Source organism: Albimonas donghaensis (genome assembly GCF_900106695.1).
In the GTDB taxonomy this organism is placed as follows: Bacteria; Pseudomonadota; Alphaproteobacteria; order Rhodobacterales; family Rhodobacteraceae; genus Albimonas; species Albimonas donghaensis.
In genome coordinates this window covers 1-56986 of sequence record NZ_FNMZ01000005.1, presented here as the reverse complement: position 1 = coordinate 56986, position 56986 = coordinate 1, and the positions used below count along the sequence as shown (strand labels likewise).

The following is a 56986-nucleotide window of genomic DNA, read 5'->3' as shown; positions in this document are numbered from 1 at the left end:
GAAGAAGGCGTTCCTGCGCCCCGGCTGCGGCACGCTGGGCGATGTCGGCTACGTCAATGAGCGCGGCTTCCTGTTCCTGACCGACCGCGCCGCCTACACCATCATCTCCGGCGGGGTGAACATCTACCCGCAGGAGGCCGAGGACCTGCTGGTCTGCCATCCCGAGGTCGCCGACTGCGCCGTTTTCGGCGTGCCGGACGAGGAGATGGGCGAGGCGGTGAAAGCCGTCGTGCAGCTCTCGGACGCCTCCGCGGCCTCGGATGATAAGGCCGCCGAACTTATCGGGTGGCTTCGCGAGCGGCTGTCGCATATCAAGGCGCCCCGGAGCATCGACTTCCGCGAAGACCTGCCGCGCACCGCGACGGGCAAGCTGATGAAGCGGCTCCTCAAGGACGAATACTGGGCCGAAGCCCGGAAGAAACAGGGAGTGAACGCATGACCGTGAAGAACCCGTTCGATCTGACCGGCAAGGTGGCCGTGGTCACCGGCGGCAATGGCGGCATCGGCCTGGGCATGGTGAAGACCATGGCGCAGGCCGGGGCCTCGGTCGCCATCTGGGGCCGCAACCCGGAGAAGAACGAGAAGGCCGTGGCCGAAGCCGTGGCGCTGGGCGGCGGCGAAGTCGCGGCCTTTCCGGTCGACGTGCTCGACCCTGCCAGCCAGGACCAGGCCATGGCCGACACGCTGAAGAAATTCGGCCGCGTCGACGGGCTCTACGCCAATTCCGGCGTCTCCGGCTCCAGCGGCCGCACCGGCTTCCTGGACCGGACCGACCAGGAATGGCGCGACCTGTTCGCGGTCAACCTCGACGGCGTGGTGAAGTCCTTCCGGCTCGCCGGCGACCACATGGTCGAGCGCGCCAAGAACGGCGATCCGGGCGGGCGTCTGATCGCCACCTCCTCGGTCGCCTCGGTCGACGGGGCCGCGTTCAACGAGCACTACGGCGCCTCCAAGGCCGCGCTGAACGGCATGATGCGCGCCATCGCGGTGGAGCTCGCCCGCTACGGGATCACCGCCAACAACATCCTGCCGGGCTATATCGTGACCGACATGACCGCCAAGGCCATGTCCAACGACAAGTTCCTGACCAATGTCGGCAAGCGCATCCCCGTGCGCCGCTTCGGTCAGCCGGAGGATTTCGGCGGGCTCGCGGCCTATCTGCTGTCGGATCTGAGCAGCTATCACACCGGCCAGACCTTCACGATCGACGGCGGCTACACGATCTTCTGAGGGTTCAATGACCGATCCGATCTATCGCGCGGGCCTCTTCGACGGGGCCCGCATCCTGGTGACCGGCGGGGGCTCCGGCCTCGGCCGGGCCATGGCGACCCGGCTGGCGGGGCTGGGGGCGGAGGTCATCCTGTGCGGCCGCCGCGCCGCCCTGCTGGAAGAGACCGCCGCCGCCATCCGGGAGGCCGGGGGCCGGGCCACCGCCCTGCCGCTCGACATCCGCGATCCGGACGCGGTGGAGGCGGCGATGGACGCCGCCTTCGCCGACGGGCCGCTGACCGGGCTGGTCAACAACGCCGGCGCCAATTTCATCTCGCGCACCGAGGATCTCTCGATCCGCGCCGTGGACGCGGTGACCGGGATCACCATGCGCGGCACCTTCCTGGTGACCCACGCGGTGGGGAAACGCTGGATCAAGGGCGGGACCGGCGGGGCGGTGATCTCCATCCTCTCGACCCGCCTGCGCTCGGGCGCGCCGTTCTCCACGCCCTCGACCATGGGCAAGGCGGCGATCGAGAGCATGACGAAATCGCTCGCCTCCGAGTGGGGCGGCCATGGCATCCGGCTCAACGCCATCGCGCCGGGAGAGATCCCGACCGAGGGGATGCTGGCGCGCCTGCGGCCGGGCGAGAAGCCGGGCGCCGCGACCGCCGCGATCAACCCGCTGGGCCGGGCCGGCACGCTGGAGGATATCGGCAGCCTCGCCGCCTTCCTGCTGGGGCCGGGCTCCGCCTGGATCAACGGCGAGACGCTCTACATGGACGGCGGCCAGACCAACGCCGCCGGCGTCGCCTCCTACAAGCTGCGCGAGTGGGAGGACGCGGACTGGGAGAAGGCCCGCGGGGTCGCCAAGTCCAAGAACGCCGAGGACAAGGCGAAGCGCTGAGGCGATCCCGGACCGGGCGTTTCCAGGGCGCGAGCCCGGCCCGACGCCCCCGCCCCCGCCCCCGCCCTCTCGGCGTGGGCGTCGGGCCGCGCCCTGCGGTCAGGCCCCGAAGGCGCCGTCGATGGTGTGCATCGCGCCGGTGACGAAGCCGGCTTCCGGGCCGGCCAGCCAGGCGACCATGCCCGCGACCTCTTCGGGCCGGCCGTGGCGCTTCAGGGCCATGAAGCCGTGCATCAGGTCCTTCATCGGGCCTTCGGCCGGGTTGGCGTCGGTGTCGATCGGCCCCGGCTGCACCACGTTGACGGTGATGCCGCGCGGTCCGAAATCGCGCGCCAGCCCGCGGGCGAGCCCCTGCAGCGCCGACTTGCTCATCGCGTAGGAGGCCATGCCCGCGAACGGCATCCGGTCGCCGTTGACCGAGCCGATCAGGATGATCCGGCCGCCATCGGGCATCCGGCGCGCCGCCTCGACCGAGGCGTGGTAGGGCGCGTGCACGTTGATGCGCAGAAGGCGATCGATGGCGTCGGGGTCCTGGTCCAGCGCGTCGCCGAAAACGCCGATGCCGGCGCTGACCACCAGCACATCCAGCGGACCGCTGTCGCGCACCCGCGCGATCACGGCCTCGCGGTCGGCGCTGTCTGTGCGCTCCGCGAGGGCGCCGGTTTCCTGCGACAGCGCCTCGGCCGCGTCGGGCGAGCCGGAATAGGTGAAGCGCACCTTGGCGCCTTCGGCCGCGAACCTTCGCACGATCGCGGCTCCGATGCCGCGGCTTCCGCCCAGCGGCTGTTTCACGCGCGGGGCTACGATGCGGTCAGCGTCGGGGATCTGACGCGGGCGCTGGGCATCAACCTGCCCAGCCTCTACGCGGCGTTCGGCAGCAAGTTCGACCTGTTCGACCGCGTGCTTGGCCGCTATTCCGAGATCGGGGCGGTTCCGCTCGACCGGATCCTTCGCCCGGGGCGTCCGTTGGCCGAGGCGCTGTCCGAGGTGCTGGTGGAGGCCGCGCGCAGCTACACGGCCGATCCTGACATGTCGGGCTGCATGGTGCTCGAGGGCCTGCGCAGCAACGACGAGGCGGCGCGGGCGGCGGCCCTCGCCCGGCGCCAGGCGGCCGAAGCCGTGATCCACGCCTATATCGCCGACCATCGCCGGGAGGAGGCCGGGCGCCTGACGGACTACATCTCCACCTGCATGGCCGGACTATCCGCCGCGGCGGTTGCCGGCCACGACCGGGGGAGGCTTCTGGCCTCGGCGAAGCTGCAGGGACTGGCGATCGAACGGGCGCTCGGGGATTGAGCGGGCGGGCCCGCCGGGGGCGGCGCGCCGGACGCGCCGCCCTTTTTCGTGGGGGCCTCAGGCCGGGGCGCGGGCGGCCTCGCAGGCCTCGCGCGTGGCGTCGGCCAGGGCCTCGACCTCAAGCCGCGCGGCCTCGCACAGATTGTGGATGCGGATGAAGCCGTGGATCATGCCGGGCGCGTGGCGGCGGGTCACCGGCACGCCGGCGGCCTCCAGCGCGTCGGCATAGGCCAGCCCTTCGTCCAGCAGCACGTCGTAACCCGCCGTGATCACCAGCGCCGGGGGCAGGCCGGTCAGGTCCGCGTGCAGCGGGCTCACGTCCGGCTGCTTCGGGTCGGCGCCCTGCAGGTAATGGTCGAAGAACCACGGCATGTCCCGGCCCAGCAGGGGAAAGCCCTCGGCGTGCGCGGCGTAGGAGGGGCGCGAGAAATCGTAATCCGTGACCGGGTAGACCAGCCCCTGGAACACGATCGGCCCCTGGCCCAGAAGCCGCCGCGCGACGACCGTGGCGAGGTTCCCGCCGGCGCTGTCGCCGGCGACAGCGACCGGCGCGCCGCCGAACTCCTCTCCCGCCGCTTCGAGGGCCCAGAGCACCGCGTCCTCGCAATCCTCCACCGGGCCGGGGAAGGGGCTTTCAGGCGCCAGCCGGTAGTCGGGCAGCAGCACCGCGCAGCCCGACCGCGCCGCCAGCGCGCGGCCCAGCGTGTCGAAATCGTCGATGTTCCCGATCACCCAGCCCCCGCCATGCAGGTAGACCAGCAGCCCCTTCACCTCGCCCTTCGGCACATGCAGGCGGGCGGGGATCGAGCCCGAGCGGGTGGGCAGGGCGAAGTCGCGGGTCTCGGCCATCTCGGGGCCGGTCCCGATGCCCTCGCGCCCGGCGGCGATCAGGGCGCGGGCGTCATCGGGGCTGCCGTCGGAGATCGCGGGCAGGTCGCGGGTGCGTTCGAGCATCACGGTGACGAAAGGGTCGAGCGGCATGGTCGTTCCTCCCAAAGAGCGGGCGCGCATGGGGTCGGCGCCTCTTGGCTCATCCGCGGCCTGGCCCCGGGGAAGGGCCGGACGGTCACGGACGTTGACCCATGATGCCCCCCCGGACGGGCGCGGGGAAAGGGGTTTATTCGCGCGATGAACATAAGGCTGCCGGACGGGATTGATCGCGCGATTAAATGCGCCCACCATGCCCCCTGACGCGCGCGAGACGCGAGACCGGCCTCAACCGGTCGCCCAAAAGGGAGGATCCCCATGACCCGCAACGGCGATACCGCAACCCAACCCGAGCTCTTCGACGCCATCGTCGTCGGGGCCGGCTTCGGCGGCATGCACATGCTCCACAGCCTGCGCGGCATGGGCCTGCGCGCCGTGGCGTTCGAGACCGGAACCGGCGTCGGCGGCACCTGGTTCTGGAACCGCTATCCGGGCGCGCGCTGCGACGTGGAATCCATGCAGTATTCCTATTCCTGGGACGCCGCGCTGCAGAAGGAGTGGCGCTGGACCGAACGCTACGCCTCCCAGCCCGAGATCCTCGCCTACGCGAATCACGTGGCGGACCGCTTCGACCTGACCCGCGACATCCGCTTCGAGACCCGTGTGGAGGCCGCCGAATGGGACGCGGCCCGCGCGGTCTGGCGGGTGCGGACCTCCTGCGGCGGCCGCACGGCCGAGGCCGAGGCGACCTGGCTGATCCTCGCCACCGGCTGCCTCTCCGCCGCCAAGAAGCCGGAAATCCCGGGGATCGACGACTTCGCGGGCCCGGTCTTCCACACCGGCGACTGGCCGCATGAGGGCGTGGACTTCGCCGGCAAGTCGGTGGCGGTGATCGGCACCGGGTCGTCGGGCATCCAGGCGATCCCGGAGATCGCCCGACAGGCGGCCGGCCTCACCGTCTTCCAGCGCACGCCCAACTACTCGATCCCCGCCTCCAACCGCCCGCTGGAGGATGCGGATTTCGCCGACTGGCAGGCGCATTACGAGGAACGCCGCCGCTTCGCGCGCGAGCAGGCGCCCGGAGGCATCCTCTACGAGCCCCCGATCGGCGAGGCGCTGACGGTGGACGAGGACGCCTTCCGCAAGGAGATGGACCGCCGGTGGATCGTCGGCGGGCCCAACTTCCGCGCCGCCTTCACCGACGTGATGGTGGACGAGGATGCCAATGCCCGCGTGGCGGACTATGTGCGCGACCGGGTGCGGGCGATCGTGAAGGACCCCGAGACGGCCGAGGACCTGTGCCCGACCGACTACCCGATCTTCACCAAGCGCATCTGCGTGGACACCGGCTATTTCGAGACCTTCAACCGCCCCAACGTCTCGCTGGTGAACCTGCGCCGGACGCCGATCGAGGCGATCACGCCGGCGGGCGTCCGCACCACCGAGGGCGAAACGCCCTTCGACGCCATCGTCTGCGCCACCGGCTTCGACGCGATGACCGGGGCGATCCTGGCCATCGACATCCGGGGCGAGGGCGGCGTCCGCATCGCCGACAAATGGGCGGAGGGGCCGCGGGCCTATCTCGGCCTAGCGCTGGCGGGGTTCCCGAACATGTTCACCATCACCGGGCCGGGCAGCCCCTCGGTCCTGTCGAACATGATCGTTTCCATCGAATATCACGTGGAGCTGATCGGCCGGCTGATCGAGGCCGCGAACGCCCGGCAGGGCGCGGTGGTGGCCGCGGACCGGGAGGCCGAGGACGCCTGGGTCGCACATTGCGGAGAGGTCGCGGCGCAGACGCTCTATCCCCGCGCCGCGTCCTGGTACATGGGCGCCAACGTGCCCGGCAAGCCGCGGGTGTTCATGCCCTATCTCGGCGTCGACGCCTATCGTCGCCGGGTCGAAGCCGCGGCGGCCGAGGACTGGCGAGGGTTCGACTTCGCGCCGGCCGGGCAGGGGGCGGAGGCGCCGTCGCGCGCCTGACGCCCCGGTCCGGGGGGAGGCCGTAGGGCGGGTGCGAACCCGCCGCGCTCCGCCCCCCGCCTTTTCCCCGGCCCCGCGCTTTCCCGGCCCCGCGCTTCCCCAACCCCGCCCCGGCGCGTCAGCCCAGCGCGGAGGAGATCAGCCCGAACCCGCCCCACAGCACGCCCAGCGTGGCGAGCGCCAGAGCGTAGCCCAGAACGGCGGCGTAGCCGTCCCGGGTCATCCGCGCGAGGCCGAGCGCCAGCACGGCGAGCGACGGCGCCTTCACCCCGAAGGGCACGAAGATCAGCGGGAAGAAGCAGATCGCCATGATCCCGGCGGTGACCGCGAGCGCGGTCCGCGCCGGCCCCCCCGTGGTCAGCCGCGTCAGCCGGGGCTTGAGCACCCGGTCCACCCGCGCGGCCCAGGGCCGGACGCGGTCCAGCGCCCTGCGCATCTTCGCCCGCGTCACCGACCGGCGACCCAGCCGCCCGGGCAGGCGCAAAGATCCGCCTGCGACCGCATGCCGGGTCAGGGCCAGCAGGATCAACGCGCCGGTCAGCGCCGACACGCCGGGAATGTCGCCGATGATCGGCAACGCCGCGATGAAGCCCAGCGCGGTCAGCAGCACCCCGAGAGAGCGGTCGGCGAAAGTGTCGAGCAGGGCGTTGACCGTGACCTCGCCGCCCCCGTTCTCGTCCCCGTCGCCGCCCTCGTCGCCGCCCTCGTCGCCGTTCTCGTCGCCGGCGCCGTCGCCCTCTCCGGTCTCGGCGAGACGGTCGATGACGTCGGCCAGCGACGTCTCCTCCTCGCGGTCGTCCGTCTCCCGTTCCTCCGCGGCTCCGTCGCGCATGTCGCTTCGCCTCCTTCCGCTCCGGGGCGCGATGGGCGCCCCGGGGGAGTCAGCTAGGCGAGCGGGGGCGGACGTCCAGTCCGCCTCCGGAATTTCACACAAGGGTCACTGCAGCGGGAAATGGCAGGCCACCGCATGCCCCGGCGCGAGCCGGCGCATTTGCGGGACCTCCGCCGCGCAGCGCGCCTGGGCCATCGGGCAGCGGGTGCGGAAGCGGCAGCCGGAGGGCGGGTTCACCGGGCTCGGCAGCTCTCCGGCCAGCATGTCCAGCGGCGCCGGCTTCCTGCCCGGATCGGGCTCGGGCGCGGCGCTCAGCAGGGTGCGGGTGTAGGGATGCGCGGGACGGCGGTAGATGGACTGGGCGTCCGCCGTCTCGCACATCATGCCCAGATACATCACCGCCACCCGGTCGGAGACATGCTTCACCACCGCCAGATCGTGGCTGATGAACAGCAGGGTCAGCCCGAAGCGATGCTTGAGATCCTCCAGCAGGTTGAGGATCTGCGCCTGCACCGACACGTCGAGCGCCGAGACGGGTTCGTCGCAGACCAGCAGGTCCGGCCGCAGGATCAGGGCGCGGGCGATGGAGATGCGCTGGCACTGCCCGCCCGAGAACTCGTGCGGGCGCCGTTCCATCGCCTGGTCGGCGTTCAGGCCCACAAGGTCCAGCATCTCGGCCACCCGCTTGTAGCGGGCCGCGCGGTCGCCCTCTCCCACGATTTCCAGGGGCGCGGCGACGATATCCCGGATCCGCCGCCGGGGGTTGAGCGAGGCGATGGGGTCCTGGAAGATCATCTGGAACCGCCGCCGCGCGCGTTGCAGGGCGGCGCCGCGCAGATGGGTCAGCTCCTCCTCCCCCAGCCGCACGGCGCCGGAGGTGGGGCGGGGCAGTTGCAGCACCGCCCGGGCGGCGGAGGACTTGCCGCAGCCGGACTCCCCCACCAGGCCCAGCGTCTCCCCCTTCGCCACCTGGAAGGAGATGCCGGAGACCGCGTGGACCTTCGCCCCCCCGGCCAGCGGATACTCCACCACCATGTCGCGCACGTCGAGAAACGCCCCGGCGGGGGCGGCGTGATCCTCTCGGATCCGCTCCTGAACGGTCATTCCGCGGCCTCCATCGTCATGGGTCGCCAGCAGGCGAAGCGGTGGCCCCGCCCGGCGTCTTCCAGCGCGGGCGGCTGCGAGCGGCACAGGTCGTCGGCGTAGCGGCAGCGGGGCGAGAAGGCGCAGCCCGCCGGCGGGTGGATCAGGTCCGGCGGCCGCCCGGCGATCGCCTCCAGCTTGCGATGGGGCGGGTCGTCCAGCCGCGGGATCGAGGCCAGCAGCGCCGAGGTGTAGGGCATCCGGGTGTCGCGGAAGAGATCCTCGGTCGAGGCCTGCTCGACGATCCGGCCGGCATACATCACCGCCACGTCGTCGCAGCGCCCCGCCACCACGCCCATGTCGTGGGTGATGAGGATCATGGCCATGTTCCGCTCCGCCTGCTGGCGGGCGAGCAGGTCGAGGATCTCGGCCTGCACGGTCACGTCGAGCGCGGTGGTCGGCTCGTCGGCGATCAGCAGGGCGGGTTCGCAGGCGATGGCGATGGCGATGGCCACGCGCTGGCGCATCCCGCCCGAAAGCTGGTGAGGGTGCTGGTCCACCCGCACGTCCGGTTGCGGCAGGCCGACGGAGGCCAGAAGCTCCACCGACCTTGCCTTGGCCGCCTTGCGCGACATGCCGAGATGGCGGGTCAGCACCTCCCCGATCTGGGCGCCGATGGTCATCACCGGGTTCAGCGAGGTCATCGGGTCCTGGAACACGATGGAGATCTCGGGCCCGCGCAGCGCCCTCAGCGCCTTTTCGGACATCGCGGTCAGGTCGCGCCCGCCCAGCCGCACCTCGCCCGAGGACCGGGCGTTGGGCGGCAGCAGCCGCATGATGGAGCGCGACAGCACGGATTTGCCCGAGCCGCTCTCCCCCACCACGCCCAGGGTCCGGCCACGCTCCAGCGTGAAGCTGACCCCGTCCACGGCCCGCACCAGGCCGCGGCCGGTGGCGAAGGCGGTGCGCTGGTTCTCGACCGTCAGAAGCGGTTCGCTCATGGTCACGTCCCCCTCAGATCGCGCCGTCGCGCACGTCGGCGAGACGCTTGCGGATGGCGTCGCCGACCAGGTTGAAGCTCAGCACCGTCATGAACATCACCGCCGTGGGGATCAGCGAGATATGCGGCGAGCCCTCCAGGTGCTCGCGCCCCTCGGCGATGACCCCGCCCCAGGACGGGGTGGGCGCCTTCACCGACAGGCCGAGGAAGGACAGCGCGCCCTCGATCACGATGGCGATGGGGATGTCGATCAGCACGAAGGCGATCAGCGGCCAGATGATGTTGGGCAGGACCTCGACGGTCAGGATGCGGAAGTCCGACGCCCCCATGGCCCGCGCCGCCAGCACGAATTCCCGGTTGGAATGGTTGAGCGTCGCCGCCCGCGTGATCCGCGCCGCGGTGGGGATGAAGAGCAGCCCCAGCGACAGGCAGACCATGCCCAGCGAGCCGCCGAACACCACCGAGAACAGCAGCAGGATCACCAGCCCCGGGATCGCCAGCCAGGTGTCGATGGCGATGCCGATGACCTCGTCGACCCAGCCCTTGTAGTAGCCGGCGAGGATGCCGAGCACCAATCCCAGCCCCACCCCGATCAGCGGCGCGGCGAAGCCCACGGTCAGCGACACCCGCGCGCCGTAGATGATGCGGCTGAGCATGTCCCGGCCCAGGTGGTCGGTGCCCAGGATGTGGGCGTCGTTGGGGCCCTCGTTGATGTGCATCCAGTCGATCTCGTCGGCCGGGAACAGGCCGAGGAAATCCGCGAAGACCGCCGCCGCCACGACCACCGCCAGCCAGGCCAGCGGGATCCAGAAGCCCAGGCCCAGGCGGTTCTTGCGGTTGTGCGAGGCGATGGCGTCGGCGTTGTCGTCCGGCGCCCCGGCGCTTGACCCTTCGAGCCGGTCGGGAGTGATGTCAGCCACGGGCGCGCTCCAGTCTGACCCGCGGATCCAGCCAGGCGTAGGCGATGTCCACGAGGAAATTGGCGGTCACGAAAGCGATGGCGAAAAGGGTCACGCAGCCCTGGATCATGATGAAATCCCGGGTGTTGACCGCGTGCACCAGCAGTCGCCCTATGCCGGGGATGCCGAAGATCTGCTCGATGATGATCGAGCCGCCCATCAGCCGCCCGACCTGAAGCCCCAGCAGCGTGATCATCGAGAAGGACGAGGGCCGCAGCGCGTGGACCAGCAGGATGCGGGCGTCGGACATGCCCTTGGCGCGGGCCAGCGCGATGTAGTTCTCCTGCAGCACGCCGATCATCTCGGCGCGCAGGGTGCGCATCAGCACCGTCCATTCCACGAGGCCGAGCGCCAGCGCCGGCAGGATCATCGGGCGCAGGTTCTCCCACAGGCCCGCGGACAGCGGCTCGTAACCCGTGGCGGGCAGCCAGCCCAGATGCAGCGAGAAGAAGAAGATCAGCAGGATCGCGGTCATGAAGCTGGGCATCGACACCGAGGCGAAGGCCAGCGTGCCGATCACCCGGTCCGCGCGTCCCCCGGGCCGGTAGGCCGAGATCAGCCCCATCGGCACCGCGAGGCTGAGCGCGATCAGCTGGGCCAGCAGCATCAGCTCCAGCGACACCGGGAAACGCTGGGCCAGCGCGTGCCAGACCTCCTCCTTGTTGATGAAGGAGGCGCCCCAGTCGCCGGTGAGGATCCCGCCCGCCCAGTCGAGATAGCGGAGCACCACGTTGCGGTCGAGCCCGAGCTCGTCGCGGATGGCCTGGACCTCCTCTTCGGAGCTGTCCATGCCGGCCATCTCATAGGCCACGTCGCCGGGCAGGACATTGACCAGAAGGAAGGTGAGGAAGGTGACGGAGACCATCACCACGACCAGGCGCTGGAATCGTCGGAACAGATATCTCACGGCGCTCGGGGCTCCGGTATGCGGGGACGCGGGGGCGGACCGGCCGGCGCCGGTCGGCGGATCGACGGCGAAGCCGTTGCGTTCTCCGCGGGGCGCCGCCGGGCGGAGCGGCGCGGCGCGGGGATCAGGCCCGGCCCGGCGGGCGCCGCCTTGCGGGGGCGCCGCCGGGCCGGGGCGGGATCACTCCTCGATCCAGGCGCGGGTCACGTCGACCACGCCGCGATAGGGGGCGGGCACGTTCTTCACCTCGGGGGTGGTGAAGGCGTGATACCGCCCGCCGCCGCGATAGTGCATGGAGCCCGACTGGTTGATCAGCTCGGCCATCTCGCACTGCTTGTCGAGCCGCTCCTCCATGGTCAGCGCGGTGCGCATCGCGAGCGCGACCTCGTCCATCTCGGGCGAGGACCAGCCGGTCAGGTTGTAGGAGCTGTCCGAGCGGGTCAGCGCGAACATCTGCGGCCCCATGTCGGCGCCGTCGGCGATGCGCCAGCCGGTCAGGTCGAAGTCGCGCTTGAAGGTGCGCGACACCAGCGTCGACTGGTCCACCGGTTCCAGCGTCAGCTCGATCCCCACCTGCTTGAGCATCTGCTGCATCAGCTCGCCCAGCTCACGCCCGCGGGGGGTGGCGGTGTGGATCATCGAGATCCGGATCGGCTCGCCGTAGTCGGCCACCAGTTCCTTGGCCTTCTTGGGATCGTAGGCGAGATAGCCCGCGTCGCCGCAGTCCTTCACCGCGCCCAGCGGATGGGTGACGGACGGCCGGGTGTTCTGCCAGGAGATCTTGACCAGCGCGTCCTGGTTCCAGGCATGCGCGATGGCCTGTCGGACCCGGATGTCGTCCAGCGGCGCGTTGCGGGTGTTGACCAGGTTGATCGCCGAGCCCGCGCCCTCGGTGCTGAGCGTGACCAGCGAGTCGTCCTCTTTGGCCTGCACGATCGAGGGGCCGCGGTCGGTCCACATCACGTCGACCTCGCCCGATTTCAGCGACGCGAAGCGGGTCTGGGTGTCGGGCAGGATCCGGAATTCGACGCCGTCCAGGTGGATCTCGTCCTTGTTCCAGTAATCCTCGAAGCGCTCCACCACGATGCGGTCGCCCGAGGTCCAGGACACGAACCTGAAGGGGCCGGTGCCGATCGGGTGGCGGTTCTGGGTCCCGGCCTCCACGGCCTCGGAGGCCGGGATCGGCCCGGACATCGAGGTGGTCGCGAGATAGGGCAGCAGCGCCTGCCAGGGATGCTCGAGGTGGAAGGCGACGGTCAGGTCGTCGATCACCTCCACGTTCTGGATGGTGGCGATGAAGGTGCGCGAGCGGGACTTCATCGCCGGGTCGAGAATGCGGTTGTAGTGCTTGGCCACGTCCTCGGCGGTGAAGTCGGAGCCGTCATGATACTTCACGCCCTCGCGGAGCTTGAAGGTCCAGGTCTTCTGGTCCTCCGAGGCTTCCCAGGACACGGCGAGCAGGGGCTCGGGTTCGTTCGTGTCGGGGTTCCAGCCGATCAGCGGCTCCTCGATGGTGCGGGCCACGATCTCGCCGGTCTGGCCGAAGACGCCGCCTTCCACGGTGTCGAAGCCGCGCACGTCGGTCTCCAGCGCCACGCGCAGGACGCCGCCCTTCACCTGGGCGGCGGCGGGGTCGGCGCCGAGCCCTGCGGCCAGGGTCAGGGCCAGCGCCATGGCCGTGCCCGTCGCCGCCAGGCCCGTCGTCGCCAAGCCCGTCGCAGCCGCCGTCAGGCCAAAGCCTTTACGCGCGGCTGAAAATGCCGTGGTCAGATGCATTGTTTCCTCCCGTGCATCAATTCGCGCCGCTTTTTGTTTTTTGGGTCAATGCGGCTTCTCTTGCGCAATCATCGGCAAAAAACAGCCGTTTGCCAATGCTTGATATGTCTCGTCGGAAAAAGGAATTGCGAGCCATCCCAAGCAGTTCGGTTGGCTGACGTTTGTTAGTTTGCTGCGGCGCCGAAGCGGACAGGTATTAAACTGAACGTGCGTTTAAATTAAGAAATGCGCGCAGGCGCCCGCGCCGCGACCGCGCGCCGCCGTGCAGGCGGGCTGAAACGCGAACGGCGCGGGCCGCCAGGCCCGCGCCGTCATCGCCATGTGTCTGGAATCGCTCAATGCGCGAGTCAGAGTCGCCCCAGCTCACCCGCCACGGAGTCGACCGCGGCCCTGGCGATGCCGACGATCTCTTCCGCTTCAACCGCGGTCAGGCAGAGCGGCGGCGCCAGCCCCAGGATATCCCCCTGCGGCATCGCCCGCGCGATCAGCCCGCGCTCCAGCGCCGCCGCCGCGATCCGGGCGCCGACCTTCTCTCCGGCGTCGAAGGGCGTGCGGGTTTCGGGGTCCGCGTCGAATTCCACGGCCGCCATCAGGCCCTCGCCGCGCACTTCGCCGACGATCGGGTGGCCGTCGAAGGCGGATTTCAGCATGGCCTGCCAGGCGGCGCCGGTCTCGCGCGCGTTGTCCACCAGCCCGAGCGAATCGATCAGCTTCAGGTTCGCCACCCCCGCCGCCGCGCACAGCGGATGCGCCGAGTAGGTCCAGCCATGCCCCAGCGGCCCGAGATCGTCGGTGCCCCTGGTGATCATCTCGAAGATCCGCTCCGACAGGATCGAGCCCGACAGCGGCGCGTAGGCCGAGGTCAGCCCCTTGGCGATGGTGATGACATCGGGCTTCATCCCGTAATGCTCGGAGCCGAACATGGACCCCAGCCGCCCGAAGCCGGTGACCACCTCGTCGGCGATCAGCATGACGTCGTATTTGTCGAGCACCGCCTGGATCGCGGCCCAGTAGCCCTCGGGCGGGGGCACGATGCCGCCGGTGCCCAGGATCGGCTCGCCGATGAAGGCGGCGACGGTCTCCGGCCCCTGCTCCAGGATCAGCGCCTCCAGGCTGGCGGCGCATTGGGCGGAGAACTCGGCCTCGGTCTGGGTCCCGTCGGCGCGGCGGTGATAATAGGGCGCGTCGGTGTGCAGGATCGGGCTCAGCGGCAGGTCGAAGGCGTTGTGGAACAGGTGCAGCCCGGTCAGCGAGCCGGTCATCAGGCCCGAGCCGTGATAGCCCCGCCAGCGCGAGATGATCTTCTTCTTCTCCGGCCGCCCGGCGCAGTTGTTGGCGTACCAGATCAGCTTGATGTTGGTCTCGTTGGCGTCTGAGCCGGACAGGCCGAAATAGACCTTCGACATGTGGTCGGGCGCGCGCTCCAGCACCATCTGGGCCAGTTCGATGGCGGGCTCGGAGCCGTGGCCGGCATAGGCGTGGTAGTAGGCGAGCTTGCGGGCCTGCTCGGCGATGGCGTCCGCCACCTCCATGCGGCCGTAGCCCACGTTCACGCAGTAGAGCCCGGCGAACCCGTCGAGGGAGCGTTTGCCCTCGCGGTCTGTGATGTAGACGCCCTCGCCTCCGGTGACGATCCGCTGGGGGCCTTCGCCGCGGGCATGGGCGCCGGCGGCGGTGGAGGGATGCAGGAAGTTCTCCCGATCCCAGGCGGCAAGGCGGTCATTGGTCAGCATCGGGCGGTCCTCCTCAGGGGCGGGGCGGGCGAGGAGCCGACTCCTAGGAGGGATGACGCCGCGTTCCAACCCCCTGCGTCCCGCGCGGTCCCGACGCTGCGGGCCGGGGGGAAAGGGGGCGGCGGGGGGGGCGGGCCGCGAAAGCGAGGGGCGGGAGACGGCGCCGCCGGCGCTCCCGGTTCCCCGCGCCGCGGGCGTCCGGGCGAAGGCGGCGCCGCGGTGGTCGCGGCGCCGCCCCCGTTTCGATCAGGGCCGGCCGGTCAGGCCTTCGGGCCCATGTCCCTGGCCAGCAGCGAGCAGTCCAGATCGCGCAGCTTGCCGTCCTTCAGCCCGTAGATCAGGCCGTGGAGATTGACCTCCTGACCCCGCGCCCAGGCCCTGCGGATCACCGGCGTCTCGGCGACCCGGGCGACGCTGTCCAGCACGTTCAGTTCGCAGAGCCGGTCGATGCGCTCATGCCGGTCGGTGATCCCGGCCAGCTCCTCCTGGTGGCGCCGCGCCAGACGGCGCACGGGTTCCAGCCAGTGCTCGGTCAGGCCCTCGGCCACCCCGTCCATGGCCGCGATCACGCCGCCGCAGCCATAATGGCCGGTGATCATCACCTCGCGCACCTTCAGCACGTTCACCGCGAATTCCAGCGTGGACAGCATGTTCATGTCCGAGCTGTGGATCACGTTGGCCACGTTGCGATGCACGAAGACCTCGCCCGGGTCGAGCCCGGCCACCACGTTCGCCGGCACCCGGCTGTCCGAGCAGCCGATCCAGAAGAACTCCGGCGTCTGCTGCGAGGCGAGGCGCGGGAAGAAGTCCGGGGACTTGGCGCGGACGGCTTCCGACCAGGCCTGATTGCGTTTGAGGATATCGTCGATCATCACGGGTCTCCGTTCGCAGGCGCCCATGCCGCGCGTCGGGCGCGGAGCCTTGCGCGCGGCGGTTCGTCTTCGGTCCCGGCGCGACGCCGGAATTGGCTTCAGTTACGACGCAGCGCAGCAACGGGCAAGCGCGCCGCGTCGCCCGGACTTCCCGTCGGCGACGAAAGCCTATTTCTCTTCGTCGAGCATCCGGCGCAGGTTGCGCTTCATGCGGTCGAGCACGGCCAGCGCGGCCCGGGTCTCTTCGGGCGCCACCCCGCCCAGCACCTCGGCGTTGAGCCCCCGCGCGATGAAGCGCATCTCGTCCAGCACATCGCGGCCCGCCGGGGTGATGACGATGCGCTTGGCGCGCCGGTCGGCGCGGTCGGGGCGGCGCTGCACGAAACCGCCCAGCTCCAGCCGGTCGATCAGCCCGCCCACCGTCACCTTGCCCACGTCGAGCCTGCGGGCGAGCTCGGTCTGCAGCAGCCCCTGGCCGTCGGATTCGTCCTGTCCCAGCGCCAGCTGCGCCAGCGCCCACCATTGCGAGCGGGTGATGCCCAGCGGCTTCAGGCGCTGGTCGAACAGGGTGCGCCGCATGCGCGAGACGTCATGGGCGAAGAAGCCGATCCGCATCTCCTCCAGCGTCGCGTCGCCGGGCGCGGCCGCCGCCGCGGCCTCGAGCGTGGTGTCCGCCTCCTTCATCGCTGAGTCGCGCCTCCCTGCGCGCCCGACTTCGCGGGCTGTCTTCGTCGTCGGCGGCCGTTGGGGCCTGTCGCGGCGACGGTTCCTCCCCCGATCCGCCGCATGTGGCGACGGCCGGATTTTCCCATTCAATACGCAATCCTTACGGCCGAACCAAGGCCCCCCGCGCGGGCGGCTCGCCCCGGCGTCCGCGCCAGGGCGGGACAGGTCCCCGTCGGCGTCTCGCGGCGCGACTTGCGTCGGGGCGCGCGGACGGGCCCAATAGGGTCCAAGTCCGGCGCGAGGCCGGCGTGAATCCGGGGAGGAGAGGCGGCCATGCTCAAGCTGCTCGAAGGCGTGCGCATCATCGAGGCGGGACATATCCTGCTGGGACCGCTGGCGACGCAGATGCTGGGCGATCTGGGCGCCGACGTCATCAAGATCGAGTCGCTGGACGGCGACACCTATCGCGGGCTCGGCCACGCCCGCATTCGCGGCGGCATGACCGCGCAATGGATGGCCAACAACCGCAACAAGCGCTCGGTCTCCATCGACCTGAAGGACCCCGAGGCCAAGGCGGCGGTGCTGGAGCTGGTGAAGGGCGCCGACGCCTTCGTGCACAACATGCGGCCCGCGGCGCTGGCGCGGCTGGGGCTGGACTACGACGCCCTGCGCGCGATCCGCCCGCAACTGGTCTACGCCCAGGCCACGGGCTTCGGGTCCTCCGGCCCCTATGCGGGTCGGCCGGCGGTGGACGACATCGTGCAGGGCTGGGGGGGCGTGGCCTCGCTGGTCTCGCTGCACCGGGACGAACCGGCGATGATCCCGATGGCGGTCAACGACCTGCTCTGCGGCCTGACGCTGGCCAACACCGTGCAGGCGGGGCTGCTGCGGGCGCGGGCCACCGGGCAGGGCTGCTTCATCGAGACCCCGATGTTCGAGACCGTCGCCACCGCGGTGATGAACCAGCATCTCAACGGCCAGGCCTTCCGCGACGACCCGGCCTCCGAGGCCGCGGGCTACGGCTACGCCCGCATGATGTCGCCGCATCGCAAGCCGGTGGCGACGTCGGACGGGCACATCATCCACACGCTCTACAATTTCCGGCACTGGACCGATTTCTTCACCGAGATCGGCCGCCAGGACCTGCTCGACAGCCCGATGATGCTCGACCGCTACGCCGCCGCCGCCCATGTCCAGGACCTCTACCGGATCCTGGCGGAGGAGATCCTGCCGACCCGCACCACCGCCGAATGGCTGGAGGTGCTGGGCCGGCTCGACATCCCCTGCGCGCCGGTGCTGGGGGTGGCGGACCTGGCGGAGGACCCGCATCTGCAGGCGGTCGGCCTGTTCCGCGACTACGAGCATCCCAGCCAGGGCCCCGCCCGCGACCTGCGCCTGCCGCTGGAAAGCCGGGACGTCGAGACCGGCCCTGACCGTCACCCGCCGGAGCTGGGCGAGCACACGCTGGATGTGCTGCGCGAGCTTGGCATCGACGAGGCGAAGATCAAGGAGATGGCCGCCCGCGGCGTGCTCAAGAGCTTCGGGCGCGACCCGGCGGCCGCGGCCGAATAGGCGGGCGGAGCCGATCGGACCCCGGGGCGGGCTCAGTCGCGCAGGGCGCGCATTTTCGCGTCGGTCGCCGCCCCCATGCGGTTGAGCGAGTTGTCGATCCGATCATAGGTCCGGATCTGGTCCGAGAGCGCCCGGCGCTGGCTGTCGATCGCCCGGTCGCGGTCGCGCCGGGCGCTGGCGGCCGAGTCCAGCCGACGCTCGGCGGCGGAGGCCCCGGTGACCGCGGACGCGCTGGCGGGGGGGCCGGTTTCCAGATCCCGCAGCGCCCGGTCATCGTCCCGCGACGGCTGCGCGATCCCCGCCTCGCGGCGTGCGGCGGCGCGCGCGCGGAACTGGGCCTGCGCCGCGGCCGCCGCGGCGGCGGGGTCCTGGGACGCGGCGTCCTGGGCCCGCGCAGGCGCCGCGGGCCCGATCAGAAGCCCGGTCAGAAGCCCGATCAGAAGGGTGGGCAGAAGGGTGGGCAGAAGCGCGGGCAGCGGGGCGGGCGCGAGAGCGCGAGGCTGGGCGTTTCGGCGGGTCGGGCCGGTCATGAATGGTCCTTTCCCCGGATCCAGTCCGGTTCCTGACCTCCAGATAAGGGCCGAATGCGGCGTGGCCATGCCGGCGGCCGCCGCAAGGGCGCCATCAACGCGGATGTGACCCGGCGCAGCGGCCTGAGGGGCGCGGCGCCGCGCCCCTCAGGCCGCTGCGCGCGGGACGCCTCAGGCCGCTGCGCGCGGGACGCCTCAGGCCGCTGCGCGCGGGACGCCTCAGGCCGCTGCGCGCGGGGCGCCTCAGGCTGCTGCGCGCGGGACGATCAAGCCGCTGCGCGCGGGGCGGGGGGCTTCGGCGCGGCGGAGAGAAGCTCCGCCGTGTACGGGTCCGCGGGGGCGGTCATCACCTGCTCGGCCGAGCCCTGCTCGACGATCTCGCCCCCCTTCATCACCACCACATGATCGCAAAGCAGCCGGACCACGTGCAGGTCATGGGAGACGAACAGATAGCTCATGTTCAGCCGCGCCCGCAGGTCCGCCAGCAGGTTCAGCACGATGGCCTGGATGGAGACGTCGAGCGCCGCCGTGGGTTCGTCCAGGATCAGGAAGGACGGGTTCACCGCGATGGCCCGCGCGATCCCCACCCGCGCCTTCTGCCCGCCCGAGAGCTGGTGCGGGAAGCGGTCCAGCAACGTCCGGGGCAGGCCCACGAGATCGGCCAGCTCCTCGATCCGCTGGCCTTGCGCGCGGCCGCGCAGGCCGGCCATGGCGCGCAGCGGCTCGGCGATGGTCTGGCGCGAGGTATGGCGGGGGTTGAGGCTGTCGGTGGCGTCCTGGAACACCATCTGGATGCGCGAGCGCATCGGGTCGCGGGCGAAGCCGGCGGCGGGGCGCTGCGCCAGGTCCGTCCCCTCGAACCGGATCTCCCCGGATGTCGGGTCCAGCAGCCGCACCACCATCGAGGAGGTCGTGGACTTGCCGCAGCCGGATTCGCCCACCAGCCCCACCGACTGCCCCTTCTTCACGTCGAAGCTGACGCCCCTGACCGCATGCACCGGCCCCGACTTGCCTGCGAAGGTCTTCACCAGGTCGCGGACTTCCAGCAGCGCCTCGTCGGTGATGCGGCGGGGCGGCTCGGGGGTGCGGACCTCGGCGGGGAGCAGCGAGCGGATCGAGGCGCCCGCCCGCGGGGTCGCGTCCACCAGCTTGCGCGTATAGGCGTGCGCAGGGCGGGAGAACAGCGCGCCCGGGTCGCCGGCCTCGACGATTTCGCCGTCCTTCATCACCACCAGCCGGTCGCAATACTGCGCCGCCAGCCCGAGGTCATGGGTGATGAGAATGGCCGACATGGCGCGTGCGCGGATCAGGTCCGTGACCAGTTCCATCACCGCTTTCTGGGTGGTGATGTCGAGCCCGGTCGTGGGCTCGTCCATCACCAGCAGGCGCGGGTCGCAGGCCAGCGCGATGGCGCAAACGATCCGCTGGCACATGCCGCCCGACAGCTCGAACGGATAGGCGTCGTAGCGCGCGGCGGCGTCGTTGATGCGCACCGCCTCCATGGCCCTGATCGCCTCGGCCCGGCCGTTCTGGCGGTCGGCGCGGGCGTGGCGGCGCAGCACGTCCTCGATCTGGCGTCCCACCTTGCGGATCGGGTTCAGGGCGGCGCGGGGGTTCTGGAAGATCATCGAGATCTCGCGCCCCCGGATCCCCTGCATGTCGCGTTCGGAGGCGCGGCGCAGATCCACGCCGCCATAGGTCGCCTCGCCCGCCTTGATGCGTCCGCCGGCGTCGAGAATGCGCATCAGCGCGTAGGAGGTGACCGACTTGCCCGATCCGCTCTCCCCCACGATGCCGAGCACCTCGCCCTCGGCCACGTCGAAGGAGACGCCGCGCACCGCGTCGACTTCTCCGCGCCGGGTGCGGAAGGCGACGGCCAGATCCTTGATCGACAGCATGCTCAGGTCCTCCGGCGCGGGTCGACCATGTCGCGCAGACCGTCGCCCAGCAGGTTGAAGGTGAAGACCGCGAACATCAGGCAGAGACCGGGGAAGATCGCCAGCCACCATTCGCCCGAGACGATGAAGTTCGCGCCCTCGGCCACCATGATCCCCCATTCGGCCGTGGGGGGCCGGACGCCCAGCCCGATGAAGGACAGGCCGGCGGCGTTGAGGATCGCCCAGCCCAGGTTCAGCGACACCTGCACCATCATCGGCGGCAGGGCGTTGGGGAAGATGTGCAGCGCCAGCACGCGGATGTCGGAGTTCCCCGCAAGCCTGGCGGCGAGCGCGAAGCCCGCCTCGCGCCGGATATTGACCTCGGCCCGCACGAGGCGGGCGTAGAAGGGGACGTTGATGATGGCGGTGGCGTAGACGATGTTCTCGATCGTGTTGCCCAGCGCGGCCACGATGCCCATGGCCAGCACGAACAGCGGGAAGGCCATGATCGTGTCCAGCACGCGGGACAGGGCCACGTCCAGCCAGCCGCCCCAGTAGCCCGCCGCGGCTCCCAGCGCCGAGCCGACCACGAAGCTGATCGCCACCGCGGCGACGGAGATCAGCAGGTCCAGCCGGGTCGCCACGATGGTGCGGGAGAAGACGTCCCGCCCCAGGTTGTCGGTGCCGAACCAGTGCGCGGCGGAGGGCGGCTGCAGCGCGATGGCCGCATCGGTGGCCAGCGGGTCATAGGGCGCCAGCGCGGGCCCCAGCACGGCGGCGAAGATCAGCACCGCGAACATGGCGAAGGCCAGCATCGTCACCGGGTTGTCCTTCAGGACGTAGACGATGTGGTCGAAGCTTCCCTGGCGCCGCGGGGATGCGGGCTTGGGCGCGGGTATGGTTGCGTCGGTCATTTGCTGTCGAACCCGATGCGCGGATCGATCAGCGAATAGGCCATGTCGATCACGAGGTTGAGCGCCACGAACAGCAGCGCCATGCACAGAACGAAGCCCTGGACGGCGGCGTAGTCGGAGGCGACCAGCGCCTCCACCGCGAAGGAGCCGATGCCCGGCCAGGCGAACACCTTCTCCACCAGCACATTGGCCCCCAGGGTGAAGGAGAACACCATGCCCAGCGTGGTCACCACCGGCAGCAGGGCGTTGCGGAAGGCGTAGGCGAACAGCACCTTGCGCGACGTCAGTCCCGCCGCCCGCGCGGTGCGGATGAAGTCCGAGGACAGCGCCGAAAGCATCGCCGCGCGGGTCATCCGCGCGATGGGCGCCATGGTGAACAGCGCCAGCGTCAGCGCCGGCAGGATCAGCTGGCGCAGGGCGGCGGCCCAGGTCTCGCCGTCGCCGTCCAGCGCCGCGTCGATGAGCAGGAAGCCGGTGACGGTCGGCGGCTCGATATAGATGAAGTCCAGCCGGCCCAGCGGCGAGGGCGCCCAGCCGGTCAGGTAGTAGAACACGTAGATCAGCACGACCCCGGTGAAGAAGGTCGGCAGGCTCACCCCCGCCGTCACCAGCACCCGGCACAGGTGGTCGACCCAGGACCCCGGCCGGGTCGCGGCCAGCACCCCCAGCGGCACGGCGATCCCGCAGGAGATCAGCAGCGCGGTCAGCGTCAGTTCCAGCGAGGCGGGCAGGCGGCGGGTCAGCTCGTCCAGCACCGGCTGCCCGGTGCTCAGCGACTGGCCGAGATCGCCGCGCAGCAGGTCCCCGCAATAGCGCAGGAACTGCTCGGGCATGGACTTGTCGAGCCCCAGCTTGGCGCGGGTGGCGGCGATGGACTCGGGCGTGGCCGCGTCCCCGGCGAAATAGGCGGCCGGGTCGCCCGGCAGGGCGCGGGTCAGCAGGAAGCTGACCAGCACCACGCCGAGCACCACCGGGATGGCCTGCGCGAGCCGCATGAGAACGGCTCTCAAACGGCTCGGCATCGGGTCAGGCCTTGGTCAGCTTGCGGGCGTCGAGCTCGCGGTGGAACCAGTATTCGTATCCCTCCGCCCCGTTGGATGCGACGTTGAGCGCCGGCTGCCAGAGCGGGATGCGGGGCAGGTCCTCGAAGGCGATCTCGAACATGCGCTGGACGGCGGGGGCGTATTCGGGGTTGTCCACCGGCATCTTCAGGGTCTTGGCGACCAGCGCCTCGATCTCGTCGTTCTTGTAGTTGGACGAGTTGAACAGGTGCCCGTCGAGATAGGCCCAGAAGAAGTAGTAGCAGGGATAGTTCAGCCAGCCGCCGAAGGTCTCCAGCGCCAGCGGCAGGCGCTTTTCCACGAGGCTCGCGGTGCGCCAGTTGGCGCCGGGGATCTTGTCGATCTGTGTCGTGATGCCGAGCTTGGCCAGGTTCTCCTGGATCAGCAGGGCGGTCGGCTCCATCCAGTCGGCCTGGGAAAGGTCGATGGAGAAGGGAACCTCGAAGCCGTTGGCGAAGCCCGACTTCTCCAGGTGCGCCTTGGCCTTGTCGAGATTGTATTCATAGGGCGAGGGCTGCGGCCAGGCCGGGCCGTCCACGCCCTTGCCGCCCCACATCGGCACGCCGCGGCCATAGGCGGCGGTCTTGAAGATCTGCTCGTAGGGGATGGCGTAGGCGACGGCCTTGCGCACATCGGGGTCCTGAAACGGCTCGAAGTCGTAGTTCAGGGAGACGACGTAGATCGCGTTCTCGATCGGGGTCGAGTAGACGGCCACGTCGTCCATCGCGTCCAGCTCGGCGGCGTCCTTGTTGGGGATGTTGTAGGACAGCTGCACGTCCCCGCGCTCGATCAGCGCGCGGCGGGTGGACTGGGACGGGACCTCGCGCAGCACCACGCGCTTGGCGCCGGGCAGGGGGCCGCCGGTCCAGTCGTCGTTGCGCTCATAGACCAGCTGCTGGCCCGGATCCCAGCGCACCACCTTGAAGGCGCCGGAGCCGATGGTGTTCTTGTGGACGAATTCCATCGCCCACGGGTCCGCCTCGGTGGCGTTGGCCCTGGCGACGGCCGAATTCAGGATGAACGGCACCGGCACCGCGAGGTCGGGCAGGGCCAGCTTCGAGGCCTCGTCGAGGGTGACGGTGAAGGTCTCGTCATCCACGGCGGCGAACTGGTCGGGCCGCTCCAGCCCGCCGGCCTTCATCTGCACGGTGGGGAAGCCGCCGACCGACACGGCGCGGTCGAAGGACCATTTCACGTCATGGGCGGTGACCTTGGATCCGTCCTGGAACCTGGCCTCGGGCTTGATCTTGAAGGTGTAGACCGTGCCGTCATCCGACACCGTCCAGCTTTCGGCCAGCTCGGGCTCGATCACCGAATAGTCGTAGGACAGGCTGCCGTCCGGCATCTCCTTGGTCCCGAAGGACACCAGCCGGTCATAGCAGTTGACGGCGACCTGGTAGGAGGGGCGGTTGGTGCCGGTGCGGTGCAGGTCGAGCGAGTTGATGGTCTGGCCCATGACCACCACCACCGTCTCCTCGCCGGCCGCCTGCGCGTATTTCAGGAAGGGCAGCTGCGAAGCGGCGATGACCGCGCCGCTGGCTCCGAGTTTCAGAAATCCGCGTCGGCTGGGGGTGATGTCCATGGTCCGCTCCTCTGTCGCTGGGTCGTCGCCGTTCGGCGTTCGTTCGGGTCTGGTCCGGGCGCGATTCCGGCGGCGCCGCGTTTGCGAAAGAAGGTGCGGCCAGAGGGTGCGTCGCACAATTGCTCAAAACGCAGAGACGTGGTTCCCTATTTGCAGCACTCCGGAAGACGCCCCCATATGAAAGACGCGCCATGAGACACTTGCAGACCCTGCGCCTGATCGAGGCGGTGGCCCGCGCCGGCTCCATCCGCAAGGCGGCGGAGGACATGGCGATCACCTCCTCGGCCCTGAACCGGCGCATCACCGGCTTCGAGGAGGAGTTCGGCTATCCGATCTTCGAGCGTCTGCCCCGCGGCGTGCGCCTGAACCCGGCGGGAGAGCTTCTGGTCCAGCATATCCGGGCGCAGATCTCGGACCTCGCGCGGGTGCAGAGCCAGGTGGCGGACCTGTCGGGGGCGCGGCGGGGGCATGTCTCCATCGCCTGTTCGCAGGCGCTGCTGCCCTATTTCCTGCCCGAACAGATCGCGGTTTATCGCCGGGCGCATCCCGGCGTGTCGTTCTCGGTCCGGGTGCGCGACCGGGTGGCGGCGGAACATGACCTGTCGGAGTTCCGCTCCGACCTCGCGCTGGTGTTCGAGCCGGTCTATCTCGCGGATTTCGAGGTGCTGTTCGCCATGCGCCAGCCGGTTTTCGCGGTGTTCGCGGAGGATCACCCGCTGGCGGCCAAGGAAGGCGAGCTGCGGCTGCGGGATTGTCTCGCCTGGCCGCAGGCGATGCCGACCCATCCCTACGGCGTGCGGCACCTGCTGGAGATGGCGGTGCGCGGGCGGTCGCTGAGCATCGATCCCACCGTGGAATCCGAGAGCTTCGAGTTCCTGCGCCACTATGTGCGGCACGAGCAGGCGGTGGCCTTCCAGATCCCCATCGGCCTGAAGTCGCTGACCGGCGGCGGGGTGACGGCGCGCGAGGTTTCGGTCCGCGACGTGCCGGCGGGGCATCTTCTGCTGGGTCAGATGCGGGGGCGGTCGCTGCCGGTGGCCTCGGCGCGCTTCGCGAATCAACTGGCCGGGGCGATGGCCGAAATGGGCGGCGCCACCGGCGAGCCTGCGGACGCGTCCGCGGGCATCGGGTCGACGGGGATCGGGTCGACGGGGATGAGCGCGACGGGGATGAGCGCGAAGGGGATCGGGGCCGCGCCGCTTGCCCGCGGCGGCTGAGCCGCCGCCCCCCGGTCATGCGAAGCCGCGACCATGCGGAGCCGCGACCGGGAGGGGGCCCTCCCGCCCGCGCCCCCGATCGCGGTCCCCCCGCAGGCGGGATGTCAGCGGCGCTTCTGGGGGGCGCGGCTGAAGTCGTTGTTGCCCTCGGCGAGCTTGCGCAGCAGGCGCACGAACTCGGCGGCCTCGTCCGGGTCGAGCGGCGCCAGCGCGCGCTCCTGCGCCTTGATCGCCGCCGGTTCGGCGCCGATGACGACGTCGGCCCCGCGCTCGGTGATGGTGACGATCTTGGCGCGGCGGTCGCGGCGCGACTGGGCGCGGACCACGAGGCCCCGCTCCTCCAGGTTGCGCAGCACCACCGCCACCGTGGTCCGGTCCAGCGCCGCCAGCCCGCCCAGGGTCACCTGGTCGAGCGGCCCGAACTGGCGCAGCACGCCGAGCACGGCGAATTGCAGCGGCGTCAGGTCGTGCGCGCCGCATTCGTCGAGAAACAGCGCCACCACGATCTGGTGGCAGCGGCGCAGAAGATGGCCGGGCAGGTCGGGAATCGACATCGGCGCGGGTTCCGCGCCGATCGCGGCCGCCGACAGGACGCCGGGCATGGCGGAGGCGGCCGCGGTCCCGCGCGGGTCGTCGTTCGCCATCATGATCTGGCTCTCTTCAAGGTCAAAACGAAATCCTCCCTGACCGGCCCCACCTCGCGGGGTGGGACGCGGTCTCAAGCTGTGAACCGTCGACAACAATATTGACGTAACGGCGCCATTGCGCGCGGATCAACCCCCGCGGGCGGACGTCGGCTCGGGCAACTGGTCGCGCCCTGCAATGATCGCAGGCATGGGGCGATCGCGCAACTTGCGCGCGACCGCGAGGATCATGCCGCGGGAGGCGCGAAAGCGAATACGGCGGGGCTCAGTCCCGCGACCTCGGTCACGCAGCGATCGCCGGCGACCAGCGCGCCGACGCCCGCCGGGGTGCCGGTGTAGATCAGGTCGCCGGGGGCGAGCGTCACCGTGCGCGACAGGATCGAGATCACCTCGGGCAGGGACCAGATCATCTCGGCCAGGTCGCCCTTCTGGCGCACCGTCCCGTTGACCGAGAGCGAGATCGCCCCGGCCTCCGGGTGCCCGACCTCCGAGACCGGGTGCAGCGCGCCGCACAGCGCCGAGTTGTCGAAGCCCTTGGCCAGGTCCCAGGGGCGGCCCATGGACTTGGCTTCGGCCTGCAGGTCGCGGCGGGTCAGGTCATTGCCCGCGGCGTAGCCCCAGACATGGGACAGGGCGGCGTCTTCCGCGATGTTCGTGCCGCCGAGGCCGAGCGCCGCGACCAGCTCGCCCTCATGGTGCAGGTCGGCGGTGGCGGGCGGGTAGGGGATGGTCTGGCCGCTGTCGAAGACCGCATCGGCGGGCTTGGTGAAGAAGAACGGCGGCTCGCGGTCGGGATCCTTGCCCATCTCGCGCGCGTGCGCCGCGTAGTTGCGGCCGACGCAGAACACCCGGCGCACGGCGAAGCGGGCGGAGGTTCCCGCGACGGCGACCGAGGCGTGGGGCGCCGGGGGCAGGACGAATTCGGTCATGGCGGGGTCTCCGGGGGTCTGAACGCTGCGATCATGCGCTTGGTAGCGCGCCTGGGCACGACTGTCCCGCTTTCCGCAACATGCGCAAGGGCGCAGACAGGCGGGGCCGGGTGACGCTACGTTGGCGGTCGACGTGATGCGCAATCCCGGAGGCCGCGATGGCCGAACCCCCTCCCGAGAAGATGTCGAAGGCGTCGGCCCGGCCTGCCGCGAAATCCGCGCGCGAGGGGCGGGAGGCGGCCGCGGACCTTGCGCCGGACCCGCCCCCCTATCCGGCACCCGGCGAAGAGGAGGATGACTTCCCCTTCACCGCGCAGGAGGAGGCCCGAACGGCCGCGCGGGGGATCCTTTCCGACGCCGACGCCGACGCCGACGCCGACGCCGACGCCGCGCCTGATCCCTCCGCGCCCGACATCGGCCCCCTCGCCGGCGCGGCCGGCAAGGCGCTGGAGCTTGACGGTCTGCTCGCCGGCGCCGGGGGGATGAAGCTGTCGGACACGCTGGCCGAGACCCTGCGCCGGGCGCTCGACTACCCCGCCGCCCCCGACGTGCCAGGGCCCGAGGGCGCGCCGGTTCGCCTGATCACCCCGCTCGCCTATCTCGCCGCCGCGCTGGAGGAAGCCGACACCAAGGAGGAGCGCGACTGGGCCACCGCCCAGGAGGCCGCCTTCGACTGGGCCGTCTCCCGCCCCGAGGGGTTTTCGGACGACCCCGCGATCCGCCCCGACGACGCGCGGCCGGCGCCCGTCCCTGGCGCCGCCGCCCGCGCCGCCCTGGCGCCGGACCTGACCGACCTCGTGATCGAGGCCGCGCGGATCGTGCGCCGCACTCATGCCAACCAGCGCCGGATCGACGCCCGCCACCTGCTCGCCGCCCTCGCCGGGGCTCCGGCCGGGGCCCAGGCGCTGGCCGATATGGGGCTGCTGCGGCCCGACCCGGCGCAGGCGCTGGCCGAATTCCGCGACGCGCAGGCCGCGCATGTGCTGGCCCAGCGCACCCGCTTCGAGCGCGAGCGCGCCTGGCGCGAGGTGTTCGATGCCATCGACCCCGCCGGCCTCGCCGCCGGCCTGCGCCCCGCGGCGCCGGCGCCCGCCCCCCTGCCGGACTTCCGCTCCGACGACGTGACGCGCGCGCGCGAGGGCGGCGGCTGGCTCGCCGCCGACCGGCTGGGGGCCGCCGCCGACGCCCGCGCCTTCGCCGACCTGATCTGCCTGGAGGAGGCCCGCCCGCCGCTCGCCATCGGGCTTTTCGGGGCCTGGGGCTCGGGCAAGTCCACCTTCATGCGCATGATCGAGGAGGGCGTGGAGGACAACCGCGCCGCCGCCATCCGGCTGGCCGGGGCCGGGGAGCCGTCGCCTTTCGTGCGCAATGTCGTGCATGTCTGGTTCAACGCCTGGCACTATCTGGACGCCAATCTCTGGGCCTCGCTGGTGTCCCACATCTTCCGGGAGCTGGACCGGCAGAGCCACGGTGACTCGCTTGATTTCCTGAAGGAGGCGCAGCTCGAAGCGCTGATTCGAGAGCTCGCCACCGCCGAAGCGATGACGAAAGAGGCCACCGCGACCGCCGCCGCGCGCCGAGCAGAGGTCGCAAGAGCCCGCGAGAAGCTGTCGACGCTGGAGGCGGGCCGTGCGGCGCAGTTCCTGCGCCTGGCGCGCGCGGCGCCGGACATGCTGGACCCGGAGGCGCGGGCGAGGCTGGACGCGGCGCTGAGCGAAATCGGTGTGGTCTCCGCCGGCGGCTCCCTCGCCGATCTGGGCGATCTGGCGGCGGAGGGGCGGCGCCTCGGCGGGCGGCTGGGGCTGGTGCTCGGCTCGCTCACCTCCGGGCGGCGCGCGGCCTGGAGCCCGCTTCTGGGCCTCGCGCTGCTGGCGGTCGGCGGCGTCGGCGCGCTCTGGCTGGCGGAGGCGGGGCTGCCCGCCCGGCTCGCGGAATTCGGCGCGGCGGCGGCGGCGGGACTGGGCGCGCTGACCGGGGCCGCCGCCTGGCTCGCGCCGCATCTGAGGCGGGTCAACGCCGCCCTGAAGCCGGTCTTCGAGGCCGAGGCGAAGGCCCAGGCCGAACGCGACGGGGCGCGCGCGGAGCTGGAGCGGCTGGAGGCCGAGCAGGCGGCGCAGGAGCGCGACCTGGCGCAGGCGCGCGAGGACCTCGCCGGGCTGCGCGCGCTGGCCCGCGGCGAACGCCCCGCGGAGCTGCTGGCGCATTTCATCGAGGACCGGGCCGGGGGCGAGGGCTATCGCCGCCATCTCGGCCTGCTCAGCCGGATCCGCGACGACTTCGAGCTGATGTCCCGGCTGATGCGCGAGCGGGCGACGGGCGCGGGGCAGGGCGGCGCCGACGACCTGCCGGGGATCGAGCGCATCGTGCTCTATATCGACGACCTCGACCGCTGCCGGGACAAGCAGGTGGTGGAGGTGCTGGAAGCGATCCACCTGCTGCTGGCCTTCGACCTGTTCGTGGTGGTGGTCGGCGTGGATTCCCGCTGGATCGAGGGGGCGCTGGGCCGGTTCTACCGCCGCCAGCTGACCCGCGACGGGGCGGAGGGGCCCGCGGACGCCGGCGATCGCCCCAGCGTGGCGGATTACCTGGAGAAGATCTTCCAGGCGCCGTTCCGCCTCCGCCCGCTCGATTTCGGGGAGGGCGGGGGCTATGCGCGGCTGGTCGACGATCTGCTGGGCGAACCGGCGCCGGAGGAGGGCGACGGGGCGCAAGCCGGGGACCCGCCGGCCCAAGGGGGCGACGCGCCCTCGGCCCCTGCCGCCCCGCCGGCTTCGGGGGGGCTGACGGTCCACGACCTCGCGCCCCCGCCGCCGCCCGAGACCGCCGCCGCCCTCTACGCCCGCCTGCGTCTGACGCGGGCCGAGCGCGACGCCATCGGCGCGCTCGGCCCGGTCATCGGCGCCTCGCCGCGCAAGGTGAAGCGGTTCGTGAACCTCTACCGGCTGATGCGCGCGCGGCGGCGCGGGGCGGAGCTGGAGGCGTTTCTGGGGGATGGCGAGGGGCCGGCGCCCTTCCGCATGGCCCTGCTGTGGCTGGCCATCGAGACGGGGTTGGGGCCGGAGGCCGTTCGGCGGTTCGCGGAGGCGATGCGGATCGACGACCTCTGGTATCCTGCCAGGATGGTCGAGGGGTTCGACTGGGATGCGTGGATGGCGCCCGCGCCCTACGCGGCCGCGCCGGTTGGCCGGGATCGTTCGGCTTGGGGTCACGATCAGGCGCGCCATGCCTTCTGGGCCGCGATTCCCTCGCGCCTTTCACGCGCCGCGCTGGCGGAGGCCCTGCTGGGGGTGGACGGGCTGGAGATCGACGCGGTCGTGGCCGTGGTCTCCGAAGCCGAGCGGTTCTCCCTGCGCGGCGGCGAAAACCTGTTCGAAGGGTTGGACCGCGGCGCGTCCGATCCCGGCGGGTGATGGCGGGTTCGCACCCGCCCTACAGGGGCTTCGCCGGGCGTGTGATGTGCCCGAGGCTGCGTCTCACCCCTCCGTAATACGCACCTGGCGGCGCGGGTCCGCGGGGGGGGCGCCGGGGATGGAAAACACCTTCAGGGTGCGGTCGCGGTTGTCGTGCAGCAGATCGCGCACCGCCGCCTCCGCCGCCGCTCCGTCGCGGGCCCGGATCAGGTCCAGCGCCCGCCGCCAGCCCGCCGCGGCCTCCCGCCGGCGGGCGGCGGTCTGGTAATCCACCTGGTGCTCGCGCCAGATCAGGCCCCACAACGTGCCCTCGGCGAAGGAGACCAGCATGGATTTCATCAGCGCCGACCGGCTCGCCCGCCCGATCGCCGCCCCCACCCGCGCCGAGGCCAGCGCGCAGGTCAGCGGATCGGCGCCCGCGTCGTCGGTCAGCGCCTCCAGCCGCTGCACCCGGTCCTCGATCTGCTCGAAATCCTCGGGCTCGCCCAGGGCCGCCGCATAACGCGCCGCCAGCCCCAGCAGCGCGGCGCGCACGTTGAAGGTGTCCGCCACCATGTCGTTGTCGATGGAGGCCACGAAGGCCCCGCGCCGGGGGAAGATCTCCACCAGCCCGCGCTTCTCCAGCTCCCGGATCGCCTCGCGCACCGGCCCGCGGGAGACGCCGAAACGCTCCGCCAGTTCGACCTCTCCGACCCGCTGGCCGGGCTGGAACTCGCCGCCCAGGATCCGTCGCGAGACGTCGTCGGCGATCTGCTCGGGCAGGGTGCGCGGCCGGCGCGTCCAGTAGAAGGCCCGGATCATGTCGTCGGAGGCGCCGAGGCCGGATCCCGGTGGCTCAGGGTCCGCGGGCCGGTTCTCGACAAGACGGGGCGCGAAAGGTTCGGTCATGTCTCTCCGGATGGCGACGGGCGGCGACGGGTGGCGGCGGCGGGCGGCGGGGCGGAACGGCGAAGGCGCGGAAACCGCGGGTGAAAATGGCATTGCCGTGGAGGTTAGCGCGAGGGCGCCCGGTTTTGAAGAGCGATTGTCGTTTGTTGACAGCCCCAACCTTGGCCCCCCGACCCGGCCCCCGCCTCAACCCCGGCCCGGTTCTGCGTCGCCCTGTCGCCGGGGAGCAAGGACGGATTCGGCGTTAAGGAAACCTGACCGATGGGCCCGAAACAACGGGCGAGGACAGGGAGGGCGCGTCCGCCGCGCCCGGGAGGACCCGACATGAGCCGCCAATTGCACCCCGATGCCCCGAATTTCCGCTCGCTCTGCTTCATGCCGCTGGCCGGCGGCAGGCGGGTGCGCGAAGGGCGGTTCTACCGCTGCGCCAGCCCGCACAACTACTCGGACGCCGCGCTGGCGCAGATGGAGGCGCTGGACCCCTACGCGGTGGTGGATTTCCGCGGCGTGGACGAGGCCGCGGCCCTGCCCTACACGCTGCCCGGCGCCATCAAGGGCCGCCGCGTCGCCATGCCGGTGGAGCCCAAGACCGGCGACCGGGTGCGCGCCCTGCACGACGCCGGCGCCCTGACCGAGGCCACCGCCCGCGAGGCGATGCGCGAGACCTACCGCTATTATGTCCGCGACAACGGCCATGTCTTCGCGGAGTTCCTGGCCCTGGCGGCGGAGGCCGGTGAAAAGCCGATCGTGTGGCATTGCGCGGCGGGCAAGGACCGGACCGGCTTCGCCGCGGCGATGATCCTCACCGCGCTGGCGGCGTCGCGCGACGCCATCGTGGCGGACTACCTGGTGTCCAACGAGCTGTGGAAGCCGCATTCGTCCTCCTCGGTCTCGACCCTGCCGCAGATCGCGCGGGACGCGCTGGCCAAGGTCGAGGGCGCCTATCTCGACGCGGCCTGGGAGGCGCTGGAGGCCGAGCACGGGTCGCCGGAGGCCTTCGTCGCCCGGGCGCTGGGCGGCGAGGCCGGCATGGAGGCCTTTCTCGCCGCCAAGACCGAGACGGTCTGAGATCGCCTCCCGCTCGCCCGGCCCGCGCCCCGTCTGACCGGCGCGAGGGCGGGCGGGTGGGGAGCGACGGTCGGGCGGGGCGGGGGCTGGGCGGGGGCTGGGCGAGGCGGGGCCTTCCCGCCCCCCGCCGCCTTTTCACCAGGCGTCGATCATCGGCCGCCGCGCGTCCCTGGGCAGGGTCGCTCGCGGCATCGCCCGCAGCGCCGCCGCCAGCCGGGCGCGGATGTCGGCCGGGTCGATCACGTCGTCGACCGACAGGTAGGGCGCGATGTTCACCGCCTTCCCGACCGCGTACATGCCCGCCACGATCCCGGCATGGCGCGCCTGCCGGGCCTCCGGGTCGGGGATCGCCTCCAGCTCCTTGCGAAACCCGAGCCGCGCCGCGCCCTCCAGCCCCATCGCCCCGAACTCGCCGGTCGGCCAGCTCAGCGTCATCCGGCTGCTCTCGTGGAAGCTCCCGCCCGCCATCGCCATGGCGCCCAGCCCATAGGCTTTGCGCAAGATCACCGAGAACATCGGCGTCCGAAGGCTCGCCCCCACCAGGAACATGCGTGAGAAACGCCGCACCGTCGCCCGCGTCTCGGATTGCGGCCCGACCATGAAGCCCGGCGTGTCGATCAGCGACCGGATCGGCACATGGAAGGCGTCGCACAGTTGCAGGAAGCGCGCGGCCTTGTCGGCCTCCTCCGCATCCACCGCGCCGCCGCCCAGCGCGGGGACATTGGCGATGACCCCCCAGGCCTTGCCCTCGATCCGGATGAAGGCCGTGGCCAGCTGCCTGCCGAAGTCCCGCCGCAGCTCCATGACCGAGCCGACATCCGCCAGCCCCTCGATCACCGCGCGCACGTCATGGGCGCGCAGCCGGTTCTCCGGGATCACATGGCGCAGGCGGCGCGGCTCCGGCGCCTCCCAGCCCGCGAGATCGCCCTGGAAACAGGCGAGGCAGCACCTGGCCTGCGCCGTCGCCTCCGCCTCGTCCGCGACCACCAGGTTCACCACTCCGTTGGGCGACTGGACCGAGATCGGCCCCACCGCCTCCGGGCTGACCGCGCCGAGCCCCGCGGCCTCGATCATCGCGGGGCCGCCCATGCCGAGCGAGGCGTCCTCGGTCGCGATCACCACGTCGCAGCAGCCGGCCAGCGCGGCGTCGCCCGCGAAGCAGCGGCCCGAGACGATGCCGGCCAGGGGCGCCACCGCCGACATGCGGGCGAACTGCCAGAAGGTCGGGTTGGCGAGGTTCACGCCCGGCCGGTTGTCGGTGTCGCCGGGCCGGCCGCCGCCGCCCTCGGCCTAGACCATCACCGCGCAGCGGGCCTTTTCCGCGTCGAGCAGCGCGCCGTTGACCGCGCCGACGCCCGCCACCAGCCCGTCGGCCGGCGAGATTTCGCGCAGCAGTTCCTCGGGATGGCGCGAGCGCTGGGCGGCCACCGCCAGCGCGCCGTATTCCACGAAGCTCCTGGGATCGCAGAGATCCGCCACGTTCTCCCGCGCTGTGCGCTTGCCCTTGGCGCGGCGCTTTTCGACGGCGGCCGGGCGGCCCTCGTCCAGGCCTTGCCGATGGCGGGCGAGGGAGCCCGCGAGGTCCGGGCGGATATGGTCGAGGTCGATCTCCGCCGCCGCTTCCGGCCCGGCGCCTTCGATCTCGGCCGGCTCCAGGAAGGCCAGCGGGGCGCCCTCGTCCACCCTGTCGCCGATCCCCGGCGCGGCGCGAAGGATGCCGGAGAACGGGGCCGTCACCACATGCTGCATCTTCATGGCCTCCAGCACCGCGACCGGAGCGCCTTCCCGCACCGCCTCTCCCGGCGCCGCAGGCCGTTCCGCCACCACGCCGGTCAGGGGCGAGACCACCGGCCGCGTCCCCGCGGGGCCGTCCAGAGCGGGGCCGCCCAGCGCGGGGCCGTCCAGCGCCGGGCCATCCTCCGCCGCGGCGCCGGCGCCCGCGAACAGCACCGGGCGCCCCTCTCCGGGCGCGGCCAGCGCGGCGGCATGGGCGTCCACGAATCCGATGTCCACGGCGTTGGCGCGGACCTCCTCCATCCGCAACAGGTTCATCAGGAAGGGGAGGTTGGAGGGCGCGCCCTCCAGCCGGAACTGGCCCAGCGCGCGATAGACGCGCTCCGCCACTCTGGCGAAATCCCCCCGCCCCTGCACGATGACCTTGGCGACCAGGCTGTCGTAATGCGGGCTGGGCGCATAGCCGCCATAGCCCGCGCCATCCACCCGCACGCCGGGGCCGGAGGTTCCGTCGGGCTGCATGACCTCGAAGTTCACGCGCGCCTTCACGAGGTCGATGCCGGTGACGGCCTCGGTCACCGTATGTTCGACCTGCAGGCGGGGATTGGCCTCGATGAAGACGGCGGTTCCGTCGGTCTCGTCCACCAGGAATTCGAAGGCGCCCGGCCCCCGATAGCGCGCCGCCCGCGCCAGCGCCAGCGCGTGGCCCAGGATCTCCGCGCGCTGCGCGGGCGTGATCGAGGGCGAGGGCGCGATCTCCACCAGTTTCCGGCGGCGGCGCTGGAGCGATCATTCCCGCTCTCCCAGATGCGCCGCGTCGCCGGTCCCGTCGCCGATCACCTGCGCCTCGATATGGCGGGCGCGGGTCAGCAGGCGCTCGACATACAGTCGCCCGTCGCCGAAGGCGCGCTCGGCCTCCGCGGCGCAGGCGGCGAAGGTGGCCGGAAGCGCGGCGGGATCGGCGACCGGGCGCATCCCGCGCCCGCCGCCGCCCGCCACCGCCTTGACCATCACCGCGCCGCCGGGCCCGAGCCTGTCGAGAAACGCCGCGGCGCCGGCGAGGTCGGTCTCCCCCGAGCCGGGGATCACCGGCACGCCGAGCTCCTGCGTCAGGGCGCGGGCGCGGGCCTTGTCGCCCAGCAGGGCCAGCGCTTCGGCCGAGGGGCCGACGAAGGCGAGCCCGACCTCGGCGCAGGCGCGCGCGAAGTCGGGGTTTTCGGACAGGAAGCCGTAGCCGGGATGCGCCGCGTCGCAGCCCATAGCCCGCCCCGCCTCGATCACCGCCTCGATCACCGCCGCGATGTCGAGATAGGCCGCGGCGCCGTGGCCGGGCAGGGCGACGGCCCGGTCGGCGAGCCGGACATGCAGCGCCTCGGCGTCGTCGGGGGCGTGGATGGCGGCGGTCTCGATCCCCAGCCCTGCGGCGGCGCGCAGGATGCGCAGCGCCACCTCGCCGCGATTGGCGATGAGCAGGCGGGCGGGGCCGGCGGCGGCCCGGCGGGTCGTGTCGGGCGTGGGGGCGGAGGGCGCGGCGCTCATCACGGGGCTCCCGGCCTGTTCCGCCGGGCGTCATCCATGCCGGCGCCCGCGTTTCCATGTCCATGGATATTCGCCCTGTCGGACCACTTGTTCTGTTTTTGCCAGGCGAGTTGACGCGGCGGCGCAATGCTCGCGCATGGGGCGACGCGCAACGATCCGCGAGCGGATTGGGCCCGAGCGCAGACCCGTTCGCATCGGCGAAGCGCAGGCCGGGGGGCTTGCGCGGCGCGGCATCGCGCAGAGCCCGCGCGCGGATCGGAACCGGCTTGCGCCCGGCCCCGGACCTTCGGGTCAAGCGGCGTATCGGGGCGCGCTTCCTCATGGCGTCATGCCGTTCTCCCTGTGCGGGGCGATCCTCCATCCCTCCCCCCCATCCCTTCCCCACGCCATCCCGCACGCCTCCATGGCCCCGGCTGGCCGCGATCGCGGAGCGGCGGTTCGGGAGGCGCGCGCATTCTCCTTGTCGGAACGCGCGGTCCGTTTCGTCTGGATTCGGCGGCGGCGATGGGCGATGGTCGTCGTCCTCCCGGAGCCTCCCTGCGGAGCTGTCTTCGGATGCCGAACCTGCAGGACGCGGCCCCGCCGGTCCGCCTGCCGCCGATCCGAGGACCGTCCATGCCGCCAGCCTCCGCCTCCGACACGACTCCCCCCTCCCCGCTCCCGCCCGAGGCCGAGGCGCCGGGCAAGGGCGTCGCCGCGGTGGACCGGGCGCTGTCGATCCTCGCGGCCATCGAGCAGGGCGAGGAGGCCCCGACCCTCTCCGACCTCGCCCGCGCCACCGGGCTCTACAAAAGCACCATCCTGCGCCTGCTGGAGTCGCTGCAGGGGCACGGCTACGTCTCCCGCGTGCAGGACGCGCGCTATGCGCTGGGCCCCGCCGTGCGCCGGCTCGGCATGGCCTATGAGCGGCGCAACCCGCTGCGCGACCTGGTGGAGCCGGTGATGGCGGCGCTGGTCGAGGCCGGCTGCGAGAGCCCGAGTTTCCATGTTCGCCAGGACGCGCGGCTGCGGCTGTGCCTGTTCCGGCGCGAATCCAACCACTCGACGCTCGACCGGGTCCATGCGGGCGACCTGCTGCCGCTGGATCGCGGCGCGGCGGGCCGGGTGATCCTGGCCTTCGACGGGGCCGAGGGCGAAGCGTTCGAGGCGGTGCGCGTCGCCGGCCACGCCTGTTCGCTGGGCGAGCGCGACCCGGAATGCGCCGGCCTCGCGGCCCCGGTCTTCGGCCCGCATCGCCGGCTGATCGGGGCGCTGTCGCTCAGCGGGCCGCGGGAGCGGTTCAACGCCGAGAACGTCGTCGCCATGCGCGCGCATCTGCTGCCCGCCGCCGCCGGTCTCTCGGTCGCGCTGGGGGGCTGACGCGGTTGCGCGGGGCGCGTTCGCCCGTCTTGCGCCCCGTCTTGCGCCCCGTATGGCCCGCCGTCTCCCGCCCCGCCTGGCGCGCCATCCCGCGCGCCGTCTCCCGCCCGGAAACGGCGCCGCCGGGCGACCCCGCCGCCGCGCCGCGCGGGTGCCCCGGTGACGCCCGCGCGCGGGTGGTCGCGCGGCTTCCGTCCGCGGCCGCCCCGTCGCGCGCCTTCCTATGCTTGCCTTATCGATCCCGTTAACGGATCGTCTTGCCCGGGGGGAAGCGCCGTGCTACCCCCGAGAAAACAGAACATCCGGTGCGACTGGCGGACCAAGGCTCCGACCCGACGTTCCCGCCCCCGGATGTCAGGGAGGACTGGAATGCCCGTTTCGCGTACGGCCGCCGCCGCGGCCCCGCTCGACCACCTGCGCCCGATGATCGGCGCGCGCCCCGACGCGCGGTCTGCCGCGCGCCAGCCCCGCGGGGCCCGGGCATGAGCGCCGGCGGCCGTCTCTATCGCGGCGAGGAGATGAAGCGCCTGCTCGCCCCGCGCTCCATCGCCATCGTCGGCATCTCGCAGCGCGAGGGCTCCTTCGGCCAGCGCACCTACGAGAACCTGGGCGAGTTCCAGGGCGACATCTATTTCGTGAACCCGCGCTACGAAGAGCTGATGGGGCGCAAGTGCTACCCCTCCATCGCGTCGCTGCCCGAGGCGCCCGACTGCGTGGTGCTGGTCACCGCGCGTGAGGCGATCGGCCCGCTGCTGGAGGAATGCATCGCCAAGGGCTGCGGCGGCGTGATGATCTACGCCTCCGGCTTCGCCGAGATGGGCGGCGACAACGCCGAGCTGCAGCGCCGCAACGCGCGCATGGCGCATGACGCCGGCATGCCGATCATCGGCCCCAACGCCATCGGCTTCGTCAATTTCTCCATCGGCGCCGGCGTGACCTTCATGTTCGGCATGGACTTCGAGGAGACCTACGCCCGCCCCGCCGCCGAGCGCCGCGTGGGCCTGGTCACCCAGTCCGGCGCGCTGGGCCTGGCGCTGCACCAGTCGGCCAAGCATGGCCACCACCTGTCGCATATGCTGGCCTGCGGAAACTCGTCGGACGTGGACGTGTCCGACTGCATCTCTTACCTGGCCGAGGATCCGGTCTGCAAAGCCATCGCCGCGGTGATCGAGGGCGTGCCCGACGGCGCGCGCCTTGAGGCGGCGATCAAGAAGGCCCATGCCGCGGGCAAGCCCGTGGTGGTCAGCAAGGTCGCCCGCGGCGAGGCCGGGGCGGCGGCGGCGGCCTCGCATACCGGCTCGCTCGCCGGCTCCCACGAGGCCTACCGGTCCATGGTGATGCGCGCCGGCGGCGTCTTCGTCGACGAGATCGAGGGCCTGATCGACACCGCCCAGTTTCTCGCCAAGGCACGGCCCCCGGTCGAGGGCGCGGAGGGCGTGGCCATCATCGCCACCTCCGGCGGCGCCGGCGTGGTGCTGACGGATGCGGCTGAGGACGCGGGCATCCCGCTTCCCCAGCCCAACGCCGAAGTCCGCGCGGTGCTGGAATCGAAGATCCCCGAATACGGCTCCGCCGCCAACCCGGTGGACGTGACCGCCCAGGTGATCAACGATCGCCAGAGCCTGGTGGACTGCATCAACGCCATGCTGGGGCAGAAGGAATACGGGCTGATGCTGGTCCCGCATCCCAATGTCACCGTGCCCTCCATCGATCGCATGAAGCTGATGAACGAGCTCGCCGGCCAGGCGGGCAAGATCATCGCGGTGCCCTGGCTCTCGGGCTGGCTGGAGGGGCCGGCGGCGGTGGACGTGGCCTCGGCCGACAACCTCGCCGTGTTCCGCTCCGCCCGCCACTGCATGACCGCGATCAGCGAGTGGATGCGCATTCACGCCCAGAAGGTCGAGCCGGTGGACAAGCCCCGCCTGACCACGCCGTCGGAAGGGCTCGCCCAGGCGCTCGCCGCCGCCGGCGGTCAGCCGGTGACCGAGCGCGAGGCCAAGGCCATCCTCTCGGGTTACGGCGTGCCGGTGATCGAGGAGAAGCCCGCCGCCAGCGCCGAGGCCGCCGCCGACATGGCCGCCGCGCTGGGCTTCCCGGTGGTGATGAAGATCGACAGCCCCGACCTGCCGCACAAGACCGAGGCCGGGGGCATCGCGCTCAACCTCAAGTCCGCCGAGGCGGTGAAGGACGCCTACGCCGCCATGATGACCCGGGTGAAGGCCTACAAGGCCGACGCCCGCATCGAAGGCGTGCTGATCCAGCGCATGGCCCCCGCGGGGGTGGAGATCGTGGTCGGCGCGCGCCGCGACCCGACTTTCGGCGCGGTGATCGTCGTGGGCCTGGGCGGCGTGATGGTGGAGCTGATGCGCGACAGCGTCGCCGCGCCCGCCCCGGTCACGCCCCATGAGGCCTCCGAGATGCTGGCCCGCCTGCGCGGCGCCGCGGTGCTCGACGGGTTCCGGGACCTGCCGCCGGTGGATAAGGCGAAGCTGGCCGAGGTCGTGGCCCGCGTCTCCGAATTCGCCGCCGATGCGGGGGCGGGGCTGGCCGAGCTCGACGTCAATCCGCTGATCTGCCGGGGCGACGACATCGTCGCGGTGGACGCGCTCATCATCCCCGGCGCCGGGGAGGACTGAGGCGGAGGAGACGGGATCGGCGCGGCCCCTCCGGGCCGCGCCGGACCGCGCCCGCCCTTCCCGCGCCGTGGCGGCGCCTCCTCCGAACCGGGAGGGGGCGCGACCGCCCTCCCCGGCCGCGCGCCCGGGGAGGGCGCGCTTTCCACGGCGCGCGACAGGGAAGGGGAGACGCCGTGAGCGAACCCGCCGCCATCGGCTTCATCGGGCTCGGCGTGATGGGCGAATCCATCTGCCGCAACATGCTTCTGAAATCCGGCCGCCGGTTCCGGGTCTTCGACCTGGCCGAGGGCCCGCTCGCCCGGATGCGCGCCGACGGGGCGGAGGTCGCGGCCTCGGTCGCCGACATCGCCGCGACCTGCGACCTGATCTTCCTGTCGCTGCCCGGCGGCCCGCAGGTGGAGGCGGTCGTCGCCGGCCCCGGCGGGCTGCTGGAGCATGGACGCGCCGGGCAGGTGGTGGTCGACACCTCCACCGCGCCCGTGGGTCTGACCCGGGACCTCGCCGCGAGACTGGCCGAGAAGGGCGTGGAGATGGCCGACGCGCCGGTCGCCCGCACCCGCCAGGCCGCCATCGACGGCACGCTGTCGATCATGGTCGGCGCGGAGCCGGACCTGTTCGCGCGGCTGGAGCCGTGGCTGCGCCATGTGGCCTCCGACGTCACCCGCTGCGGCGGGATCGGCTGCGGGCAGGTGGTCAAGATCCTCAACAACATGGTGCTGTTCGAGACCGTTGTGGCGCTGTCCGAGGCGCTGGCGCTGGGCGAGGGCGCGGGGGTCGACCGGGAGCTTCTGTTCGACACGCTGTCCAAGGGCTCGGCCGACAGTTTCGCGCTGCGCAATCACGGCATGAAGGCGATGATCCCGGACAATTTCCCGACCGGCGCCTTCCCCACCGCCTACGCGCTGAAGGACGTGTCCTACGCGCTGGACCTGGCGCGGGAGATGGGGATCGCCGCCCCCGGCGCGGCGCTGGCCGAGACCCGGATGCAGGTCGCCCGCGACGCCGGCTTCGCGGAGGAATATTTCCCCGTGCTCGCCCGCGTGGCGGATCGCGCATGAGCATGGACCTGTTCGGACGGGACTGGGACGTGCTGGTGGCCGGCGGCGGCAACGCGGCCCTCTGCGCCGCCATCACCGCAAGGCGCGCCGGCGCGCGGGTGCTGGTGGTCGAGGCCGCGCCGAAGTTCTACCGGGGCGGCAACACCCGCCACACCCGCAACATGCGCGTGGCCCATGACCATCCCAACGAAGTCCTCACCGGCCCCTATCCGGAGGACGAGTTCTGGGAGGACCTGCTGCGCGTGACGGGGGGAAACACCGACGAGCAGCTCGCCCGCTTCACCCTCGCGCAATCGAAGGAGCTCTGGGACTACATGTCCTCGCTCGGCGTGCGGTTTCAGCCGAGCCTCACCGGCTCGTTGTCGCTGGGGCGCACCAACGCCTTCTTCCTCGGCGGCGGCAAGAGCCTGATGAACGCGCTCTACCGCACGGCGGAGGCGGAGGGCGTGGCCGTGGTCTACGACGCCGAGGTCACGGCGGTGGAGATCGAGGGCGCCGCATTCCGCGCGGCCGAAGTCACCCATGACGGCCAGGCGCGCCGCGTCCCCGCCCGCGCCTTCGTGGCGGCGGCGGGGGGCTTCGAGGCCAATATCGAGTGGCTGGAGGAATACTGGGGCCCCGCCGCCCGCAACTTCCGCATCCGCGGCACGCCCTATAACCGCGGGAGCCTGCTGCGCACGCTGCTCGACGCCGGCGCGCAGCAGGTGGGCGAGCCGGACCAGTGCCACGCGGTCGCCATCGACGCCCGCGCGCCGCAGTTCGACGGCGGCATCGCCACGCGGCTCGACTGCATCGTCTTCGGCATGGTGGTGAACCGGGAGGCCGAGCGGTTCTACGACGAGGGCGAGGATTTCTGGCCCAAGCGCTACGCCATCTGGGGCCGTCTCGTCGCCGCCCAGCCCGAGCAGGAGGCCTACGCGATCATCGACAGCCGCTCGATCGAACTGTTCATGCCCTCGATCTTCCCCGCCATCGAGGCGGGAAGCATCGAGGAGATGGCCGGGAAGCTGGACCTCCCCCCCGACCGCCTGCGCGCGACCTGGGAGGCGTTCAACGCCGCCGTCCGCCCCGGAGACTTCGACCCCGCGACGCTGGACGGCTGCCGGACCGAGGGGCTGACCCCGGAGAAGACCAACTGGGCCCGGACCATCGAGCAACCGCCCTTCCACGCCTATCCCCTGCGTCCCGGCATCACCTTCACCTATCTCGGCGTGAAGGTGGACCGGGAGGCGCGGGTCCAGCGGGCCTCGGGCGGAGCCTATGACAACATCTATGCTGCGGGGGAGATCATGGCCGGAAACGTGCTCGGCAAGGGCTACCTGGCCGGGATCGGCATGACCATCGGCTCGGTCTTCGGTCGGCTGGCCGGGCAGGGGGCCTCGTCCCATGTCGCCTGAGGCCGTGACCCCGGCGGAGGCCGCCGCCGCCCACGCCCGCCCGCTCGACCAGCTTCTCCGCGGGCCGGAACTGGCCGAGGCCGCGCGGATCATGACCATCTGCAACGCCTGCCGCTATTGCGAGGGGCTGTGCGCGGTGTTCCCGGCAATGGAGATGCGGCGCGACTTCGCCGCCGGCGACCTGCGCCACCTGGCGAACCTCTGCCATGCCTGCGGCGCCTGCTACCACGATTGCCAATACGCCCCCCCGCACGAGTTCGGGGTGAACGTGCCGAAGACGCTGGAGGCGCTGCGCCCGCGCGCCTACGCCGACCACGCCTGGCCCCGCGCGCTGGCGCCGATGTTCGATCGCAACGGGCCGAAGATCATCGCGCTGACGGCGATCAGCGTCGCGGTCTTCCTCTTCGCCTTCATGGCCTTCGCCGATCCCGGCGTGATGTTCGGCGTGGTCGAGGGGCCGGGCGCCTTTTACGCGATCATGCCCCATAACGTGATGGCGGGCCTGTTCGGCGCGGCCTTTCTGTGGGCCATCCTCGCCTTCCTCATGGGGTTCCGAAACTACTGGCGGGACGTGGAGGGCGGGCTCGGGCCCCGGCTGGGGCGCGGCCCGGATCTGGCGGCGCTGGCGGCGGGCGGGCATGACGCGGGGCGGCTGAAGAACCTGCATGGCGGGGGCATGGGCTGCTTCAACGAGGACGACCAGCCGACCGATAGTCGCCGCCTGCTGCATCACCTGACCTTCTACGGCTTCCTCGCCTGTCTCGCCTCCACCACTTGCGCCACGGCGATGCACTACTTTCTGGGCTGGGAGGCGCCCTATTCCTGGGGCTCGGCCCCGGTGCTGCTGGGCTTTTTCGGCGGCTCGGCGATGACCGTGGGCGCCGTGGGGCTCGCCCGCGCCCGCATGAAGCGCGAGGGGGCGCTGACCGATCCGGCGGGGGGGATGCACGCGGCCTTCACCCATAGCCTCGCCGCGGTCGGCGCCACCGGCATCGCGCTGCTGCTGCTGCGCTCCACCCCCGCCATGGGCACGCTTCTGGCGCTGCATCTCGGCGTGGTCTTCGCCTTTTTCGTCGCGGCGCCCTACGGCAAGTTCGTGCATGGGCTCTACCGCTATCTCGCCCTCGTGCGCCATGCGCAGGAGACGCGGACCCATCATTGAGGAGATGAGGCATGATCCGGCTCGGCGATCTCGAGATCACGCGGGTGGAGGAGCTCTCCACCCCCGGCTCCCCCGCCCTGTTCAAGGCCTGGGACGATGAGGTCGTGGCGGCGGCCGCGCCCTGGTACGTCCCGGACTATTTCGACCCGGCGACAGGAAGCTTCTCGACCTCGATCCATTCCTGGCTGGTGAAGGGGCCGGGCTTCTGCGCGCTGGTCGACCTGGGCTGCGGCAACGGCAAGGACCGCGCGCCGCCGATGCAGGCCTTCGGCGGGCTCGCCACCGACTGGCCGGCGCGGCTGGAGGCGGCGGGGGCGCGCATCGAGGACATCACCCATGTCCTGTTCACCCATCTCCATGTGGACCATGTGGGCTGGGCCACCGTGCCCGACGGGCGGGGCGGATGGACCCCGACCTTCCCCGACGCCCTGCACGTCATGACCCGGATCGAGCGCGACCACCGCGATCCGGAGCGCGGGGCCGCGGGCATGTCGCCCGCCCGCAACGCGCCGTTCCTGGACAGCGTGAAGCCGGTGCTCGACCAGGGCCGCGTCGACCTGGTGGAGGGGGACGAGACCGGCTACCTCCCCGGCATCGACTTCATCCCGGCGCCGGGCCACGCCAAGGGGCAGATGGCCATTCGCTTTTCCGGCGGGGGAAAGACGGCGATCTGCACGGCGGACGTGATGCACCAGCCGATCCAGGTGTTCCGGCCGGACTGGGCCTCGGGTTTTTGCGAGGACAAGCCCCTGGCCGAAATCACCCGGCGCCGCATCCTCGCCCTGGCGGCGGATGAAGGGGCGCTGGTCCTGCCGATGCATTTCGGCGGGACCCATGCCGGACATGTGCGCCGCGCCGGCGACGGGTTCGCCTGGGAGCCGCTGCCGGAACCCGCGTGACCTCCGGCGTTGGCGGGAGGTCGATCGGAGGCGGGCGAAAAAAGTTTCCGGCCTTTGAAACCCGGCCGCGAACGGCGCCGTATCTGCTGTCGACGAAGCGCGCCTGCCGGAACAGGCGGGCTTCGGGCGGGGCATGGCCCGGCGCGGATCGGACTGGGGATTCGATCTGCGCCGCATGTCTTCGCACACCCTGCGGCCTGTCCGCAGGCGGGTCGATGCCGGTCGTGTCTGGGGGCGCGCCGGCAGGGCGCGATCGGGTTTCGATCGCGCGGCGTCGGCCGGTCCTTGGGGGGGCCGGCCGACGCGGCCCGGCAGGGCGCGGGGGGACCCGCGCGCGCCACCCCGTTCCTCGCGACGTTTCCATTCGACGCCCAGGCCGCGCTTTCCCTCCCGCGGGTATTCGTGTCCGGCGGCGCGCGAACCGGGCCGCAAGACAAACGGCCGGAGCGTCGCCGCTCCGGCCGTCGGGTCGTCTGCAAGGCGCCGTCGGTCAGTCCGCCCGGATCAGCTCGCCGGTGAACACCACGTCGCCGGTGGGCGCGCCGGTGGGCGAGCCGCCCGGCGGCTCCACCGACACCGCCAGCACCGAGCCGTCGGTCGGCCCCGCCAGCGCATCCAGCGGCAGTTCTCCGCCCTCGGCCAGCAGACCCAGCGACACCGGGGCCGCGCGGCCGCCGCCGACCACCCACATCTCGTAGACCCGGCCCTCGGGCGCGGGTTCGGGGCGCAGCGGGCGCAGGCTGATGGAGTTGGTGGCGAGGTTGACCTCCGCCACGAAGGCCGGGGCCGCGCCGCCGGGCTGGAGCACGGCCACATAGGTCCCCCGGGCGGCGTCGCTCGGCGCCTCCGCCTGCTGTGCGGGGGGTTGCGGGAACAGGCCCTCGGGCGCCCAGCGGTCCCTGGGCAGGATGACGCCGACGGCCAGCATCGCGGCGATGGCGGCGGCGATCCCGGTGGTCCCGCGCCAGTAGCGCAGCCGCTGGCGAAGTTCGATCACTTCGGCCCCCGCGTCGGCGGCTCCCGTCCTCGCGCCCAGCGCGCCGCCGGGCAGGCGGGCCGCGATCGCCGGCCACACCACGGAGGGCGGATCGACCGGCTCGGCCTCCACCAATCCTTCGGTCAGCGCATCGAGACGCCCCTGCCAGGCCCGCACGGCGAAGGCGAAGCCGGCGTCGTCCGCTTGCAGCCGCGCCGCGGCGCGCCGTTCCTCGGCGTCGAGCGTGCCGAGGACGTATTCGGCGGCATCGCCGTCGTCCCAGCTCTCGCGATCAGGCGGGTTCGCCATCGAGGCATCCTTTCAGCGCCGCCAGCGCGCGGCGCAGGCGTGTCTTCACCGTGTTGACCGGCAGGGCGAATCGGTCCCCCAGCTCCTCCCGGCTCAACCCGTAGAGGTAGCCCAGCAGCACCATGCGCCGGTCATCGCTCTTCAGACCCTCCATGCACGTCCGGAGCGACATCGCGTCGGCCGGATCGGGACCATGCCGCGGCGCGGCGAGACCGGGCCCGTCCTCGGGCTCCAGTTCCTCCGCCGCCGCGGAGATCCGCTCCGACTGGAGACGGATCGCGTCGATCGCCCGGTTGCGCGCGATCGCCGCCATCCACGAGATCGGCGAGGCGCGCTCGGGATCGAACCTGCCGGCGTTCGACCAGATCTTCAGATAGGTCTCCTGCAGCAGTTCCGACGCAAGGTCGGGTCGCCTGGAGATACGCAGGATCACCCCGTAAAGTTTCGCCGAGGTCAGCCGATAAAGTTCGGCGAAGGCGGACTGGTCGCCTTTCGCGGTCTCGGCCAGAAGGCCGGCCAGTTCCGATCTCGCATCCGTCGCCACTCGCATCCCCGTCTCTGCCGGTGTTTCCGGACCGAAAGTGGCTGACAGGGCCGAAAGGTCAAGCGTTGCGCTTGCGGCGACGGGCGGCGCGCTCCGCCCGCTCAGGCGCGCGCGGCGGCGCGGATCAGGCCGGCGGCCTTCTCGGCGATCATCAGGGTGGGCGTGTTGGTGTTGCCCGAGGTGATCGTCGGCATGATCGAGGCGTCCACGACCCGCAGCCCCTCGACCCCGTTCACCCGCAGCTCCGGGTCCACCACCGCGCCCGCATCCGGCCCCATCCGGCAGGTGCCCACGGGATGGAAGATGGTCGAGCCGATGTCGCCCGCGGCGCGGGCGAGATCCTCTTCGGTCTCGTAATCCGGGCCGGGCTTGAATTCCTGCGGCGCGTAGGGGGCCAGCGGGGCCTGGCCGGCGATGCGGCGCGTCAGGCGGATGGCGGCGGCGGCGACGCGGCGGTCGCCCTCGGTCGCCAGGTAGTTGGGGGCGATCAGCGGATGCGCCCGCGGGTCGGCCGAGCCGATGCGCACCGTCCCCCGGCTCTCGGGCCGCAGATGGCAGACGGAGGCGGTGAAGGCGTCGAACGGGTGCAGGGGCTGGCCGAAGGCCTCCAGCGTCAGCGGCTGCACATGGTATTCCAGATCCGCCGAGGCCACGTCCGGCCCCGACCGCGCGAAGGCGGCGAGCTGGCTGGGCGCCATGCTCATCGGGCCGGAGCGGTTCAGCGCGTATTCCATGGCGATCTTCGCCTTGCCCCAGAGCGAGGCCGACATGGTGTTGAGCGTCCTGGTCCCGCTCACCTTGTAGGCCATGCGGATCTGGAGATGGTCCTGGAGGTTGCCGCCGACCTCCGCGCGCTCGGCCACCGGGGCGATGCCGTGTTCGGCCAGCAGGTCTCCCGGACCGACCCCCGAAAGCTGCAGAAGCTGGGGCGAGCCGATGGCGCCCGAGCACAGGATCACCTCGGCCCGCGCCGAGACCCGTTTCAACGCGTCGCCCTGGCGGAAGGTCACGCCGGTGGCGCGGCGGCCGTCGAAGTCCACCCGCTCGGCCTGGGCCCGGGTCATCACCGTCAGGTTGGGCCGGTTGCGGGCGGGGCGCAGAAAGGCGGTGGCCGCCGACCAGCGCATGCCGCGCTTCTGGTTGACCTTGAAATAGCCCACGCCCTCGTTGTCGCCGGAATTGAAATCGGCGATGGCGGGCAGGCCGGCGGCGACGCAGGCGTCGCGGAACGCCTCCAGGATCTCCCATTTCAGGCGCTGGTCCTCGATGCGCCATTCGCCGCCCTGGGAATGGAACGCGTCCTCGCCGGGCGCGTAGTCCTCGAACTTGCGGAACAGCGGCAGCACGTCGTCCCAGCCCCAGCCCGGATTGCCCAGCTGGCGCCAGTGGTCATAGTCCCCCGACTGGCCGCGCAGATACAGCATCCCGTTGATCGACGAACATCCGCCCAGCACCTTGCCCCGCGGATAGAGCAGCTCGCGCCCGTTCAGGCCCGGCTCGGGCTGGGTGCGGAAGCCCCAGTCCGCGCGCGGATTGCCGATGCAATAGAGATAGCCGACCGGGATCCTGAACCAGATCCAGTCGTCCTCGCCCCCCGCCTCCAGCAGGCAGACCGAGCGGGACGGGTCCTCGCTCAACCGGTTGGCGAGCGCGCAGCCCGCGGTCCCCGCCCCGACGATCACGTAATCGAACTCGCCTGCGCTCGTCGCGGCCTCGGTTCCGGTCCCGGTCATGCCCTGTCCTCCCTGCGCCCCTGCCGGGCGTTTGTTCGGCGTGCATGATGGCGCGCGCCGGCGCTGTTCCACAAGCCGCGCCCATCCGCGGCGGGCGGGCCTTCGCGACGCAAGTTGTGCGAAAAGTCACCAAAATAGCAGCCTGTTCGCGCGTTTGCGCCGCATTAGACATGCTCGGCCGGCAGGTTAACATGCACGGAAAGCCGGCATGCGGTCGGGGCTCGGGCCCCGCGACGCAGGGCCGCCAACGCGACCGGAACCGCAGTTGGGCGCGGGGGCGGTCACGCGGCCTGACGGCCGCGACCAAGGGGGAAGTCATCGTGCCACCGCGCGCGACAGGGGGGGCCGAAAGGCTTGAGCTGCGCCTTTTGGGCGAGCCGACGATGTGCGTCGGCGGAAGGGAGCTGCGCAGCGTCAACCGCAAGCTGGTCTGCGCGCTGGCCCTGCTCGCCCTGTCCGAAGGGCGGCGGCTGTCGCGCGACCAGGTGGCGAGCCTGCTGTGGAGCGAGTCCGCCCAGCCCCATGCCCGCGGCTCGCTGCGCCAGCTGATCACCGCGCTGCGGCGGGAATTCCGCGCGATCGGCTATGCGGGCTTCGAAGCGACGCGCAACCAGCTGTCGCTGGACCCGGCCCTGCTGGGCGACGATGTTCACGCGCTTCTGGACCGCGCGGCGATGGGCGAGACCCATCCCGACCTGCTGACCCAGCATGACCTGCCCGACGCCCTGATGCGCGGTTGGGACGACGTGGACCCCGCCTTCGCGGACTGGCTGCAGGCCGAGCGGGACCGGTTGCGCGAGCGGCTGCGCCTGTCGCTGTCGCGTCTGTGGGAAAGCCAGGGGATCGACAGCCGGCCGGGGCGCGAGGCGGCGCGGGCGCTGGTGCGGCTGGACCCGACGCAGGAGCGCGCGGCCCAGGCGCTGATGACCTCGCTGGCCCGCGGCGGCGACGGCACCGCGGCGCTGGCGGTCTATGCCGAGCTGAGCCGCATGCTCGGCCAGCACCATGAGGCGGCCCCGAGCCGCGAGACCCGCGAGCTCGCCCGCCGCATCCGGGCGGGGGAGCTGGAACCCGCGCCCGCGTCCGCGCCCGCTTCCGCGCCCGCTTCCGCGCCTGCGCCTGCGCCTGCGCCGGAGGATGCGCAAGGCGTCGGCGAGGCGGCGGGCCGGGGCGCCGCGTCCCCGGGCGGCGCGCCCCGGCCGACGCCGGACGCGGTGCTGCTGGTGGAGCCCTTCACGATGCGCGGCGGGCGCGCGGAGGAGCGGGCCGCGCTCGACGGTCTGCGCGAGGCGCTGATCGGTTCGCTGATCCGCTTCCGGGAATGGCAGGTGGCCGAGGCGCCCGAGGGCGCCGCCGCCGAGCTCGGGACTGCGACCGGGACTGCGACCGGAACTGCGAACGGGGCCGGGACCGGCCCGCAGGACGGCCTGCGCTTCGGGTTGCGCGGCTCGGCCCGCCACGCGCCCGGCGGCATCGAGATCTCGCTGACCCTGCGCGAGCTGGCGACGGGGCGGTTCCTGTGGTCCGAAACCCTGGACCTGCCCGCCGATGACGGCGCCGAGGCCCGCCCATGGGACGCCTCCGCCTCCGCCGCCGACGCCGCGACGGGCCGGACCCGCGAAGCCGCGCAGGAACGGCGCGAACGCCTGCTCCGGCAAATGGCCATCGCGCTCAATGTCCGCCTGTCGGAGGCGCGTCCGGGGGGAAGCGGCGACGGCTCACGGCGCGAGACCTGGCTGCGCGGGCAGCGCATGATCCTCAACTTTGATCCCGAAAGCTGGCTGCGGGTCGGGCGGGAGATGCGGGCGCTGGTCGACGCCGCCCCCGACTACGCCCCGGCCTGGAGCGCGCTGGCCCAGATCGAAACCACCGCCCATATCGCGCGTCCGGGCATGATGCGGGAGGGCGCGCGGGCGGCGGCGGCGGCGGACTGCGCCTTGCGGGCGGTCGCGCTCGACCCGCTGGACAGCCGGGCGCGGCTGGCGCTGGGCTGGGCGCATGTCTATTCCGGCCGCTGGCCGGCGGCGGCGGACGCCTTCGACATGGCCTTGCAGCTCAACCCCCATGACGCCTGGATCCTGACCTCGGTCGCGCAGGCGATGGCGGCGTTCGGGCATCACGCCCGGGCCGCCCGGCTCGCCGGCGCGGCGCTGGAGGCGATGCCGCTCACGAACCAGTCGCGCTGGGGCTATCACGCCTCGATCCGCTTTTTCGGCGGGGATTTCGAAGGCGCGCTGGAGGCCGGGCGTCTCGCGGGCGAGAGCCATGCCAACAGCGGCGGCTGGCGGGCCGGGGCGCTGGCGCATCTGGGGCGGCGGGAGGAGGCGCGGGCCGAGGCCCGGCAGCTGGTCGCGCGGCTGGCCCGGGTATGGGTGGCGGACACCGCGCCCGATCCGCTGGCCTGTTCGCGTTGGGTGCTGGGGGTGGTGCCGACCCGTCGGGAAGCCGAATGGCGGCTGCTGCGCGACGGGCTGGCCATGGCCGGGTTGCCGGCGGCGGGTCTGGACTGGCCCGGGCTGGCGGGCGGCGCGGCGGCCCGGCCTCCGACGGCGGGCGAGGTTCGGGGGCGAGCCCCGGGCGCGGCCGGGCGAATCGCGGGTGATTCGCCTTGATGGCGGCGGCCGGGGACGAACGCGGCGATCTTCGCGTTCATATGGAGATCCGAAACGGGGAACTGGTCCCGCCACTCTCGAAATCCCTAGAAATTCACAGGGTTCCTTAGAATCCCGCCCGGGATTCACGATGATTTCGCGACGCTTAATCTAGCATTCATTCATGGGGCGCGTGCGGAACGAACGCGATGCGCCGTGGAATGCGGGCGCCGACCGGGCGTCGGATCGGAGGAGCGGGTGATTTTCGCGACCGGGCGGGCCTGGATCGAGCAGGGACTTGATGTCGAACGCCGCGCCCCGCGCAGGCCGGCGAGCGGCGAGACCTGGCTGGCCGCCTCCGACGATCCCCGCGCCGTGGCGCGCGCGTCGCGCGAGGGCGCCGGCTACGGCTACCTGTTCCCTGCCGGCGCCGCCGCGGCCCGCCCCCGCGCCGACGACGACCGCCGGCTTTCGGCCCTGGCCGCGGCGATGGCCGATCCGGACATGCCCGGCGCCGGCGCCCCGACCGCCGACGCGCCGGGGCCGGTCTGGGCCGTTTTCGCCCGCATCGTCGCCCATGATATCTGCGCGCTGGCGGATCTGGCCCCGCGCGGCCTGCGCGACCCCGACGCGCCGCGCAGCGCCCGGGGCACCGAGGCCGCGCTGGTCAATCTGCGCGACGGGCGGTTCCGGCTCGCCAGCGTCTACGAACCCGACGCCTCCCCGGGCCCCGATGCGGAGCATCTGGCGCGGCTGATGCGCGAGCCGGGCGCCGAGGCGCGGCTGCGGCTCGACCGGTTGGCGCAGGCGCACGCCTCTCATCCGGGCGCCGATCTGCCGCGCATGGCGCGCGTGTCGGGCCGGGCGGGGCGCGCCGGGGGCGCCACGGGCTCGGCGGCGCTGATCGGCGACCGGCGCAACGACGCCGACCTCGCCGTCTCGCAGATGCATGTGGCGCTGATCCGCTTTCACAACCGGGTCGTGGAGTGGCTGGTCGACGCCGGCGGCTGCCCGCCCGAGCAGCTGTTCGACCGCGCCCGGCGGCTGACCGTGCTGCATGCGCAATGGCTGGCGCTGAACGCCTGGCTGCCGCGGATCTGCGATCCGGCGGTGCTGGACCGGGTGCGGCGGGCCGGGGCCCCGGTGTTCCGGCGCATGGTCATGCGCCGCCGGCGAGAACGTCAGGGACTGGGCGCCGGGCTGTGTCTGGGCCGTCCGGACGCGCCGCTGCCGGCGCCGCTGGAGGCCTGGTGCGCCGCCGCCTGGCATTTCCGCAGCCTGGAGCGCGCCCGCTACGACCTCAACCCCGCGCGGATGCGCGCGCCGGCCGAGCTGCTGCGCCGCAGCGGCGGGGCCTGGCTGGAGGGCGGGCGCCTGCCGGCGGACCGGGCCGTGGACTGGTCGCTCTGGATGGACGGAGCGGCGTCGGGGCCCGACGCGGTGGCGCTCGACACCCGGCTCGCGCCCGAGCCGGATTTCGCCCAGGCCCAGGCCGCCCGTGCCCTGCGCACCCTGCGCCGCGGGCGGGCGCTGAACCTGCCCTCGGCGCAGGACTGCCTTGCGGGGTTCGCGCGGACCTATAGCGGGCTGGTCCGGCCCCTGACCTCCGAGGCGCTGTGCGGCGGCCATACCGGCCAGGCCCTGCGCGACGGTCTGGCCGAGCGCACGCCCCTGTTCTTCTACGTGCTGCGCGAGGCCGAGACGCTGGGCCGGGGCGCGCGGCTGGGGCCGCTCGGCTCGGCGCTGATGGCCGAGGCGGTGATCGGGGCGCTGGTCTGCGACCCGGCCTCGGTCTGGAACACGCCGGGCAGGGGGGGCGGGCGCTGGTCGCCGGACCTTGGCGCGCGCCCCGACGGGATCGTGGTGGATGGGCTGGAGGCGTTCTTCGCCGCGGCCGGGGGCGGCGCCTGAAATCCGGGCGGGCCCCTGAACCCGGCAGGCCCGGGCGCCCCGCGCCGCTGCGTCACCGGGCATCTCGGCGCCTAATTCCAGGGCGAGAAGTCGAGGATTGATCGAAACATGGGCGTCGCCCCGGTTTCCGCGCCCCCGATCCGCCCCGCCGCGCCCCGCTTTCCCCTGCTGGCACGTCGCATGCATGGCTCCTCCCGCGCAGGACGCCTAGGGTTCCGGCCGCGCTTTCCCCCGGCGGGAGACGCGGCGCTGGTCCGAGAGGCGTCGTCCCGTGAGCCGCAGCCCATGGGATACACGGCGGGAGAAAAGCCCGGGAGGCCACTGCGACGGTCCGCAAGCGCGAATGGTTCCGTCCGCGCCTGCAGGCCGCAGCCTCCTTGGACGGGACCTGCCGGAGGGACCCTTGCGATGACCCGACCGAACCGACCGCTGACCGCAATCGCGGCGGCCGCCGCCTTCGCCGCCGCCTCCCTGCTCGGGCCCGCCGCGGGCCAGGCGCAGGAGAAGACCGACTTCAGGGTGGCCTGGTCCATCTATGTCGGCTGGATGCCGTGGGGCTACATGTCCGACAGCGGCATCATGGACAAATGGGCCGAGAAATACGGCATCACCGTCGAGATCGTGCAGATCAACGACTATATCGAGTCCATCAACCAGTACACGGCCGGCGCCTTCGACGGCGTGTCCGCCACCAACATGGACACGCTGTCCATCCCCTCGGGCGGGGGCGTCGACACCACCGCGCTGATCGTGGGCGACTATTCCAACGGCAACGACGCCATCCTGGTGAAGGGCGAGGGCAAGACCGTCGCCGATCTCAAGGACATGCCGGTCAACCTGGTGGAGCTTTCGGTCTCCCACTACCTGCTGGCGCGGGCTCTGGAGGACGCGGGGCTGGCGGAGCGGGATCTTTCGGCCGTCATCAACACCTCGGACGCCGACATGGTCGCCGCCTGGCAGACCGACGACGTGCAGGCGGTGGTGACGTGGAACCCGCTGGTCTCCTCGATCATGGAGATGGGGGGGCTGACCAAGGTCGCCGACAGCTCCGACATCGCCGGCGAGATCATCGACCTGATGGTGGTCAACACCGAGGTGCTGGAGGCCAATCCCGCCTTCGGAAAGGCCCTGACCGGCGCCTGGTACGAGACCATGGCCCTGATGTCCTCCGACACCGAGGAGGGGCGCGCGGCGCGGCTTGAAATGGGCGAGGCCTCGGGCACCGATCTGGCGGGCTATGACGCGCAGCTCGCCTCCACCGCGATGTTCTACGACCCCGCCAGGGCGGTGGAGTTCACCGTGTCCGAGGCGCTGCCCGAGACCATGTCCGAGGTCGCCGAGTTCCTGTTCGACAAGGGCATTCTCGGGACCGGCGCGCCCTCGGCGGACTATGTGGGCGTGGAATATCCCGGCGGGACCGTCACCGGCGATCCGGCCAACGTGAAGTTCCGCTACACCTCCGAGTACATGAAGATGGCGGCCGACGGGGCGCTCTGACCCCGGCCCTTCGACGTCCGGCGCGGGCGGGGGGCGTCCCCGCCCGCGTCTCCATCCCCCGGAGCGGAGCCTTCATGCGCTGGATCAACCGACGTCCCGGGCGGCTCGCCGCCGTCGCGCTGGCCGCCTTGCCCTTCGTGCTGGCGCTGATCGCCTATGCGGTCGCCTCCGACCTGCGGCGGGCGGAGAACCCGGCCGACAAGCTGCTGCCGGCCCCCGCCCGGATCCTGGAGACGGCGGTGAACCTCGCCACCGTGCCGGACCGGCGCTCCGGCGACATCCTGCTGTGGCTCGACACCGCCGCCAGCCTGACCCGGCTGGCCGAAGGCGCGGCGATCTCGGCCGGGCTGGGGCTGGGCTTCGGGCTGCTGATCGGGCTGCTGCCCGGGGTGCGGGCGGGGGCGGCGCCGTTCGTGTCGGTGATCTCGCTGATCCCGCCGCTGGCGATCCTGCCGATCCTGTTCATCGTCTTCGGGCTGGGGGAGCTTTCCAAGGTCGCGCTGATCGTCATCGGCATCGCGCCGGTGCTGATCCGCGACATCGCACAGCGCACCGCCGAGATCCCCGAGGAGATGCTGGTCAAGGCGCAGACGCTGGGCGCCTCCACCTGGACCATCCTGACCCGCGTGGCGCTGCCGCAGGTGCTGCCCCGGCTGATCGGGGCGCTGCGGCTGGCGCTGGGCCCGGCCTGGCTGTTCCTGATCGCGGCGGAGGCCATCGCGTCGACCGAGGGGCTGGGCTACCGCATCTTCCTGGTGCGCCGCTATTTCGCGATGGACGTGATCATACCTTACGTGGTCTGGATCACCCTGCTGGCTTTCCTGATGGATCTCGGGCTGCGCAGCCTTCACCGGCGCGCCTTCCCCTGGTCCGGCCCCGCGACGTGAGGAGGCGCGCATGAGCTTCGTATCCGTCCGCGACATCTTCCAGTCCTACGGCCCCCGCCCGATCCTGGAGCGGGTGAGCCTCGACGTCGAGGAGGGCGAGTTCGTCTCCATCGTCGGCGCCTCGGGCTGCGGCAAGTCCACTTTCCTCCGCCTGCTGCTGGCGCAGGAGCGGCCGACGCGCGGGACCATCTCCATCGCCGGCGCCCCGCCGGCGCAGGAGCCCGACCGCGACCGCGGCGTGGTCTTCCAGCGCTATTCGGTGTTCCCGCACATGACGGTGCGGGGCAATCTGATCGCCGCCGAGGAATTCGGCGGGGCCGGCGTGATCCCGCGCTTTTTCGGCGCCAGACGGCGCGAGGCCGCGGCCCGCGCCGACGAGGTGCTGGGTCGCGTGGGCCTCGCCCATGTGGCCGACCAGTATCCGGCGGCCCTGTCGGGGGGGATGCAGCAGCGGCTCGCCATCGCCCAGGCGCTGGCCGGGCGGCCGCGGGTGCTGCTGCTGGACGAGCCCTTCGGGGCGCTCGACCCGGGCACGCGGCTGTCCATGCATGTGTTCCTGCAGGAGCTGCGGGCCGAAACCGGCATGACCGTGTTCATGGTCAGCCACGACCTTGAAGAGGCCTTCAAGCTGGGCGACCGGGTGCTGGTCTTCGACAAGCCGCGCTGGGATCCGATCGAACCGGAAGCCTACGGCGCCACGATCACCTATGATTTCGACGCGCGGAACGGGGGCGTCCCCTTCCAGGCGGCCGCCGCGGCCGCGCGCGCCCTGCACGAACCGCAACGAGAGGACGACCATGTTCCCGCAAGCTGAGCCGCGCCGCCGCGCCCCCGCCGCCGCCCGCGCCCCCTGGGCCCCGGGCCGCGTCCGCGCCCATCACCCCGACCTCTCCAAGCTGCTGGGCTGGAAGGCGATGCGGGCCGAGGCCGACATTCCCGGCGACGAGTGGGAGAAGGAGAAGGCCTGGGCCCTGCGCATGGGCCTGACGGGCGCCGATTCCATCGAGGACCGCTCCATCCCCACCTTCGCCCGCGGGGAGCTGCCGCATTACGCCGGCATCAACACCTTCCTGAAGGCCCCCTATTGCGAGGACGTGACCGAGGTCGGCCATTACGACGCCACGGTGCTCGGCATCCCCTTCGACGGGGGCACCACCTACCGGCCCGGCACCCGGTTCGGGCCTCAGGGCGTGCGCAAGATCTCGGCGCTCTACACGCCCTACAACTACGAGATGGCCATCGACCTGCGCGAGCAGATGACGCTCTGCGACGCGGGCGACGTGTTCACCATCCCCGCGAACCTGGAGAAGAGCTTCGACCAGATCTCGCGCGCCGTGTCCCATGTGGCGTCCTCGGGCTCGTTCCCGATCATGATCGGGGGGGATCACTCCATCGGCTATCCCTGCGTGAAGGGGATCGCGGACGTCACCTCCAAGAAGATCGGCATCGTGCATTTCGACCGCCATGCCGACATCCAGGAGAAGGACCTGGACGAGCGGATGCACACCACGCCCTGGTTCCACGCCACCAACATGCCCAACGTGCCGGCCAAGAACCTGGTGCAGGTCGGCATCGGCGGCTGGCAGGTCCCGCGTGAGGCGGTGAAGGTGGCGCGCGAACGCGAGACCAACATCATCACCATGTCGGACATGGAGAGGATGGGCGTCGACAGGACCGCCGAGATGGCGCTGGAGATGGCCTGGGACGGGGTCGATATGGTCTACATGTCCTTCGACATCGACAGCATCGACTGCGGCTTCGTCCCCGGCACCGGCTGGCCGGAGCCCGGCGGCTTCCTCCCGCGCGAGGCGCTGGCGCTGGCCTCCAAGGTCGCGGCCGAGGGGCTGTGCGGGATGGAGCTGGTCGAGGTCTCGCCGCCCTACGACACCTCCGACATCACCGCGTTGATGGGCACGCGGGTGATCGTGGACGTGCTGGGAAGCATGGTGGCGGCGGGCAAGATGGGCGCTCACAAGCGCCATATCGACAAGCCGGTGAGCCTGCCCCATGGCGACTGGTCCGAGGCGACGCATGGCCGGCGCTGGGGCCGGCCGTCGAAGGGTTGAGCCGATGGCGCATGATCACCCACACGCGTCCTCGCAGGGCCACGGCCACGGGCATGACCACGGGCACGGCCATGACCACGGGCACGGGCATGGCCATTCCCATGGCGAGGGCCACAACCACGCCGCCCATGGCGGCCACCTGCATTCCCACATGCTTCCGCAGGACCATGCCGATGAGCTGCGCATCCTCGGCGCCCAGTTCATCGACGGCTTCCGGGAGGCGAAGGACAAGGCCGCCTATCTCCGCATCGCGGGCGTGCCGCTGGAGATCGAGGACCCGGCCGGGGGCCCGCCCCTGAAGCTGGTCGACGTGACGCTGACCACGGAATGGCAGGTGGGCACCGCCTCGCCCAGCTTCGGCTCGCGGGAGCTGAGCTATCTGCCGTTCCCGGGCGAGATGATCTCGGAGCGCACCAACATGGGCTTCGTCTACGTCTCGATGGACGCCAAGCGGGTGACGGACCTGCGCGACTTCCTGGCGGCGCTGCAGGCGAGCTGACCCTGGGCGGGGCTTGGGGGGGGGCGTGCGGCGCCCGTCTCCGGGCGGGCGGCCCGCCCGCCCTCCCCCGACCCGCCCGGAGACGGGCGCCATCGGGTCGCGGTCAAGTCGGGAGGAAACATCGCCCGAGACGTCTTGAACCGACGGAAAATCTTGGGTAGATGCAGCGCCACGGAGAGGTGGCCGAGTGGTCGAAGGCGCACGCCTGGAAAGTGTGTATAGGGGAGACCCTATCGTGGGTTCGAATCCCACTCTCTCCGCCAACACCCTTATGCTATTGATAGTTAATAGAAAATCGGGATGGACACATCGCCGCTGAGGTCCGTCTTGTACCACAAGGACGGCGG

The 56986-nt window shown here is 71.8% G+C and carries 46 protein-coding genes, 1 tRNA gene, 2 pseudogenes and 1 riboswitch (1 of these 50 cut by a window edge); of the genes and pseudogenes, 24 read left to right on the top strand and 25 right to left on the bottom strand.

All coding sequences use genetic code 11. The features are described 5' to 3' along the window. The 3 genes in view from BLV24_RS14475 to BLV24_RS14465 are tightly spaced (at most 7 nt apart) and all read left to right on the top strand, a layout consistent with a single transcriptional unit that may run on beyond the window. Nucleotides 1-439, top strand: the 3' portion of a protein-coding gene (locus BLV24_RS14475; RefSeq protein WP_092683017.1) for an acyl-CoA synthetase. 1115 nt of this gene lie to the left of the window's left edge; 439 of the gene's 1554 nt are visible here — the last part of the coding sequence; its start codon lies off the left edge, out of view; its stop codon occupies nt 437-439. Continuing rightward, nucleotides 436-1230 carry an SDR family NAD(P)-dependent oxidoreductase gene (locus tag BLV24_RS14470; RefSeq protein ID WP_092683015.1) on the top strand — a complete coding sequence of 265 codons (795 nt, stop codon included), beginning with the start codon at nt 436-438 and terminating at the stop codon, nt 1228-1230. Before BLV24_RS14475 ends, BLV24_RS14470 begins: the two co-directional genes overlap by 4 nt. Before the next feature lie 7 nt (nt 1231-1237). Next, nucleotides 1238-2116: an SDR family oxidoreductase gene (locus BLV24_RS14465; RefSeq protein ID WP_092683013.1), complete on the top strand. Its 879-nt coding sequence runs from the start codon at nt 1238-1240 to the stop codon at nt 2114-2116. A gap of 99 nt (nt 2117-2215) precedes the next feature. Here BLV24_RS14465 and bdcA read toward each other — a convergent pair whose 3' ends face one another. Continuing rightward, on the bottom strand, nt 2216-2908 hold the full coding sequence (gene bdcA, locus BLV24_RS14460) for an SDR family oxidoreductase (protein WP_425426099.1): 693 nt from the start codon (nt 2906-2908) through the stop codon (nt 2216-2218). Between bdcA and BLV24_RS22610 the strand changes: the two are divergent. After that, nucleotides 2819-3007, top strand: a pseudogene (locus tag BLV24_RS22610) (helix-turn-helix domain-containing protein); the annotation flags it as partial. The gene bdcA and the pseudogene BLV24_RS22610 overlap by 90 nt on opposite strands. A 9-nt stretch (nt 3008-3016) precedes the next feature. Beyond that, nucleotides 3017-3412 (top strand): hypothetical protein, encoded by a 396-nt coding sequence (locus BLV24_RS14455; RefSeq protein ID WP_218133434.1) that lies wholly within the window; start codon nt 3017-3019, stop codon nt 3410-3412. A gap of 57 nt (nt 3413-3469) precedes the next feature. On the opposite strand, the gene BLV24_RS14450 is transcribed toward BLV24_RS14455, so the two are convergent. Beyond that, a complete protein-coding gene (locus tag BLV24_RS14450; RefSeq protein ID WP_218133433.1) occupies nt 3470-4393 on the bottom strand; it encodes an alpha/beta hydrolase in 924 nt (307 codons plus the stop codon). A gap of 264 nt (nt 4394-4657) precedes the next feature. On the opposite strand from BLV24_RS14450, the gene BLV24_RS14445 reads away from it, so the two are divergent. Beyond that, complete coding sequence (locus BLV24_RS14445) at nt 4658-6322, top strand: flavin-containing monooxygenase (protein ID WP_092683011.1); 1665 nt, start codon at nt 4658-4660, stop codon at nt 6320-6322. 118 nt (nt 6323-6440) lie between these two features. Here BLV24_RS14445 and BLV24_RS14440 read toward each other — a convergent pair whose 3' ends face one another. From BLV24_RS14440 to BLV24_RS14400, 9 genes are all read right to left on the bottom strand, one after another. Further along, entirely contained in the window at nt 6441-7154 is a 714-nt protein-coding gene (locus tag BLV24_RS14440; protein WP_092683009.1) for an exopolysaccharide biosynthesis protein, read from the bottom strand. Between the two features lie 105 nt (nt 7155-7259). Next, nucleotides 7260-8258, bottom strand: coding sequence for an ABC transporter ATP-binding protein (locus BLV24_RS14435; protein ID WP_092683007.1), 999 nt, complete (start codon nt 8256-8258; stop codon nt 7260-7262). Further along, the gene (locus BLV24_RS14430; RefSeq protein ID WP_092683379.1) at nt 8255-9238 is read right to left on the bottom strand and encodes an ABC transporter ATP-binding protein; all 984 of its coding nucleotides are present in this window, start codon (nt 9236-9238) and stop codon (nt 8255-8257) included. The genes BLV24_RS14435 and BLV24_RS14430 overlap by 4 nt, the downstream gene beginning before the upstream one ends. 13 nt (nt 9239-9251) lie before the next feature. Then, nucleotides 9252-10157 carry an ABC transporter permease gene (locus tag BLV24_RS14425; RefSeq protein ID WP_092683005.1) on the bottom strand — a complete coding sequence of 302 codons (906 nt, stop codon included), beginning with the start codon at nt 10155-10157 and terminating at the stop codon, nt 9252-9254. Then, nucleotides 10150-11103 (bottom strand): ABC transporter permease, encoded by a 954-nt coding sequence (locus tag BLV24_RS14420; protein ID WP_218133431.1) that lies wholly within the window; start codon nt 11101-11103, stop codon nt 10150-10152. The genes BLV24_RS14425 and BLV24_RS14420 overlap by 8 nt, the downstream gene beginning before the upstream one ends. A gap of 180 nt (nt 11104-11283) precedes the next feature. Further along, complete coding sequence (locus BLV24_RS14415) at nt 11284-12813, bottom strand: ABC transporter substrate-binding protein (RefSeq protein ID WP_143040321.1); 1530 nt, start codon at nt 12811-12813, stop codon at nt 11284-11286. Between the two features lie 413 nt (nt 12814-13226). Continuing rightward, complete coding sequence (locus BLV24_RS14410; protein WP_092683001.1) at nt 13227-14612, bottom strand: aminotransferase; 1386 nt, start codon at nt 14610-14612, stop codon at nt 13227-13229. A 260-nt stretch (nt 14613-14872) separates the two neighbouring features. Then, nucleotides 14873-15484: a carbonic anhydrase gene (locus tag BLV24_RS14405; protein ID WP_092682999.1), complete on the bottom strand. Its 612-nt coding sequence runs from the start codon at nt 15482-15484 to the stop codon at nt 14873-14875. A 168-nt stretch (nt 15485-15652) separates the two neighbouring features. After that, a complete protein-coding gene (locus BLV24_RS14400; protein WP_092682997.1) occupies nt 15653-16168 on the bottom strand; it encodes a MarR family winged helix-turn-helix transcriptional regulator in 516 nt (171 codons plus the stop codon). A gap of 315 nt (nt 16169-16483) precedes the next feature. Between BLV24_RS14400 and BLV24_RS14395 the strand changes: the two genes are divergently transcribed. Beyond that, the gene (locus tag BLV24_RS14395) at nt 16484-17722 is read left to right on the top strand and encodes a CaiB/BaiF CoA transferase family protein (protein WP_092682995.1); all 1239 of its coding nucleotides are present in this window, start codon (nt 16484-16486) and stop codon (nt 17720-17722) included. A 32-nt stretch (nt 17723-17754) separates the two neighbouring features. Here the strand turns inward: BLV24_RS14395 and BLV24_RS22020 are convergent, their stop codons facing one another. The 5 genes from BLV24_RS22020 to BLV24_RS14370 form a co-directional block, all read right to left on the bottom strand. Beyond that, nucleotides 17755-18252 (bottom strand): hypothetical protein, encoded by a 498-nt coding sequence (locus BLV24_RS22020; RefSeq protein WP_092682993.1) that lies wholly within the window; start codon nt 18250-18252, stop codon nt 17755-17757. 266 nt (nt 18253-18518) lie between these two features. Beyond that, the gene (locus BLV24_RS14385; RefSeq protein WP_092682991.1) at nt 18519-20150 is read right to left on the bottom strand and encodes a dipeptide ABC transporter ATP-binding protein; all 1632 of its coding nucleotides are present in this window, start codon (nt 20148-20150) and stop codon (nt 18519-18521) included. 2 nt (nt 20151-20152) lie between these two features. Next, complete coding sequence (locus tag BLV24_RS14380; RefSeq protein ID WP_092682989.1) at nt 20153-21043, bottom strand: ABC transporter permease; 891 nt, start codon at nt 21041-21043, stop codon at nt 20153-20155. After that, nucleotides 21040-22065 carry an ABC transporter permease gene (locus BLV24_RS14375; RefSeq protein ID WP_092682987.1) on the bottom strand — a complete coding sequence of 342 codons (1026 nt, stop codon included), beginning with the start codon at nt 22063-22065 and terminating at the stop codon, nt 21040-21042. Before BLV24_RS14375 ends, BLV24_RS14380 begins: the two co-directional genes overlap by 4 nt. Nucleotides 22066-22069: 4 nt before the next feature. Further along, nucleotides 22070-23686: an ABC transporter substrate-binding protein gene (locus tag BLV24_RS14370; protein WP_092682985.1), complete on the bottom strand. Its 1617-nt coding sequence runs from the start codon at nt 23684-23686 to the stop codon at nt 22070-22072. A 191-nt stretch (nt 23687-23877) separates the two neighbouring features. On the opposite strand from BLV24_RS14370, the gene BLV24_RS14365 reads away from it, so the two are divergent. Next, nucleotides 23878-24903 (top strand): LysR family transcriptional regulator, encoded by a 1026-nt coding sequence (locus tag BLV24_RS14365; protein WP_092682983.1) that lies wholly within the window; start codon nt 23878-23880, stop codon nt 24901-24903. Nucleotides 24904-25007: 104 nt separating this feature from the next. On the opposite strand, the gene BLV24_RS14360 is transcribed toward BLV24_RS14365, so the two are convergent. Both BLV24_RS14360 and BLV24_RS14355 read right to left on the bottom strand, forming a co-directional pair. Beyond that, nucleotides 25008-25550, bottom strand: a complete 543-nt coding sequence (locus BLV24_RS14360; RefSeq protein WP_218133430.1) for a MarR family winged helix-turn-helix transcriptional regulator — start codon at nt 25548-25550, stop codon at nt 25008-25010. Nucleotides 25551-25774: 224 nt separating this feature from the next. After that, on the bottom strand, nt 25775-26476 hold the full coding sequence (locus BLV24_RS14355; protein ID WP_092682981.1) for a fumarylacetoacetate hydrolase family protein: 702 nt from the start codon (nt 26474-26476) through the stop codon (nt 25775-25777). A 158-nt stretch (nt 26477-26634) separates the two neighbouring features. Between BLV24_RS14355 and BLV24_RS14350 the strand changes: the two genes are divergently transcribed. Next, nucleotides 26635-29886 carry a P-loop NTPase fold protein gene (locus tag BLV24_RS14350; protein WP_092682979.1) on the top strand — a complete coding sequence of 1084 codons (3252 nt, stop codon included), beginning with the start codon at nt 26635-26637 and terminating at the stop codon, nt 29884-29886. Between the two features lie 63 nt (nt 29887-29949). Here the strand turns inward: BLV24_RS14350 and BLV24_RS14345 are convergent, their stop codons facing one another. After that, nucleotides 29950-30774: a GntR family transcriptional regulator gene (locus BLV24_RS14345; RefSeq protein ID WP_176954765.1), complete on the bottom strand. Its 825-nt coding sequence runs from the start codon at nt 30772-30774 to the stop codon at nt 29950-29952. Nucleotides 30775-31098: 324 nt separating this feature from the next. Here BLV24_RS14345 and BLV24_RS14340 point away from each other — a divergent pair, with 324 nt between their 5' ends. Next, nucleotides 31099-31842 carry a tyrosine-protein phosphatase gene (locus BLV24_RS14340; protein ID WP_176954764.1) on the top strand — a complete coding sequence of 248 codons (744 nt, stop codon included), beginning with the start codon at nt 31099-31101 and terminating at the stop codon, nt 31840-31842. Nucleotides 31843-31977: 135 nt separating this feature from the next. Here BLV24_RS14340 and BLV24_RS22255 read toward each other — a convergent pair whose 3' ends face one another. From BLV24_RS22255 to BLV24_RS22600, 3 genes and pseudogenes are all read right to left on the bottom strand, one after another. Next, nucleotides 31978-33084, bottom strand: a complete 1107-nt coding sequence (locus BLV24_RS22255) for a carboxyl transferase domain-containing protein (RefSeq protein WP_218133429.1) — start codon at nt 33082-33084, stop codon at nt 31978-31980. Between the two features lie 48 nt (nt 33085-33132). Next, nucleotides 33133-34098, bottom strand: a complete 966-nt coding sequence (locus BLV24_RS22605) for a biotin/lipoyl-containing protein (protein ID WP_281242932.1) — start codon at nt 34096-34098, stop codon at nt 33133-33135. A 24-nt stretch (nt 34099-34122) separates the two neighbouring features. Continuing rightward, nucleotides 34123-35115, bottom strand: a pseudogene (locus BLV24_RS22600) (ATP-binding protein); the annotation flags it as partial. A 615-nt stretch (nt 35116-35730) separates the two neighbouring features. Here BLV24_RS22600 and BLV24_RS14330 point away from each other — a divergent pair. The 6 genes from BLV24_RS14330 (at nt 35731) to BLV24_RS14305 (ending at nt 43626) form a co-directional block, all read left to right on the top strand. Continuing rightward, the gene (locus tag BLV24_RS14330; RefSeq protein ID WP_092683373.1) at nt 35731-36474 is read left to right on the top strand and encodes an IclR family transcriptional regulator; all 744 of its coding nucleotides are present in this window, start codon (nt 35731-35733) and stop codon (nt 36472-36474) included. A 482-nt stretch (nt 36475-36956) separates the two neighbouring features. Next, a complete protein-coding gene (locus tag BLV24_RS14325) occupies nt 36957-39110 on the top strand; it encodes an acetate--CoA ligase family protein (RefSeq protein WP_092682973.1) in 2154 nt (717 codons plus the stop codon). A gap of 173 nt (nt 39111-39283) precedes the next feature. Continuing rightward, complete coding sequence (locus BLV24_RS14320) at nt 39284-40168, top strand: NAD(P)-dependent oxidoreductase (protein ID WP_092682971.1); 885 nt, start codon at nt 39284-39286, stop codon at nt 40166-40168. Beyond that, entirely contained in the window at nt 40165-41565 is a 1401-nt protein-coding gene (gene tcuA, locus BLV24_RS14315) for an FAD-dependent tricarballylate dehydrogenase TcuA (protein ID WP_281242927.1), read from the top strand. The genes BLV24_RS14320 and tcuA overlap by 4 nt, the downstream gene beginning before the upstream one ends. Further along, the gene (tcuB, locus tag BLV24_RS14310) at nt 41555-42727 is read left to right on the top strand and encodes a tricarballylate utilization 4Fe-4S protein TcuB (RefSeq protein WP_092682967.1); all 1173 of its coding nucleotides are present in this window, start codon (nt 41555-41557) and stop codon (nt 42725-42727) included. The genes tcuA and tcuB overlap by 11 nt, the downstream gene beginning before the upstream one ends. Before the next feature lie 11 nt (nt 42728-42738). Further along, nucleotides 42739-43626 (top strand): MBL fold metallo-hydrolase, encoded by an 888-nt coding sequence (locus tag BLV24_RS14305; protein ID WP_092682965.1) that lies wholly within the window; start codon nt 42739-42741, stop codon nt 43624-43626. Between the two features lie 490 nt (nt 43627-44116). On the opposite strand, the gene BLV24_RS14300 is transcribed toward BLV24_RS14305, so the two are convergent. The 3 genes from BLV24_RS14300 to BLV24_RS14290 all read right to left on the bottom strand — a co-directional run bounded on the left by BLV24_RS14300 (nt 44117) and on the right by BLV24_RS14290 (nt 47188). Then, on the bottom strand, nt 44117-44911 hold the full coding sequence (locus tag BLV24_RS14300; protein WP_092682963.1) for an anti-sigma factor: 795 nt from the start codon (nt 44909-44911) through the stop codon (nt 44117-44119). Further along, nucleotides 44895-45461: an RNA polymerase sigma factor gene (locus BLV24_RS14295; protein ID WP_092682961.1), complete on the bottom strand. Its 567-nt coding sequence runs from the start codon at nt 45459-45461 to the stop codon at nt 44895-44897. The genes BLV24_RS14300 and BLV24_RS14295 overlap by 17 nt, the downstream gene beginning before the upstream one ends. 95 nt (nt 45462-45556) lie before the next feature. Then, nucleotides 45557-47188 (bottom strand): GMC family oxidoreductase, encoded by a 1632-nt coding sequence (locus tag BLV24_RS14290; protein WP_092682959.1) that lies wholly within the window; start codon nt 47186-47188, stop codon nt 45557-45559. Nucleotides 47189-47571: 383 nt separating this feature from the next. Between BLV24_RS14290 and BLV24_RS14285 the strand changes: the two genes are divergently transcribed. The 8 genes from BLV24_RS14285 to BLV24_RS14250 all read left to right on the top strand — a co-directional run bounded on the left by BLV24_RS14285 (nt 47572) and on the right by BLV24_RS14250 (nt 56902). Further along, entirely contained in the window at nt 47572-49800 is a 2229-nt protein-coding gene (locus BLV24_RS14285) for a BTAD domain-containing putative transcriptional regulator (protein WP_143040320.1), read from the top strand. A gap of 237 nt (nt 49801-50037) precedes the next feature. Continuing rightward, entirely contained in the window at nt 50038-51690 is a 1653-nt protein-coding gene (locus tag BLV24_RS14280; protein WP_092682955.1) for a peroxidase family protein, read from the top strand. Between the two features lie 196 nt (nt 51691-51886). Then, nucleotides 51887-52009: riboswitch (guanidine-I (ykkC/yxkD leader) on the top strand. A gap of 89 nt (nt 52010-52098) precedes the next feature. Further along, entirely contained in the window at nt 52099-53187 is a 1089-nt protein-coding gene (locus BLV24_RS14275; protein ID WP_092682953.1) for a putative urea ABC transporter substrate-binding protein, read from the top strand. Nucleotides 53188-53261: 74 nt separating this feature from the next. Continuing rightward, the gene (locus tag BLV24_RS14270; RefSeq protein ID WP_092682951.1) at nt 53262-54074 is read left to right on the top strand and encodes an ABC transporter permease; all 813 of its coding nucleotides are present in this window, start codon (nt 53262-53264) and stop codon (nt 54072-54074) included. A 10-nt stretch (nt 54075-54084) separates the two neighbouring features. Beyond that, entirely contained in the window at nt 54085-54888 is an 804-nt protein-coding gene (locus BLV24_RS14265; RefSeq protein WP_092682949.1) for an ABC transporter ATP-binding protein, read from the top strand. After that, a complete protein-coding gene (locus BLV24_RS14260; RefSeq protein ID WP_092682947.1) occupies nt 54872-56140 on the top strand; it encodes an agmatinase family protein in 1269 nt (422 codons plus the stop codon). The genes BLV24_RS14265 and BLV24_RS14260 overlap by 17 nt, the downstream gene beginning before the upstream one ends. Nucleotides 56141-56144: 4 nt before the next feature. Further along, on the top strand, nt 56145-56639 hold the full coding sequence (locus tag BLV24_RS14255) for a hypothetical protein (RefSeq protein WP_092682944.1): 495 nt from the start codon (nt 56145-56147) through the stop codon (nt 56637-56639). 173 nt (nt 56640-56812) lie between these two features. Further along, nucleotides 56813-56902 (top strand) — tRNA-Ser (locus BLV24_RS14250). The last annotated feature ends 84 nt before the right edge of the window (nt 56903-56986 follow it).

Coding starts and splice junctions, on each gene's coding strand:
- BLV24_RS14470 (WP_092683015.1), top strand. CDS start 436: ATGACCGTGAAGAACCCGTTCGATCTGACCGGCAAGGTGGCCGTGGTC.
- BLV24_RS14465 (WP_092683013.1), top strand. CDS start 1,238: ATGACCGATCCGATCTATCGCGCGGGCCTCTTCGACGGGGCCCGCATC.
- BLV24_RS14450 (WP_218133433.1), bottom strand. CDS start 4,393: ATGCCGCTCGACCCTTTCGTCACCGTGATGCTCGAACGCACCCGCGAC.
- BLV24_RS14445 (WP_092683011.1), top strand. CDS start 4,658: ATGACCCGCAACGGCGATACCGCAACCCAACCCGAGCTCTTCGACGCC.
- BLV24_RS14440 (WP_092683009.1), bottom strand. CDS start 7,154: ATGCGCGACGGAGCCGCGGAGGAACGGGAGACGGACGACCGCGAGGAG.
- BLV24_RS14435 (WP_092683007.1), bottom strand. CDS start 8,258: ATGACCGTTCAGGAGCGGATCCGAGAGGATCACGCCGCCCCCGCCGGG.
- BLV24_RS14430 (WP_092683379.1), bottom strand. CDS start 9,238: ATGAGCGAACCGCTTCTGACGGTCGAGAACCAGCGCACCGCCTTCGCC.
- BLV24_RS14410 (WP_092683001.1), bottom strand. CDS start 14,612: ATGCTGACCAATGACCGCCTTGCCGCCTGGGATCGGGAGAACTTCCTG.
- BLV24_RS14405 (WP_092682999.1), bottom strand. CDS start 15,484: ATGATCGACGATATCCTCAAACGCAATCAGGCCTGGTCGGAAGCCGTC.
- BLV24_RS14400 (WP_092682997.1), bottom strand. CDS start 16,168: ATGAAGGAGGCGGACACCACGCTCGAGGCCGCGGCGGCGGCCGCGCCC.
- BLV24_RS14395 (WP_092682995.1), top strand. CDS start 16,484: ATGCTCAAGCTGCTCGAAGGCGTGCGCATCATCGAGGCGGGACATATC.
- BLV24_RS22020 (WP_092682993.1), bottom strand. CDS start 18,252: ATGACCGGCCCGACCCGCCGAAACGCCCAGCCTCGCGCTCTCGCGCCC.
- BLV24_RS14385 (WP_092682991.1), bottom strand. CDS start 20,150: ATGCTGTCGATCAAGGATCTGGCCGTCGCCTTCCGCACCCGGCGCGGA.
- BLV24_RS14380 (WP_092682989.1), bottom strand. CDS start 21,043: ATGACCGACGCAACCATACCCGCGCCCAAGCCCGCATCCCCGCGGCGC.
- BLV24_RS14375 (WP_092682987.1), bottom strand. CDS start 22,065: ATGCCGAGCCGTTTGAGAGCCGTTCTCATGCGGCTCGCGCAGGCCATC.
- BLV24_RS14370 (WP_092682985.1), bottom strand. CDS start 23,686: ATGGACATCACCCCCAGCCGACGCGGATTTCTGAAACTCGGAGCCAGC.
- BLV24_RS14365 (WP_092682983.1), top strand. CDS start 23,878: ATGAGACACTTGCAGACCCTGCGCCTGATCGAGGCGGTGGCCCGCGCC.
- BLV24_RS14360 (WP_218133430.1), bottom strand. CDS start 25,550: ATGATGGCGAACGACGACCCGCGCGGGACCGCGGCCGCCTCCGCCATG.
- BLV24_RS14355 (WP_092682981.1), bottom strand. CDS start 26,476: ATGACCGAATTCGTCCTGCCCCCGGCGCCCCACGCCTCGGTCGCCGTC.
- BLV24_RS14350 (WP_092682979.1), top strand. CDS start 26,635: ATGGCCGAACCCCCTCCCGAGAAGATGTCGAAGGCGTCGGCCCGGCCT.
- BLV24_RS14345 (WP_176954765.1), bottom strand. CDS start 30,774: ATGACCGAACCTTTCGCGCCCCGTCTTGTCGAGAACCGGCCCGCGGAC.
- BLV24_RS14340 (WP_176954764.1), top strand. CDS start 31,099: ATGAGCCGCCAATTGCACCCCGATGCCCCGAATTTCCGCTCGCTCTGC.
- BLV24_RS22605 (WP_281242932.1), bottom strand. CDS start 34,098: ATGCAGCCCGACGGAACCTCCGGCCCCGGCGTGCGGGTGGATGGCGCG.
- BLV24_RS14330 (WP_092683373.1), top strand. CDS start 35,731: ATGCCGCCAGCCTCCGCCTCCGACACGACTCCCCCCTCCCCGCTCCCG.
- BLV24_RS14325 (WP_092682973.1), top strand. CDS start 36,957: ATGAGCGCCGGCGGCCGTCTCTATCGCGGCGAGGAGATGAAGCGCCTG.
- tcuA (WP_281242927.1), top strand. CDS start 40,165: ATGAGCATGGACCTGTTCGGACGGGACTGGGACGTGCTGGTGGCCGGC.
- tcuB (WP_092682967.1), top strand. CDS start 41,555: ATGTCGCCTGAGGCCGTGACCCCGGCGGAGGCCGCCGCCGCCCACGCC.
- BLV24_RS14305 (WP_092682965.1), top strand. CDS start 42,739: ATGATCCGGCTCGGCGATCTCGAGATCACGCGGGTGGAGGAGCTCTCC.
- BLV24_RS14300 (WP_092682963.1), bottom strand. CDS start 44,911: ATGGCGAACCCGCCTGATCGCGAGAGCTGGGACGACGGCGATGCCGCC.
- BLV24_RS14295 (WP_092682961.1), bottom strand. CDS start 45,461: ATGCGAGTGGCGACGGATGCGAGATCGGAACTGGCCGGCCTTCTGGCC.
- BLV24_RS14290 (WP_092682959.1), bottom strand. CDS start 47,188: ATGACCGGGACCGGAACCGAGGCCGCGACGAGCGCAGGCGAGTTCGAT.
- BLV24_RS14285 (WP_143040320.1), top strand. CDS start 47,572: ATGTGCGTCGGCGGAAGGGAGCTGCGCAGCGTCAACCGCAAGCTGGTC.
- BLV24_RS14275 (WP_092682953.1), top strand. CDS start 52,099: ATGACCCGACCGAACCGACCGCTGACCGCAATCGCGGCGGCCGCCGCC.
- BLV24_RS14270 (WP_092682951.1), top strand. CDS start 53,262: ATGCGCTGGATCAACCGACGTCCCGGGCGGCTCGCCGCCGTCGCGCTG.
- BLV24_RS14265 (WP_092682949.1), top strand. CDS start 54,085: ATGAGCTTCGTATCCGTCCGCGACATCTTCCAGTCCTACGGCCCCCGC.
- BLV24_RS14260 (WP_092682947.1), top strand. CDS start 54,872: ATGTTCCCGCAAGCTGAGCCGCGCCGCCGCGCCCCCGCCGCCGCCCGC.
- BLV24_RS14255 (WP_092682944.1), top strand. CDS start 56,145: ATGGCGCATGATCACCCACACGCGTCCTCGCAGGGCCACGGCCACGGG.